Raw genomic sequence first — 57,671 nt, 5'->3', positions numbered from 1 at the left:
ACGTCCGCTACGAGGGCTACCAGGACATTTCCGACGTTTCCGACTTCCTGAAGAACGAAATCGAGCACTTCTTCGTCCACTACAAGGACCTGGAGCCGAACAAGGAAGTCACCGGTTCCGGCTGGGGCGACAAGGCTGAGGCGGAGAAGATCCTGCAGGACGCAATCGAGGCGTACAAGAAGTAACGCGTTTTGCTTTGCTGGCCCGGGCTTGCCGTTTTTGGCGGCCCGGGCTTTTGCTGTTTTTTGCGGGGGCGGGTGGCTCCATTCGCGCGGTGAGGCGACAGGATGGTAACCAGAGGATGGGAACATCAGGATGGTGATCAACCGAGTAACAGCCGCGAGTTTGCGAGACGTTACTCGACTAATCACCATCCTCTGGTTACCATCCTGGTTTTTCGACGCGCTTAGAAATTCGGCGCCGGAACCCCCGGAATCAGGCCGCCGGCCCACGCCCACCCGGCGCCGAGGATGCCGATGAGCCCCAGGACCAGCGGGATCACGATCGCGGCAATGGTCCCACCACTCGACCCCTCACGCTCGCTCGACGCACTGCCGGACGCATCTTGGGCGTCGGCCGGCTCCGTCGGCGTGGTGGTCACCGTCGGCTGCGTCGTCGCGGTGGTGCCCTCGGTCGGCTCGGGGGTGGCGCTGGTCGGGGTTGCGACGCTGGTGGTTTCGCTGGTCGGGCTGGTCGTGCTGGTCGGGCGCTCCGGGAGCGCCGGCCACGGCCAGCGAGTTTCCGTCGGCGCGGACTCCGCCACGTCGACCGGGCCAACGGTAGGCGCCGTTTCCTTCGCAGTCGCAGGCGCCTGAGTGCTTGTCGACGCCCACACATCCGTCACCTCCGCCGTGGACTCCCGCGGAGTCGACGCCACCGGCTTCGCAACAGTGGTCGTTGAGACTCGCTCAGTGGTTGCCTTGGGCGTTGCCACTGTCGTCATCGGAGCGGGCGTGGTCGCCTTGCTCGTCGTAGTCTCGGCGGCCGACGTCATCGACTGCGGCTTCGAGGCCACAGGCTTCGCGCTAGTGGTCGTCGGCGCAACCGTCGTGGACGCCTCCGCCGATGTCGTCGACGTCTCCTGCGTCGTCATTGCAGGCCTAGTGGACGTCTTCGGCGTATCCGCAGTTGTCTTCGGAGCGGGCTTCGCGGTAGTAGTCGCCTTGCTCGTCGTAGTCTCGGCGGCCGACGTCGTCGACTGCGGCTTCGAGGCCACAGGCTTCGCGGTAGTGGTCGCCGGTGCAACCGTCGTGGACGCCTCCGCCGATGTCGTCGACGTCTCCTGCGTCGTCATTGCAGGCTTGGTGGACGTCTTTGACGTCGCCGCAGTTGTCTTCGGAGCGGGCTTCGCGGCAGTGGTCGCCTTGCTCGTCGGAGACTCGGCGGCCGACGTCGTCGACTGCGGCTTCGAGGCCACAGGCTTCGCGCTAGTGGTCGTCGGCGCAACCGTCGTGGACGCCTCCGCCGATGTCGTCGACGTCTCCTGCGTCGTCATTGCAGGCCTAGTGGACGTCTTCGGCGTATCCGCAGTTGTCTTCGGAGTTGGCGTGGTCGCCTTGCTCGTCGGAGACTCGGCGGCCGACGTCGTCGACTGCGGCTTCGAAGCCACAGGCTTAGCCGTAGTAGTCGTCGGGGCGGCCGGGGTAGATTCCTCCGCAGGCTTCGGCTGCTCAGAAGTAGCTTCAGACGTTGGCTCGCTGCTCGCCTTCAGCTCCGCCTCCAGCGCATCGCGGTTGTCGGCAGCCTCAAAGAACGCGGCGAGGTACCGGTCGGCGTGCTGCTGAAGCTCTGCGGCGCGTGCAGCATCGCCTGCGTCCTCCGCTGCCTTGGCGTCTGCAAGTGCCTGCTGGTACTTCTCCGAGTAGTCTTCGACGGCCTGCTCAGCGTCTGCCATGGTGGCGGGCTTGGGGACGTCGATAGGCGGCAGCTCCGTTGGTGTCGGCTCCGTCGTGGTGGCAACCGGCGACGGCACTGAGGTCTCCGGCGCGGCAGTTTCCGACGGCTCGGGCGCCACGGTTGGTTCCGGCTCCGCTGACGGTTCCGGTTCCGCCGAGGTCGCCGTGGATTCCGTAGTCTCCGGCACGAAGGTCTCCGAGGGTTCCGGCTCGACGGACGGCTCGGGCTCCGCCGAAGTCTCCGCGGACGGCTCCGCCGAAACTGAAGTCTCCTCCGCCGGCTGCGACGCCTCGCTCGTCATCGGCTGCCCGCCCATCTCCCGCAGCTGCGGGTGCGTCTGCAGCAGGATCTGCACGTCGAGCTTCTGCGGGGTCAAGCCGAGCTTGCCCCGGTTTGTGCCGTTCTTCATCAGCGCCCCGCTGCAGGAGTGCGCGAGCCCCATGGCATGGCCCATCTCGTGGGCGATCGTCATCACCATGCTGGCATGGTGGACGTTTGCTGGGTTGGCGTACAACGACTGATTTAACGTCACGCGGGGGTTGTTGCCGGGCGTGCCTTGCTGGCGGCCCGCAGTAATTCCAGGCAGGTCCCCAAGTTCCAGCATCACGGCTTCGGGGTCGCGGTGGTCCACGTACTCCACGCGCAGCAGCCCGCCGGTGGCGTCGATCCACGCATCCATGGCCTCCTCCAGGTGCTCGCCGTAGGCGGTGGTGTTGTAGACCTTGAGCGTGTTGCCGTGGATGTTGCTCTGGTTCGAGCCGAAGAAGTAGCGCTCCACGTCCGGGAGCTCCTTCCCCTGGTTCGCCAGCGCAGTATCAGTCCTGCACTGCGCGTCGAGTGGATCGATCTCTCCGCTGTACGCGTGCGCGGAGGGAGCGTTGACAATCAGCAAGGAGGCGCCGAGCGCGGCGGCGAGATACTTTCGGGAAGACACGGGGAGACGACCTTTTTAAGAGATGACTAACGGCGTTCTTAGAAAGAGTACAGCGCTCCCCGCCGTTTAGCCAGTTCGCTCTGCGCGCCGGTACAGCCCGCAGAAACCAACGCTGAGCATTATTAACGCCACGCCCACCCACACCATAAGCCCCGCACCACCAGTCTTGGGCAGGTTCCCCTGGCGCACGTTGGCGAGGGAGACACTCACGGTGTTCGCGGCGTCGATGAGCTGCACGTTCTCCCCTGGCGCACCCGCCCACAGCCCCACCATCGGCGAATCCTGAGAAAACGCGCCGTCGGGTCCGCGGAACTCAAGGACGTCCGTCTCCCCCTCGCGCACGACGCGCAGCACAATCGGCTCGGCGAGCAGTGAGTAGCCGGCGGGCGCCTTCGTCTCCACAAGCTGGTACTCCCGGCCGCGCTCGAGGGCGGCTCCGGTGGTGAGGAAACCGTCGGGGGTTGGGGTGAGGGGAATGGGGGACGACGGGGCGTCGATAAGCGGACGAAGCTCCAGGCCGGCTTCGAGGGCCACGGTGCGATCCTGGTGATCCACCTTGCGCACGCGCAGCTGCACGGGGCACGGCGCGGTGGCGACGTTGTCGGCCGGGGTGAGCTCGCCGCCGGTGTTGCGCGCGGTGACGGTGTTGGGGGTGCAGGTGCCGGTGGCGCGGGCATACGCGAGGACGCGCGCCGTCTCGCCTGGTCGGAGCGCCCCAATGTTTACGGTGAGTGCGCCGTTGCCAGTAGTGCTTGTCGACGCCAGCTTCTCCCCCGCCGGCCGCGACCCGCGGATCAGCGCCGCGGGCAGGGCGCCGGCCGTGGCGGGGTCGAACCCGGTCGGGAGCGGGTCCGTGAGCGTGGCTCCGGGGACCTCGGTGGTGCCCGCGTTTTTCACGTCGATGGCCCAAAACCGGTAGTCGGCGGGATTGGCGCCGGTGGCGCGGATGGCGTCGCGGGCGACGCGCAACTGGTCGGCGACGCCCGGGTCACCCGGCAGCGCGTTGCGCTTGGTCACGGCGAGGTCGCTCGGCGCGCCGGGCGTGAGCATGTAGTCCAGCTGGATCGGACCGGACGGCCCGCGCAGGTACCGGTCCGCCACCGGCAAGGCGGGATCTTTGCGGAAATCCATGGTCACCGCCACCGTCGACCCTTTGGGCACGTAGAGCCGCTGCGGCAGCGTGAACTTCACCCCGCCCTTGCCCGTCGTCTGCCCCTGCGCCGGGATGGCCGCGATCCCGCACGACGGGTCCTCCCCCGCCTTGCACGTGTAGAGGACCTTGCCGTCCGGGCCGGTGATGGTGAGCGTCTCGCCGCCGTCCAGCGCGTAGCCGTTTTGCGACTGCACCGCCGCCGCAACCTCGCCTTCCAGCACGCCGTCCTCCTGCGTGGTGCGGGTGACACGGGCGCGCGCGATCCCGTCTGTACCGGACGGGGTGACGGTCGTGCGTCGCTTCTCTGGGTCGGTGGCATTGCCCCACGCGTAATCGCCCGCGCTCTCCTGCGTGACCGGGTGCGAGGCGTAGACCTCAAGCGCGTAGTTGCTCGCCGGCGGGATGCCGGTCATCTTTTCAAAGGACACGGCAAGCTGGTTCCCGCTCCAGATGTCCACCTTCTTGTACAGGGTGTCGGACTCGGGGTCGAACAGCTGGATGTCGTACCCACGCGTCACGCCGCCCTCCACGATCGGCGTCACCTTCGCCGATTCCAGCGAGTACCAGCTGCGCGTATTCTTCAGCAGCGCAATCTTGCCCACCGGGAACGTCACGCTCGGCGAGGTGGTCATCACCCGTATCCTTGTCACCGCAAGCGTGGGGCTGCTGCCCGCGGGGACCACCGTGTCCGGCCGCGACCCGCTCGCGGTGGTGCGCATGAAGCGCTTCACCCCGCCGAAGCCCATCGCCTCTTTGTCGCCGTCGTCCCTGGCGGGGAGCGTAGCCGTGCCCGTCACTGTTTCGGTGGTTGCCAGCTTCTGCTCCACCGACCACGCTTGGCCCGCGGGCAGCCCCATCGTGCTGGTCGCGGCGTACGGCGTCGCCGCCCTCGCGCCGGGCGCGACCGCCTCTTCGCCCTCCGCAAACCCCACAAACTCGCGCTTCGCCGGGATCTCGTCGCTTTCCGCGACCCGGTACTCCCCCGCTTCGCCGGCACGCACGCGCATGGTCACGTCCACCGGCGGAATCGTGTGCAGTGCATTGAGGTCAAACCCCACAAACGCGCCGCGCTCAGTATTCGCCCAGCTGAAATCCTCGGGATCCAGCTCGCGGCCGTCGGCGGTCACGGACAGCACCTCGCCCACCTCGCCGTCACGCGCCAGTGCGAACACGTTCTCCGCCGATGCTGCGCCACCCCATTGCCACAGCTCGCCATCAGGGTCGTGCACGCGCACGGTGTCGACCTCCCCGTCGCGCTCGACGGTGATGGGCTCATTGCTTATCGACGCCCCCACGCCCCCACCCTTAGACTCCCCCGAAACCTCCGACTGCGTACTCGTCGCGGTCTCGGACCCGGTCGGTTCTTCCGCGCTTGCTGTGCTTGCCGGGGTCCGGTCGTCCGCCTGCTCCACGTCACTGGTCGCGGTTGTCGCCTCCGCAGACGTCTCGGTCTCTGTTTCAGCCACCGACACCGGTGCCGAAGAGAAGAGGACGACGCACGCCGCGGTCGGTGCCGCGAGCAGCGCCCGCAGTTCCCGTTTCCGCTTCCCGCTGATGCCTGGAACACCATGTGTGCGCATGTGGTCGGTACCTCCTCTGTCTGGATTGTCGTGGGCATCCGTCCCGAGCCTCCGTCGCCTTGCAACGGAGAGCGGTCTTGAACTGGGCAAAGGAAAAACTTCTCCGGGGTGCGTCGCCCCTGCGAGGGCGACCCGATCACCACGGAGAAGTCTAACGGTTTGAAAAGTCCATGCCTAGCCTAAACTTGGACGGCCCTCCTGCGCGCCAGCGCTGCACCGAAGAGCATCAGCACGGTGCTCAGCGCCAGCGGCACCTGCAGGCCGTGTCCACCCGTCTTCGGCAGGTTGCCCTGGCGGACGTTGGCGAGTTGGACGAACACCTCTGCAGGCTTCTGCTTCTCCGGATCAACAATGAGGTTCACGCCTGCGGAGCCGGGCTCGACCTTCACAGTGGCGTTCGGATTATCCGCTGTAGGGCGGACGGTTTTGAAAGCCACCGGTTCGGTAAGCAAACTGAAGCCAGCCGGAGCCTTGTTCTCTACGAGCACGTAGGAAGTATCTGCTACAAGCTCCGCAGCGAAGTAGCCCGATTCGTTGGGCTGATCCATGCTAGCTACGAGCGCCCCGCGAGATCCGTCTGGATTTACAGCGAAGATTGAGAACTCTGCGCCATTGAGCGGGGTTTGACCGCCGTCAGCCTCCACCTTTACGAGGTTGAATTGAATCTTGCTGTTGCAGTCGTCCGGGACGGTCCCCTGACCATCTTTCACTTCCGTATTGTTCTCCGGAACATCATCGCCGTCATTACCCAGGATCGTGACCAGGTTTGGAGGGGTAGCTTGTGGCGTGCATTTATCTTCATTGACCGGCAGCGGTTCTTTCAACTTTGCAGAGATCCGAACGGAAGCCTTCTGTCCCTTCTGCAAAGGCCCGTGGATGGACAAGACCTGGTTGCCCCTTACCCACTCGTCGATTTTGCCGATCCATCCGGGGGTCTGCTCAGACTCCGCGCTGATTACCTTCACGTCACTGTAGTCTCCGGGCACGAGGTCGTTCAGCGTGAAGCCGGTTGACGCACACGGCCCGATATTTTCTACGGTCACTTCCCACGTGACAGTCCCATCCTCGCTGATGCCAATTCGCTCCTTAGTCGCTTTGAGGTCAGTATGGGACGCAACAATCGCGTTCGAGGCCGCATCATTCGACTGGGAGTTTGGCATCGGAACCTGTGACACAATCTTGGCGGAAAAACCATTCTCGTTGTCCACAATCTGGATCTGGTAGCCCTTTTGCTGACCATTCAAACCGAAGCCGAGGTTACCGTTTCCGTAGGTCCATGCCGTGCCATAAATACCACGCACAAAGTCACGGCCGAGCGGATCCTTCACTGTGGACAGGTCAAACGTTTGCACTGCGCCATTTTCGATATTCACGCGTTCCAAGAGGGTCGATCCATTGCGGATACCGTACACCCAGTTCCCGGAGCCGTCACCTACGTACGTGAAATCGTTGGATTGGGCCTTCCAATCGGTCTTCCTAGAGGCATTCAGACTGTAGGTTTTCGACTGATCGTTCCAACCAAGGACATAAATATCTTTCGTACCCGACTGCGACGAGTTCGAGAACACGTACTTTCCATCCGCCCGGATCACGCCTGACGTAATGCCACCCCATAGGTCATTTTGCCACTGCCCTGGGTCCTTGGCTTGGATACCGTTTATCTTGCCCTTATCAACTACCACACCATTAGTAGGGTTAATACGGAGCAAGTGTCCAGCTGGGTACCTTGGGTCCTCATCGTAAGTCACTCCGTATGATGCCTGCCCATGGTTACTCGTCGAACCAATCGACTTCACACGGCCTTGGCTGATTGCATACAAGTACCCGTCACGAGGGTTGTACGACAGTGCGTTGTATACCCAGTTGGAAGTCGATCCCACCTTTTTAAAATTGGTCGACCCGTATTCCTGAGTAAAAAGATCGGTGGTATTTCGCTCGTTGAAGGTGTTGTTTTGGTTGCTATGCGCAGATCGCGCAACCCATACTGTTCCGCCTTGCAGGGAGCAAACTTTCTGCTGCTCCTCGACGGGTATGCCCGTCTCGTCGGGATCCTTAGGGGTCTCGATAGCAGGCCCCTCCTCTGTATTCTCCTTACCATTCGGATAACCCAGCACTTCGATCCTTGCCTTTGTTGGATCCGGCTGAAATCTGTCAGAATTCGGCATGTTCGCTCGGTACTGCAGGTAGGTTTTCGCGCCGGCCGGGACGTCGACATAGACGGGCTCACCTTTACCGTTCACAAATTCGATTTCGAGCGGATTTTTTTCCCCAGTGATAGAGGTTTGATGCACGAAGGGCGTCGTAATCTGGACGTACAAGTCGTCAAAGCCTGGAAGCCCGTACTGCCAGCCAATAGTCGGCAACGTGGAGCTCACAGTACTCGCCACCACGGATCCGTCTTCGAGAATCTTCTTCTCGGGCTTCATTTGCGATGTGTCAACGATATTGCCGATTTTCACCTGGAAATTACTATTCCCCGATTGGTTCACAGCGTATATCTTCACATCAGATTGGTCATACCAGTACTTAATCTGTTGGATCGACCCACCCTCTTTACCTCCGAGCTGAAACTCGTCAGCAACCACGCTAAAGCCACTCCCACTACTTTTCTTAGTAGTCGAGTGGGTAGGCGAAACAATCTCGTTACCAGTCGGTCGTGAAGTAATGCTCTTCCAGTTTTTGTTGTTCTGATTTCCATCCGGAATTCCGGTCAGTGTATTTTGTCCCCAGAGTTCCGCTGCATAATCGTCCCTGTTCGGCCCATCAAAATTGAAGATTACGCGATCGCGGGCTTCGAGCTTTATGGGCTTCCCCTGGAAATCAAAAGCGTTTCCCGGGTCGCTAATCGTGTGGTACTCGCGGTCACAAGGAACTTCATTCCCTCGGCCGAGGTAGTCGCGTTTGGTCCGGTTCCTCGTCCAGTAACCGGGTTTACCCGGTCCGAACGTTTCATCGTATACAGTTTTACCGCTTCGAACCACCCGAATACGGTTCACTTCCCCGATGCCCTTGGTGTCATCCACACTACAATCAAACTTCAATGCAAATCGGGTCATATCCCAAGTCCCTGACTCGTAAACAAGGTAGCTCAGTTCCTGCTCCACACCCAGAGAAGCATATTTTTTGTTGGCCATCCGCAATTTCTGATCTTGCATACCTGAATGCTTTGGGATTGGGCCAGGCGCCGCAGCACGCAGCTGCGCCTCTACCTCAGAGTCGAGTTCTTCTTTCGGGTCGTAACCGTTCTTGGCGAACTCCTGCGAGGTAGGAATGTCCTCGCTCTCCGCGATCTCGTAGTCGCCCTTAGTCTTCGTCTTGACCTCGATCGTCACGTCGACCGGCGGGATCGTGTGCAGGGCGTTCAGGTCAAAGCCGATGAAGGCAACATCCTTGGTGTTTACCCAGCCGAACTTCTTGCGCTCAAGCTCGCGTCCGTCGGCGGTTACGGAGAGCACCTCGGTGACCTCGCCCTTGCGCGTCAGCGCGAAGACGTTTTCCTTCGAGGCCTTCCCGCCCCACTGCCACAACTCCCCTTCCGAATCGTGGACGTGGATGGTGTCCACGCCGCCGTCGCGATTGACGGTGATGCCGTCCTCGGTGACCGTGCCCGGGAAAAGCGGATTCGGGCCAAGTGGCGCAGCGCTGCTTGGTGCTGCTGGCGAGGACTCCGCCGGGGAGGTTGCAGCGCCCGTGGCGGCAGCGGGGGTTGCAGCGTCCGCGACAGATCCGTCGTCGCTAGCTCCGAAAGTACCGGAGTCAACAGATGGGGAATCCGCTTCCAGAGCAGGTTGCTCGGTGGACACGGAATCCGGGACAGACTGGTCGGCGGTGGGCTCGGCCACGCCGGCCGGGGCGGTGCCGATCGCCATGACCAGCACGGCCGCGAGCAGCGCACGCACCGGACGCGCAAATCGAGCACGCGCGGTGGTGTGACGCATCGATGTACTCCTCATTAGTTTTCTTCCTTCCTCCGTGCCGCCAGGATTACGCCGAGCAGCACCAGGGCCATGCCCAGTCCTGCGGCCCAGAGCACGTCAGCACCGGTAGAGGCCAGGAAGCCTCCGCGGTCGTCGTTGCTGTTGCTGCCGTTCGAGCCGCCACCGTTACTGCCGCCGCCTCCGCCGTTGGCGGTGGCCAGGCCAGTGGTCGTTTCGGTGGTGCGCACCGTCGTCGGCTCCGTGGTGCGCTTGGTGGTGGTTTCGCCCGTCGTCTTCGTGGTGGTGCGGGTACGCTCCGTCGACGGCGTGCGCTCCGTGCTCGGCGTCACCGTGGGCGTCGTCATCACCGTGGTGGTCGGCGGAGACGGGGGCGAGGTCTCCGGCGAGGTCGAGCCACCCGGGCGGTTGTTGCCCGGCTTGGTCACGATCACGTTGTCGTACTTGAACCGGTCGCCCGTCGCGTTGGCCAGCGGCAGGATGATCAGCTTCGGGTTGGAGATCCGGTAGTCGTAGTCGGAATCCGGCGCGGACTCCTCGAGTAGGTACAGGCCCGGCCGCAAGTCCATGAACTGTACGCGGCCGTTGTCGCCGGTGGTGAGGGTGGAGATTTTGTCCAGTCCGGCAGCGTGGGCGTCGTCAAGCGACATGCTCCGCGCCGCGCTACGGCCGCCGGACGTGGTGATGTCCACACCGCGCACCTGCGACAGCGTGAAGATTGCGCCGGCGATGGACGTCGGCTTCTGGCCCGCCGGGATGTCGTCGTAAGGGTTGCTGGCTACCTTGCGGACCATCAGCGAGATCGGCTCGTTGGCGTCGACGCTTTCCGCCGCGATGTTGCGGTCGTTGCCGCTGATGACACGGTCGTCTGCGGTAGCAGGTAGCGACGCGCCGGCAAGCACCACCGACACCGCACCAGCGGCCGCGAAGTATTTGAGTGTGCGCACTAGGACTTAAACCTCCTCGTTCGAAGCGCCCGCGCGATCGTTCTTCTTTTTCTCGCGCCAGATCCACCAGGCCAAGCCCAGGAGAATCGCCAGCGCAACAAGTCCGAGCGCCCACATCCACCACTGCACGGTGCTGGTGGATTCATCGAGCACGCTCGCCTCGTCCGGATCCATGGGGACGCGCTCCGCGTGGACGAGAAGGCGGTGCGTGTTAATGCCGTAGGGGGTGCAGGTGATCAGGGTGAGCAGGTCGCGGCCTTCCTCGGCGCGGAGGCTGTCAGTCTCCTCGGGCAGGACGACCTCGATGTCGTAGACCTGGTACTTCATCCGCTCACCGAAGGTGGAGAGGTAGATGGCGTCGCCGACTTCGACGTCCACGAGGTCGTCGAAAAGCGTCGCGTTGGTCAGGCCCGTGTGGCCGGTGATCACCGAGTGGAAACCCTCGCCGCCGGTGGGCAGCGCCGAGCCGTACAGATGGCCGAGGCCCTTCTGCAGCGTCTCGTCGCGCGTGCCGTGGTAGACGGGCAGGCGGAGGTCAATCGACGGAATGGCCAGCTGCGACATCGCGGACACGCCTTCAAGGTGCTTCTCGTACTCCTGGTAGTCCAGGTTGTCCTCGGAGATGCGTGCAAGCCACGGGTCCAGAATCGGGCCGTCGGTGTGCGTGCGGTTGTACTCCTTGGCCGCCTCGAGCGCCTGGTTGATCTGCTCCGGCGGCGCCTCTTGGATCTGCTCCTCGTACTGCTTGGCCACCTGCTCCTGCACCCGGTTGTTCCACTGGGTGGCCACGACCGGGTACATCAGCACCATCAGCCCCGCCAGAATAATGATGACCGGCAGCGCAATGCGCTGGAAAAACGGCTTCTGCGCCGGCTTTTTGCGGTGCTTGCCTTCCACGGCAGTAGTCACTGCGCGATCCTTCCTACCTAGGCACGGCTGATGTGTAAAAACTGGGCGGGAGTTTTACGCCTCCCCGCGTTCAGGCGTTGGGCGCCCATTGCTTATCGACGCCCACTCGCACCCCCGCCAGCCCCTCACCAAGGGGCCGGACGGGAGTACCCGGTGGTCAGCGCGCCGTTACCGTGCGCCGACCTTGGACGGGCTTAGGCCGCCTGGGAGTTGCGACGTGCCGCGTAGACACCGCCGCCGATGATGGCCAGACCAGCCAGCACGATGATCAGCACACCCATGCCACCGGTGGAGGGGAGGGTGGGCGTCGACGATTTGACGTTGTTGATAGCAACACCGTTCATACGGATCGTTCCGTTTTCAGGTGCAGTGTAATTTGCAGAATTCTCCGTCTGTCCTGCTTTGAGGAAGTTCGCAGGCTGCGTAGAGTTCCTGGTGTCTTTCCTCAGCTCGATCGGATACACCTTGTTCTTGTCAAAGCTGTAACCTTTAGGTGCCGAGGTCTCCTGGAGGCAGTACTTTCCGGGCGACTTTCCGGGCGTACCGACCTCCACGTTGTTAATCACGTCGGTGACGTGCAGGCCTTCGAAGAGCAGCTTTCCATCTTTATCGGTAGTACCGGTCTGGATGGGGTCGCCGTCGATCGCAGTGCCGTCAGCGTTGCACTTGCCGATCTTAAACTCTGCCCCCTCAAGCAGCTTACGAGAACCGTCATTCTGCTCACCGGCCTTCAGGACCTCGATGTTGCCAAGGTACGTGACAACCTCGTCGTGCGGAGTCTCCCACGGATTCTCGTCGAACCCGGAACCCGTCCCCTGCTTACGCTTAAACGTTCCCGCCTCGTTAACAGAGTTCCAGATGTCCTGGTCGCCACCCTCCTGGGCGTTCAGAAGAGTCGCGTTAACCGTGGCAACGACGTGGTCGTTGGCCTGGACCTTAGACAGCCCCTCGTCCGTCAGCGAAATCACAAAGCCCGCGTTGTAATCGCGAGCCGTCTCGCCATCGGCGGACTTGGTGGTGTTGTTCTTGCCCTTAACGACGTTGTAGTCAGCGGGCTCGAGTTTCGTACGCGTCTCGCCCCTCACTACCTCAACAGACTGCAAAAAGTTCTCGTCCAGCTGCAGTTCGGCGCTGTTGTAAGAGTCGTTAATGTTGAACGCGGTCAACTCATTGTTCTCCGGCGCGACCGGAACAATGCCGTCGAGCGTGTACGTCACGACCTTGTTTTTATCGTCTGATGCCCCGGCGTGCTTATCCGCGTCCGTGACTTCCTTGGTCACCTTCGCCATCGAGTTCTTCGGGTAAAGGTGTACGTCGGTATTCCAGCCGATACCGTTAGCGTTCGTCATCGGCAGGAAGACGATGAACGGGTCCGACTTGATGTAGGCCTCATCGGTAGACGTCGGCACGTTAGTTTCCGTGATCAGGTATGCGCCGCGGCGCAACTGCTTAGTCAGCGTACCGCCGTCGCCCTGAGTTTCACCGAGGTCGATTGCTTCTCCATCGAAGCCGGGGCCACCTTCGGCAGTGATTCCCGCAATATCGCGATCATTGGCGAGCTTCGCAATCTGGTTAAAGACTCGCTGGTCAGTGATGTCACCCTTAATCTTCCGGGCGGAGAACTTCGCGCCGGCCAGCGCCTCGCCACCGGGAGCGGCGTTCTCTGCACCGTTAGCAGGTTGGAGCTCTCCAGTCAGATTTGCCCGCTTGTGGATCGTCAAATTGACCGTTCCGTCCGCAGCTACAGCATCATTGATCGTTTCTGCAGCCGGCGAATCAGTCGGGGCAGGATTGGAGACGGTAGTGGAAGTCTCCTGCGCGAACGCGTCAGTAGCGATACCGGCGGAGCCGGCGAAGGTCAGGCCCGCAGCAACAGCGATGGCTGCGGTCTTTGCAATGGCTTTGGCCATGGTGAAAGTCCTTTCGGAAAATCAGAAATCGCTGGGCCCAAAGTGGTCAGCGGTGGGAAAGGTGCGCCGAGAACGGCACTCCCGGCTTGAACATGGGGCCCAGCATGGGCACCACTGAGGAATCTAAACCCAAACTGCATGAGTGTCTAGATAAATACATGTCTATTTCAATTAACTAGGGCTCAACTGGAAAAAATTTTAATATGCAGACATTTATGCAGCTAGTTTGCACTTCTTCACTAGAGAGTCAAGGCCCCTGACCTGGGAACTTGAATGTTTGACTAAGTCCCCAAAGATTGGCGGAGTGTGGTGAGACACATTCAACCCCTGGATACTCTTCGCCACAGCACCTCCCTCGGGTGTGGACGAACGGGGGTAGAAAGCCAGGAGGTAGGGCACAAAAAAAGGGGCGCCCGCACATCAAGCGAGCGCCCAAGCCGACGATTCAGCCGGCGGCTTCCACAGAGCTACACCAGGTAGCGGCGTCCCACCACAAAAACCGCAGCGCCAACCGCGGAGGCGATCAACAGCGCCACGAGCGCGCGAGCCACTGTGTTGGAGCCGGTCTCGGCAGCCATGCCGCGGGCCTGTACCTCGGTGGCACCGGCAACAGCATCCGCGGTCACGGGCGCGGCCTGCTGCTGCACCTCCACAGCGGGTGCTGCCTCACCGTCGGCCTGCTCGGCCTTACCACCGGCCCGGGCCTCCTCCAGCCCCTGCTCACGGATCGCACCAGCGTTGTCCGTCACCAGTTGCGCCGAGGCTTGCGCCTCCTCCGGAGTCGGGGTTTCGGCGACGCGGGCCACGTCAGCAACGTAGGTGACACCGTCCTTGTTCAGGTAGTAGGTCTGCCCGTCCACATTCAGCACGGACGGGAGCGCGACCAAGCCGCCGGCAACTGGCGCCGGGTTGTTCGGGTCCACCGCGTCCGCGTCGAGCACCTGCTCCGCCGGGGCTTGGTCCTCGTCGGGCTGCACCGGAGTGGCAGGCTGGTCGCCCTGCTGGCTCTCCGGCGCGTCGGCGGGAGCAGCCGGCGCGGAGGGGGCGGGCGCGGGGGCGTCGATAAGCCCTGCGACCGCTGCCCTGGTCACGTCGACCGCGCGCTCCTGGTCACCGGCGCTTAGCTGCGCGTAGGGGGTGGCGACGAGGTTGGCGTCGGACACGTAGTGGTCCCCTGTCTGGTTGAGGAAGTAGGTGGCGCCGAGGGCGTCCGTCACCTCGGCGGGGAGGTCCTGCGCGCTGGCGAGCGGCGCCGCGGCGAATGTGAGCGCACCGGCAAAAGCGACGGCGAGGGAAGTGCGGTTCATGGGGTCTCCTGTCTCGAGCGAGGGTCACTCTCAAGTTCACCTTTAGACTTTACACAGCGGTGCCACCTTTTCCCAGGAGTCACACGTAACACATTGGCAACGATTGTCGCGCAGGTGCGTCGGCTACCCAGCGGCGTCCACCGTCGCGTCGTCCACCACGCCCGCAAACTGCCACCCCACCACCGCGTTGCGCACCGCCGCGGCAAGTGGGTTCACCGGCTGGATGCAGGAGATGGTGAGGAGGCGACCGGGCATGGGCTCGGTACCCCACACGGAGGCGTCGTCAGCCAGCCCCTCCTTCTCCGGGTCGTGCAGGTCCGTCGCGCGGTACTCCAACCACTTGCCCGCCGCGCGCGAATCCTGCGTGCGCAGGTAAAGCGTGTCCCCCTCGCGCACGTTGTGCGCATTCGCGCGCGCGTCGTACAGCCCGTCAAACACACCGTGCACCGCCGCGCCGGTGTGCCCCGCCACCACGACAAGGTCACCAGCACCCGGGCCCGGCAGCTGGTACGGCTTCCCCTCCGCCGTGTACGCGCACGCCTTGCCCATCGACGCCGGATTGATCGCACCGTCCTTCACCCGGCAATCCCCCTCCTCAAACTCGGCGCGCAAGCCTATCTGCGGCACCACCATCTCCACCGGCCGCGACTGCCCAATCGGGCCCGCCGCACCCGGCTCCCCTCCCCCACACCGGCTCAGCAACGCCACCGGCAGCGCAAGCACCGCCACCAGCATCGCAAGCACCATCGCGCGCCGCACCCAATACACCCACTGCGGGCGACGCGGTCTCCGGGATCCCATGGCGCAATAGCGTATAGGATCGGCCCCATGAAAACAGTCAATGTCACAGAAGTACCGCAGGGAGCACAGCTTATCGACGTCCGCGAGCCCGACGAGTTCGCCACCGCCCACGCCGCGGGCGCCGTCAATCTTCCGCTGTCCAACTTTGTCGGCCTGGCCGACAAGATCGACCCGAACCAGGACATCTACGTCATCTGCAAATCCGGCGGCCGCTCCGCCCACGCCGCCGAGTACCTGGAGCAGGCCCGAGGTTGGGACAACGTCATCAACGTCGCCGGTGGCACGGACGCCTGGCTCGCCGCCGACCTCCCCGCTAAATAGCCGCCTACCCCGGCAAAACACACCGCCCGGCGGGGGCAATTTACCGCGCACCTGTAATTGATTGAATTAGCCAACTAACCGTATGATGTGGGCATGGCAACGCACGACGAGCTCCCCAATGCACTCACCAAGTCCCCGTCCTTCCAGATCGAGCGGGTCCGCCGCCACACCAAGGAAGAGGTGGAGCGCACCCTGTTCAAGCACGACGTGAGCATGCGCGGCTTTTGGGTACTCACCTGCGTTGACAACACTGCGCTGTCCCAGTCGCAGCTGTCCAGCCTGCTGGCTGTCGACGCCTCCGACATGGTCCGCCTCGTCGATTCGCTGGAGAACCTGGGCTGGGTCAAGCGCGACCGCGACCCGAAGGACCGGCGCCGCCAGATCGTCACCGCGACCAAGAAAGGCTCCAAGGCGTTGGGGACGCTCGCCGAGGAGGTCGCCGATGCTGAGGACCGCGCCCTCGACGCGTCCAGCGCCAAGCAGCTCAAGAGCCTGAAGAAGCTGTCGAAGGCGATTCTGCAGGACGAGGACCAGTAGGGGCGTCGATAAGCGAAAAGCCCGGCCCCCACGGGGACCGGGCAATGAGGCGCGAGTTTAGTCGCCGATCTGGTCGCGGCCGCGCTTGACAATCAGCGGGTCCGGCTCGCCGACGAGCTCGTGGTCCTTGTTCGTGTACTCGAACTTGGACAGGATGTAGCGCATCGCGTTGAGGCGGGCGCGCTTCTTATCGTTGGATTTGATGGTCACCCACGGGGACTCGTCCGTATCGGTGTAGCGGAACTGCTCCTCCTTGGCGCGGGTGTAGTCGTCCCACTTGTCCAGCGAGGCCAGGTCCATCGGGGACAGCTTCCACTGGCGGACCGGGTCCACCTGGCGGATGGCAAAGCGGGTGCGCTGCTCGCGCTGGGTCACGGAGAACCAGAACTTGGTCAGCGAGATGCCGGAGCCCAGGATCATGTTCTCCAGCATCGGAACCTCACGGAGGAACTCCGCGTGCTGCGACTCGGTGCAGAAGCCCATGACGCGCTCGACGCCCGAGCGGTTGTACCAGGAGCGGTCAAAGAACACGATCTCGCCCGCGGACGGGAAGTGCTCAATGTAGCGCTGGAAGTACCACGAGGTGGACTCGCGCGGGCTGGGCTTCTCCAGCGCAACCGTACGGGCACCACGCGGGTTGAGATGCTCGTTGAAGCGCTTAATGGTGCCGCCCTTGCCGGCGGCGTCGCGCCCCTCGAAAAGGATGATGTGGCGCTGGCCCGTGTCCTTGGTCCAGTTCTGCCACTTCAGCAGCTCGATCTGCAGCGCGCGCTTTTCCTTCTCGTACTCCGCGCGGCTCAGGCGCTCGTCGTACGGGTAATTCTCACGCCAGGTCTGAATCGGCGTGCCGTCCGGCATCATGAGCACCGGATCGTCTTCATCAGTATCGTCAACAACCCAGCCCTCGACCTCTGCCAGGTCGATCAAAGGGAGTTCATCATCCTTGTGGTCAGCCATGTCCTTAAGTTTACCGCCCGTCTGGGGTTTGTGTTCGATGGAAGATTGAGAGGTGGAATCGGAAGTCAGTTTCGCCGGGGTGTCCGCCTGGTGTGCGTTGTAGGCCTTCGCCGCGGGCTTTGCATCCGGGGCCTTCTCCGTCGATTCCGGCACCGGAGCGACCAGCTTCTCCTCGGATGCGAGTGCACTGGGATCCTTGGCCGGCTGAGTTGCTTCCGGCTTCGGCTTTGAGGTCTTGGCCCACCCAGCCGCCGGGCGATTCGCCTCTGCGCGGGGAGCCTCAGCACGGGGAGCCTCCAGCTCAAGCTGCGCTTCGCCGGTTCCGCGCACGCGACCAAAGAGACGCCTTAAACGCAAAACAACCCCGCGCAGCGGCGGGGTTGTAAGGCGGTTTGTCTTACGCGACAAGGCCGATCAGCTCGCCCAGGTTGCCAGCCGCCTTAGCAACTGCGCCCAGGATGCCGAGCAGTGCGCCTGCAACGTGTGCGTCAGAGGACAGAAATGCCCAGTTCTGAAGTGCTTCCATGATGTTCTCCTTTTAACGAGTGACCCTATCCAAGGCCAATGAGGTGAGTGTTGAAGTTTGCGCGTTGCCGAAAGTGGACGCGCGAGAGACGACTACTTGGAGGCAGTGTCGTTCGGGAGCTCCTTGGCAGCGGTGCCCAGGGAGCCGAAGCGGATCAGGATGTCCGGAATGCCGCGGAACAGCTCGACGAAGTTCTTACCAAACTTGCCGAAGTCCTTCAGCATGTCAGCGATGGTAGAGAGGTCACCCATTGTTTTCCCCTTACGTGTAGGTGCCAGAGTGTCTGGCTCTAGATTGACAGTGTCCTGACACCCTCCATGGGGCATCACACGAAATATTTTGCCACAGCATTGTGAGCTCGCAAGTGTTCCGGCGAAACTTTTTCCCCGCCAAAGTCGGCCCCATTTGAGAGTTCGTTCACCCAAACGCAACCTTTTTCCAAGGTTCACCGCCAACCTGCGCCGTTACAGCTTTGTTATGATGCTACAAAGTTAACTGTCTCTTAACTCCGGCGGGGCGGCGTAACGGGGGTTGCGGTGGTGTCGATAAGCAATGCCCCCCCACATGGCCGGACATTTCCCCACATACGGGGGTATACGGGCTGGAAGGGGGCCGAGGGAGACAGCAAAACGCCCCAAGCAGCGCGGGGCTACTCGGGGCGTTTCGGACGCAAACGGGCTTACATCATGCCCATTGCCTCCGGGTCCATGCCGGCACCTGCGGCGCCAGCCGGCTCCGGCTTGTCCGCAACGACAGCCTCGGTGGTCAGGAACAGACCAGCGATGGACGCGGCGTTCTGCAGCGCGGAGCGGGTCACCTTGGCCGGGTCGTTGATGCCCTCGGAGAGCATGTCAACGTACTCGCCGGTCGCGGCGTTCAGGCCCTGGCCCGCGGGGAGGTTGGCAACCTTGTCCGCAACAACGCCCGGCTCCAGGCCTGCGTTGTGGGCGATCTGCTTCAGCGGGGCGGAGAGTGCCTCGCGGACGATCTTCACGCCCGTAGCCTCGTCGCCGGTCAGCTCCAGGTCGCCCTCGAGCTCCTTGGCGGCCTGCAGGAGTGCCACGCCACCGCCGGCGACGATGCCCTCCTCCACAGCAGCCTTCGCGTTGCGCACCGCATCCTCGATGCGCATCTTCTGCTCCTTGAGCTCCACCTCGGTGGCGGCACCGACCTTGATCACCGCAACGCCGCCAGCCAGCTTGGCCAGGCGCTCCTGCAGCTTCTCGCGGTCGTAGTCGGAGTCAGAGTGCTCGATCTCGGCGCGGATCTGCTTGACGCGGCCCTCAATCTGGGCCTGGTCGCCAGCGCCCTGGACCAGGGTGGTCTCGTCCTTCGTAATGACGGCCTTGCGTGCCTGGCCGAGCAGCTCGATGCCGGCGGTCTCCAGGGACAGGCCGACCTCCTCGGAGATGACCTGGCCGCCGGTGAGGATAGCCAGGTCCTGCAGCATCGCCTTGCGGCGGTCGCCAAAGCCCGGTGCCTTCACGGCGACGGACTTGAAGGTGCCGCGGATCTTGTTCACCACGAGGGTGGACAGGGCCTCGCCCTCGACGTCCTCGGCGACGATGAGCAGCGGCTTGCCCGACTGCATGACCTGCTCCAGAACCGGGACGAGCTCCTTGACGTTGGAGATCTTGCCGGAGACCAGCAGGATGTACGGGTCTTCCAGCACGGCCTCGCCGCGCTCCATGTCGGTGGCGAAGTAGGCGGAGATGAAGCCCTTGTCAAAGCGCATGCCCTCGGTCACCTCGAGCTCAACACCGAAGGTGTTGGACTCCTCGACCGTGATGACGGACTCCTTGTTCACGGTGCCGTTGCCAACCGCGTACATCGCCTCGGCGATCTTCTTGCCAATCTCCGGGTCGGAGGCGGAGATGCCGGCGGTGGAAGCGATCTGCTCCTGGGTCTCCACTTCCTTCGCGGAGTCGAGCAGGTGCTTGGACACCTTGTCGGTCGCGGCCTGGATGCCGCGCTTGATGCCCATCGGGTTGGAGCCGGCCGCAACGTTGCGCAGTCCCTCGCGCACGAGCGCCTGGGCCAGGACGGTTGCGGTGGTGGTGCCGTCGCCAGCGACGTCGTCAGTCTTCTTGGCAACTTCCTTCACCAGCTCGGCGCCGATCTTCTCGTACGGGTCCTCGAGCTCGATTTCCTTCGCGATGGTCACGCCATCGTTCGTAATGGTCGGCGCGCCCCAGGACTTCTCCAGGACGACGTTGCGACCCTTCGGGCCAAGCGTCACCTTCACGGCGTCTGCCAGGGTGTTCAGGCCGTTTTCGAGGCTGCGGCGTGCTTCCTCGTCGAATGCAATGGTCTTTGCCATGTGAGTTTGTTGCTCCTTATTTATTGTGGAACGAGTACTCAATTCGTCGGTTCAAGCAGGCGCCCGCGACGGCACGGCTGCTGAGTGGTGCAGCCTCACCCGCTTAGCACTTGGCGTCTCCGAGTGCTAGGACCCATTTTTAGCACTCACCCCCAGCGAGTGCAAGCACCATTTGCTTATCGACGCCCACCGTTTCCCCAATGGTAGCGTCGCCCCCATGAGTGAATTCACACCGGACCGCACACGCATCTTCGCCGACCTGGCCAAACTGGTCTCTTTTAACTCCCCGCACTCCACCCCGGAGCTGGCCGACCAGCACGAGGCCGCCTGCGCCTGGACCGTCTCCGCCCTCGAGGGCCTGGGCCTGAACGTGACCCGCCACGCCACCGTGGACAACGCGGACACCATCGTCGCCGTCAAGGAACCGGCGGGCGACGCCCCAACCGTCCTCCTCTACTCCCACTACGACGTCGTCCCGGCGGGCGACCCGTCCGTGTGGACCAATGACCCGTTCGAGCTCACCGAGCGCGACGGCCGCTGGTACGGCCGCGGCGCCGCCGACTGCAAGGGCAACCTGGCCATGCACCTCGAGGCGCTGCGCCTAGTCGAGGCCGCCGGCGGCACCGACCTGGGCCTGAAGGTGGTCGTCGAGGGCTCCGAGGAGCTCGGCGGCGACGACGGCCTGGGCAAGCTCATCGAGGCCGAGCCGGAGATCTTCCGCGCCGACGCCATCCTCATCGCCGACTCCGGTAACGCCGCCGTGGGCGAGCCCACCCTGACCACCTCCCTGCGCGGCGGCGCCCAGGTGAAGGTCACCGTGGAAACCCTCGAGGGCGCGATCCACTCCGGCAGCTTCGGCGGCGCCGCCCCCGACGCGGCCCACGCCCTGATCCGCATCGCCGATTCGCTTTTCGACGAGCACGGGCGCACCACCATCGACGGCGTCGACACCACCGCCAAGTGGACCGGCGACGCCTACGAGCGCGACACCTTCCGCACCGACGCCGGCGTCCTCGACGGCGTCCAGCTCCTCGGCACCGTCGACGACGACCCCGCCGACATGTGCTGGGCACGCCCGGCCGTCACCATGATCGGCTTTACCTCCACCCCGGTCGCTGAGGCGGTCAACGCGGTCAACCCGCGCGCCGAGGCCCAGTTCAACCTGCGCGTCCCCGCCGGCCAGGACGCCGCCGAGATCGCGCAGAAGATGGAGGAGCACATCAAGGCGCACACCCCCTGGGGCGCCAAGGTGACCGTGGAAATCAGCGGCGTCAACGCCCCGTTTGCCACCGACCCGGAGCGCCCCGCCGCCGCGAAGCTCGGCGAGTGCCTGCGCGAGGCGTACGGCACCGACAAGCTCACCCTCATCGGTTCCGGCGGCTCCATCCCGCTGACCAACACGCTGCAGGAGCAGTTCCCGGATGCTGAGATCGCCCTCTACGGCGTTGAGGAACCCGCTTGCGGCATCCACGGCGTGGACGAGTCCGTCGACCCGACCGAGATCGAGCGCATCGCCGTCGCTGAGGCCAGCTTCCTCCGCCAGTACGGCAAGTAAGCCACCCTCAGCCACTCGGGGCGCGGTCACGATGCGGCCACAATTCGGTAGCGAAATAGCTATCTAATCGGTACAGTTGGACGCATTGGCCGCGCCTATTCTTTTCGACGCGCCCCACGCACTCGCACGAGTGTCCAATTCATGGCCGCTTTGTGCTTCCTTGGGCCGCTTTGTTGGGCTTGTTGGGCTCGGTAAGAGAACTCGATCCGTACATGCCCAAGGAGGGGTCCGCACTTTGCTCACGCTGCTCGCCGCGCTCATTATCGCGACGATTGCCGCACCCCCGCTCATCAGGTTGTGCGGCCGGGCAGCGTTCGGCATGCTCGCCACGGTCCCACTCGGCGGCTTCATCTGGATGGCCAGCCTGTTCCAGCGGGGTATCTTTACTCACGAAGGCGAGATCGTTGCCAGCTACGCCTGGATGCCCTCCGCCAACCTCAACCTGGAGTTCCGCCTCGACCCTCTGGCCGGGCTGTTCTCCCTGATCATCCTGGGCGTCGGCGCCCTCGTCCTGCTGTACTGCTGGGGCTACTTCGACTCCAACCCGCGCCGGCTGGCCAAGCTCGGCGGCGAGCTCACCATGTTCGCCACCGTCATGTACGGCCTGGTCATCTCGGACAACTTCCTGCTCATGTACGTGTTCTGGGAGTTGACGTCCATCCTGTCCTACCTGCTCGTCTCGTACTACGGCGAGCGGGCGTCGTCACGCAGGGCCGCGATCCAGGCGCTCATGATCACCACCATGGGCGGGCTGGCCATGCTGGTGGGCATCAACCTGCTCGGGTTCAACGCGGGCATCTGGAAGCTCAGCCAGATCCCGCAGTTTGCAGACATCCAGAACACGCCCGCGATTTCCGTGGCGATCGTGCTCATCATGCTCGGCGCGCTGACCAAGTCAGCCCAAGCCCCGTGGCATTTCTGGCTGCCCGGCGCGATGGCGGCACCCACCCCGGTGTCCGCCTACCTGCACTCGGCGGCGATGGTGAAGGCGGGCATCTACCTGGTCGCCCGCCTGGCGCCGGACATGGCGGCCGTGAGCACCTGGCACCTGGTGGTCATCTCCACCGGCCTGTTCACCATGCTGCTCGGCGGGTGGATGGCGCTGAAGCAGCGCGACTTGAAGCTCATCCTGGCGTACGGAACGGTCTCCCAGCTGGGCTTTATCACTGCGGTGATCGGCGTGGGCTCGCGCGAGGCGACGATGGCGGGCCTGGCCATCACGTTCGCGCACTCCATGTTTAAGGCGACGCTGTTCATGATCGTCGGCGCGATCGACCACACGACCGGCACCCGCGACATCGGCGAGCTCTCCGGCCTGGGCCGCAAGGAACCGTTCGTCGCGTTCCTAGCGGTCGTGTCGGCGGCGTCGATGGCGGGACTGCCCCCGCTGTTCGGGTTCATTGCCAAGGAATCGGCGCTGGAGGCGATCCTGCACGAGGAGTCGCTGCACGGCATGCCTGGCCACATCACGCTGGTCGTGCTGGTGGTCGGCTCCATCCTGACAATGGGCTACTCCCTGTACTTCCTGTGGGGCGCGTTCGCCACAAAGGCGCAGCACCGCGAGGCCGGCGTCTCCCCCGCCGTGGCAAAGATGCACCACATCGGCCCCCTGCTTTCCGCCTCCCCGGCGATGCTCACGCTGGCCACCATCGCGTTCGGGCTCCTGCCCGCCTGGCTGTCCAACGCCATCAACTCCTACCTGGACGTCCGCTTCCCGCAAGACGAGGGCGCGCCGTTGAAGCTGTGGCACGGCATCACCACCCCGCTCATGCTCACCGTGGTGATCGTCGTGGCCGGCACCGTGTTGTTCTGGCAGCGCGACCTGATCCGCAGGGTCCACTTTGACAAGCCCGCGCTTGGCGACGCCGACGAAATCTGGGATCTCATCCTCCACCAGCTCCGCAACGCGTCGCTCAAGCTCACGGCGTCGACGCAGCGCGGCTCGCTGACTATCAACCTGGCGGTCATCTTTGCCACGCTCATGGTGGTCCCGCTCGCCGCGCTGATTCTGGGGCAGAGCAACGACATCCACATGTTGCTGTGGGACAACCCGTGGCAGGGCCTTGTGGTCTGCATCCTGTGCGCCATGGCGATCTTTGCCACGCTGCAGCGCAACCGCCTGTCCGGCGTGGTCATGGTCGGCCTGACCGGCTACTCGCTCGCGTTCATCTTTGCGCTGCACGGCGCTCCGGACCTCGCGCTCACGCAGGCCCTGGTGGAGACCATCGTCATGGTGGTGTTCATGCTGGTCCTGCGCAAGATGCCCACGGAGGTGGAGCCGCGCAACGACGACAACCGGCTGCGCGCCTGGCTCTCCATCGGCACGGGCCTCTCCGTCGTGATCGTGGCCATGACGGCGATGTCGGCGCGCGTGCAGGACCCGGTGTCCAAGTACATGCCGGACCTGGCGTACGAGATCGGCCACGGCCGCAACACCGTCAACGTGCTGCTCGTGGACCTGCGCGCCGCCGACACCTTTGGCGAGATCCTGGTCCTGGTCATCGCCGCCACCGGCGTGGCCAGCCTCATCTTCGGCACGGGCACGTTCGGGCGCGAGTCCCGGCGCCCCACCCTGTCCACCAACAAGCCCCGCTGGCTCGCCTCGGGCGTGGACTCGGAGACGGCGCAGAACCGCTCCATCATGGTCGATGTGGTCACGCGAATCCTCTTCCCGTCGATCATGCTCCTGTCCTTCTACTTCTTCTTCTCCGGCCACAATGCCCCCGGCGGCGGCTTCGCGGGCGGCCTGGTCGCCGCGCTCGCGTTCACGCTGCGCTACCTGGCGGGCGGCCGCGCGGAAATCGACGAGGCGCTGCCGGTCGACCCCGCGAAGATCCTGGGCACGGGCATCCTCCTCTCGGCCGCATGCGTGGTGGTACCGCTCTTCTTTGGCAACCCGCCGCTCACCACCGGCTACGCCTCCCTGGCGCTGCCGCTCATCGGCGAGTTCGACGTCCCCTCGGCGCTGGTTTTCGACGCCGGCGTGTACGCCATCGTCGTCGGCCTCACCTTGCACATCCTCGGCTCCATGGGCGCGTACCTGGACCGCGAGGAAGACACCCGCAAGCAGCGGGCCCGCGACCGCGCCCGTGAGCTGCAAGTGAAGAACAAACGGCGCCGGCAGCAGCAGGCGCAGCGGCGCGCCGCCAGGGAGTCCGAGCGGGCTTCGGCTGGGGGAGCGGGATCGTCGATAAGCAAACAAGCCCAAGAAGGGAGCAAGTAGATGGAAGCGAACCTCTTCCTCCTGATCGGCTCGGGCGTGCTTATCGCGTGCGGGGTGTACATGATGCTGGATCGGGCGATGACCCGCATGATCCTCGGCGTGCTGCTGATTGGCAACGGGGCGAACCTCCTGCTGCTGCAGTCCGGCGGGCAGGCGGGCTCGCCACCGATTCTCGGGCGCGAATCCGAGCAGTACGCGGACAGCGCGGACCCGCTCGCGCAGGCGATGATCCTCACCGCGATCGTGATCTCCATGGCCATGAGCGCGTTCATGCTCGCGCTGGCGTACCGGCAGTACCGCTACCGCACCGACGACATCATCGAGCGCGACGAGGAGGACCGCGCGATTGCCAAGCGGCCGACCACGCCCGCAGCCGCGCCGGACCACGACCGCTCCGACGACCCGGAGACCGGCAAGCCGAGCCTGTCCGGTGACTCCTTCGGCCCGCGCTCGTTCGAGACACCCGTGAAGGAGGCGGAGAATGACCAGTAGTCTCCTCGACTTCGCCGACTGGGCGCTGCCCGCCATGCCGTACCTGACGGTGATGCCGCTGATCCTGCCCGCCATCGCGGCGGCGCTCATCCTGGTCTCGGGCAAGCACGTCCAGCTGCAGCGCGCCATCGCGCTCACCACGCTGTTCGCGCTCGCCCTCATCGCCGGCGCCATGATTATCATCGCCGACGTCCACGGCATCCAGACCGTGCACATGGGCGGCTGGGACGCCGTCGTGGGCATCACGCTCGTGGCGGACCGGCTGTCCACCATCATGCTGTTCGTCTCCGCCACCGTGCTCTTCGCCGTCATGTGGTACGGCATCTCGCAGGGGCTTCGCGACGGCGGCGAGGACGACCCCATCGCCGTCTTCCTCCCCGTCTACATGCTCCTGTGCATGGGCGTGAACCTCTCCTTCCTGGCCGGCGACCTGTTCAACCTGTACGTCGGGTTTGAGATCTTCCTGGTCGCCTCGTACGTCCTGCTCACCCTCGGCGCCTCACCCGGGCGCGTGCGCAGCGGCATCGGCTATGTGATGGTCTCCATGGCCTCGTCCATGGTCTTCCTTTTCGCCCTGGCCCTGGTCTACTCCGCCGTGGGCACCGTAAACATGGCGCAGGCGGGCATGCGCATGGAGGAGATCCCCGACGGCACCCGCGCCGCCGTCTTTGCCACCCTGCTTGTTGCGTTTGGCATCAAGGCGGCCGTGTTCCCGCTGGACGCGTGGCTGCCTGACTCCTACCCCACTGCGGCCTCCCTGGTCACCGCCGTGTTCGCGGGCCTGCTGACCAAGGTGGGCGTGTACGCGATCATCCGCATGCGCTCCACCGTGTTTACGGGCGGCACCCTGGACACCCTGCTCATGTGGGTGGCACTGCTGACCATGATCATCGGCGTGATGGGCGCGCTTGCCCAGAACGACATCAAGCGACTGTTGTCGTTCACGCTGGTCTCGCACATCGGCTACATGATCTTTGGCATCGCGCTCGGCTCCATGACGGGCCTGTCCGGCGCGATCTTCTACGCGGTCCACCACATTCTCGTGCAGACCTCCCTGTTCCTGGTGGTCGGCCTGGTGGAGCGTCAGGCCGGGGCCGCCCAGCTGCGGCGCCTGGGCTCCCTGCTGTACACGGCCCCGATCATTGCCATCCTGTACTTCATCCCCGCGCTCAACCTGGGCGGCGTCCCGCCGTTCTCCGGCTTCCTGGGCAAGGTGATGCTCATCCAGGCAGGCGCAGACGACGGGTCCTGGCTGGCCTGGGTCCTCATCGGCGGCGCCGTGGTAACCTCGCTGCTCACCCTCTACGCCATGATCCTGGTCTGGTCTAAGGGCTTCCTGCGCGACCGCGCCGACGCCCCCGAGGGCAACGTGGCCATGGCGCGGCCATCCCTGCTTGCCGAGCGCGGCGAAACCACCCAGTTCGAGCAGCGCGACGACGTCGGCCGCCTGCCCGCGGGCATGCTCCTCTCCACGGCGCTGCTCGTCGCCGCCTCTGTGTCCATCACCTTCCTGGCGGGACCGATCTCCAGCATCACGGACCGCGCGGCGGAGTCGGCGCAGGACCGCTCGATCTACCGCAACGCGGTGCTGGAGGGCCCCGTGGGGGCGGACAGCGACGAGCCGACCCGGCGCCCCGAGCGCTTCACCACCCCGCACTCGGACTACGGCGCGTCCGACAACCTGGACCGCCACCACGTGGAGCGGGACCAGCGGAGCCCCGAAGGCGGCGAGGGCGTTTCCACGGAGACCGTGCCCACGCCCGTCGCTGGGGATACGGAGGAAGCGACGCCGGGTGCGGAGACGCAGACAAGCATGAGCCCCAACGGAGGTGAGGAGTAGATGCTGGAGACGATGCAAGGCGTCAGGCACCGGTTCCGGCCGCTGTTTGTGGTGTGGCTGACGCTCATGTGGGTGTTGCTGATGGGCGAGCTGAGCTGGGGCAACGTCGCCGCCGGGCTCGGGCTCGCGCTGCTGATCGTGCTGCTGCTGCCGCTGCCGCACATCCCCAACACCGGCTACAAGGTCCGGTGGGGCAAGCTCGTCCTGTTCGGGCTGGTGTGGCTGCGCGACCTGCTCATCGCGTCGGCGAAGGTGATCTGGCTGGCGCTGCGCCCCGCCGCGCCACCGAAGAACGCCATCCTCACCGTCCCCATGCGGCTGAGCAGCGAGTTCGTCCTGTACCTGGCCACCTGCGCGTACAACCTGCAGCCCGGCGGCTCGATTACGGACATCAACCTCGCCGACCGCGAGTGGACCATCCACGTCCTCGACGCCGCCGACCCGCACGCCATCCAGCGCGAGATTGATAACGTCGCCGCCCTCGAGCGCCAGATGATCGACATTTTTGAGAGCAGGAGCTAACCCCATGGACCCAACCCTGTACAACGTCTTCCTCTGCATCGCCGCCGTCTTCATCGCCGTCGGCTTCCTGCTGCTGGCCTGGCGCGTCATCGTCGGCCCCGACTCCATGGACCGCCTGCTGGGCAACGACGCCATCACCGCCTCCCTCCAGTGCGCCCTCGCCCTCTACGTGTGCTGGACGCTGGATACCACGGTAGTCAACGTCATGATGGTCATCGCGCTGCTCGGCTTCATCGCCTCGATCTCCGTCGCCCGCTTCCGCAAGAGGGATGGTTCGCTGTGAATTGGGCAATGCTTTTCGACGCCATCTCCCTCCTCTTCATCCTCCCCGGATCCTTCATGGTGTTCTCGGCGGCGGTCGGCGCCGTCCGGTTCGACTCCACCCTGGCCCGGGTCCACGCGATTACCAAGCCGCAAACCACCGGTCTCCTGCTCATGTTCGTGGGCACCATCATCCGGCTGGTCAGCTCCCCCAGCTTCTCCGTGCACGAGCGCGGCGACCTTGGCATCCTGGTGCTCCTGGTCCTGTTCGCGCTGATGACCAACCCGGTCACCGCGCAGCGCCTCGGCCGCGTGGCCAGGCGCGAAGGGCTCTACGGTTCCGAGGACCAGCTCACCCGCAACGACCGGCCCGCCGCCTACCACCCGCGCCGCGTCAACCCGGACGCGCCCGCGGAGTAGGGCTCGCCGGTGGCAGGTCGCCGTGGGCTACCGGGGCGGCTGCATCTCCTGCATCTCGTCGCAGGTCGCGTCCACCACGCGCTTCCAGTCCCCGGTCGCCTCGTAAATTTTCCGCTGCCGTTGGTAGGCCGCCCCGTCGCGCAAGATCTCGCGCACGAGCTCCAGCTCCTCCACGCAGTCCAGCTCCTCCGCGATGGGCGTGAGCTCCACGAGCATGTCGCGCAGCTCATCCTTTACCCAGCGCTCGTCGGTGTCGCGGCTGGTGATCACGAGCGCCTCCATGCCGTAGCGGGCGCCGCGCCACTTGTTTTCGGCAACGTGCCAGGGCTGCAGCGTCGGCAGCGCTTCGCCTGCGGACAGCTTCCGGTCGTAGTACACCACGAGGCAGTGCGTGAGGGCGACGATTCCGGCGAGTTCGCGGAGGTTCGAGGGGGCGTCGCTAATGCGCACCTCGATCGTGCCCCACTTGGCGGCCGGGCGGACGTCGAAGTGCATGCTTCCCGTATGGCTGATCACGCCGGAGGTCTGCTGGTCACGCATGAAGCCGACCCACTCGTCCCAGTCGCGGAACTGGTACGGCATGCCCGCGGTGGGAAGCTGCTGGTAGAGCATGGTGCGGTTTGAGGCGTAGCCGGTATCAATGCCGTCCCACCCCGGGCTCGACGCGGAGATGGCCAGCAAGTGCGGGTAGTGCGCCATGATCGCGTTGATGATGGGCCACACGCGGTCCTCGTGGCTGATGCCTACGTGGCAGTGCACGCCCCACAGCAGCATTTGCTGCCCCCAATACTGCGTGCGGTTAATGATCTCCTGGTACGTCAGCTTGGGGCTGAGCGGCTGCTCGTGGAAGTCCGAGAAGGGGTGGCCGCCGCTGGCCCACAACCGGAGGCCCTGCTGTTCCGCGGCGCTCCGGACCTTGCCCAGGTCGGCGCTGAGCGCGCCCATCGCCTCGCGAGTATTGCGGCAGATCGGGGTGACCAGCTCGATGGTGTTTTGCAGGAACTCACGCTCCAGCCGGGTCCCCGGGTGCTCGCGTTCCACCTGCTCAATGACCTTTTCGGCTTGCGGAACGAGGTCGCGCGTCTCGGGGTCGACGACGCAAATCTCCCACTCCACGCCCAGCGTGGGCTCCGCGGATCGAGCAAAATCGCGATAAGGATCCATGTGGTCAAGTGTAAGTCGGGGTACCCCGAAACATCGTCAATTTGTTTCAGGGCAAATGCTTATCGACGCCCCCGTTACCGCCCCGCAAGCACGACCGTAATCGCGTTGCGGTTCTGGATCGCCTCCGACGGCAGCTGGGTCTCCCCATCCGGCAGATCATTGTTCGCGCGCGGCGTGCCACCGACGCGCTGCGCCACCTCGGCCGCCACCTGGTCGGCCCCCGCCACCTGCGGGTTGTAGAACACGTACGTCTCCGGGAACACGCCGAACGTCTGCTCCGGCATGTTCATCGCCGCCGGGTCCTGCGACTGGTTGGCCACGTGGTACTGGCCGCCCAGCTCGCCGGCCGTCTTGTTGGCCAGCTCCGGCACGCCCGAGTTGTTAAAGACGTAGACCTGCGCGTCCTGCGCCGTCAGGCCCGGGGTGGCCGGGTTGTTAGCGGGGGCGGCGGGCGCAGCGGGGGCGGCCTCGCCGGCATCGCCATTCGCGTCGGCGTCGGCGTTTGCGTCCGGGTTCTGCGCGTCCGGGTTGTTGGTGTCCGGGTTCTGCGCGTCCGGGTTCTGTGCGTCGCCGGCCTGGCCCGCGTTTTCCTGGCCCGGCGCCGGTGCTGCCGCGCCGTTGTTGGCGCCGTTCCCGTCCGCGCCGTTGGGCTGCGCGGCGCTGCTTGCCTGGCTGCTCTGGGTCTCTTCAGCGGTGTTGCTCGGGGAGTCATCGTCCTTGTTCAGTGCAAACACGGCCCACAGCGCGAGCAGCACGCCGACTGCAAGCAGGATCATGCCGAGGCCGCGCTTCGGGATCCCCGCTGCCGCGGCGTCGCGCGAACCAGCGGCGGTGGCGGCGTCGCGCGAGTCAGCGGCGGCGTCGCGCGCCCCAGCTGCACCCGCACCAGCTGCGCCCGCAGCGCCACCCGTGGCCACGGTAGATCCACCCAGCGCCCCGCGGCGCTCCTCTTCCTCGTCAACCAGCTCGGCCTCGACCGGCTCCGCCTCTACGTACTCCGCATCCTCGTACGCTGTGTCGTAGTACCTGTCGTCGGCGTAGCGGTCGTCTACGTACCTGTCGTCGGCGTAGCCGTCACCGTATTCTTCCGGCTCGTCGGCGCGCCGGTGGGCGCCACGGTAGTCGTCACGTTCGCGCGGGAACTCGTCTCGTCCGCGATGTCCATCACCAGGGTTCACAGTATTCACATGCGCCACTCTAAACCCTCAAGCCATACTTGAGGTAGAGGTGCGCGTGTGACACGCCGAGCGCTGATCGTCGTCAAGCGCAAACGCTACCCAATCTCGCGCGCCTCCCGCACCGCGCGCAGCCTCCGGACCAGCTGCGGCGCGTACGCGAGCGCCTCCGGCGACTCCAATAGCAGGTTCAACCGCTGGTAGTACCGGGTGGGATTCAGCCCGAGCTCCCGCCGGATCGCTTCCTCCTTCGCGCCCAGGCTGCGGGGCGCGTGGGCTTCGAAGTCGAGGAGTTCGCGGTCGGAATCGGAAAGCGTCGAGAGCATGCTTAATATAGTAGGCATGACGATTCGACCCATCGTGATTTACGGCGACCCTGTCCTGCACAACCCGACCCGCAAGGTGGAGCAGCCTGTGGAGGAGCTGCAGGAGCTCATCGCCGATATGCACGAGACGATGGACGCCGCGCACGGCGTCGGCCTGGCCGCGAACCAGGTGGGCGTTGACCTGCGCCTGTTTGTGTACCACTGCCCGGACGGAGACGAGATGCGCCGCGGCACCGTGATCAACCCGGTGCTGGAGACCAGCGAGATCCCCAAGACTATGCCGCGCGACGACGGCGAGGACGACGAGGGCTGCCTCTCCATCCCCGGCGAGGGCTTCCCCACCGGCCGCGCGGACTGGGCCAAGGTCACGGGCCTGGACGAGCACGGCAACGAGATTGCAATCGAGGGCACCGGTTTCTTCGCTCGCTGTTTGCAGCACGAGGTGGGCCACCTTGACGGTAAGGTGTACACCGATGTACTGACCGGCCGCTACAAGCGCGAGGCCAAGCGCGCGATCAAGGCCAATGGTTGGACCGAACCGGGCAACACTTGGCTGCCGGGCACCGACGAGGACCCGTTCGGCCACTAGCCCACAAGGGAAGGAACTTATGCGCACCACCGCCGCTATCGCCGCAGGCACGATCGTGCTCGCCGCAGCGCCGTTCGCATCGGCCGAGGAGCCGCTGGAGCAGTTGCTTATCGACGTCACCGCGTCCCACAACTCCCACTCCGAAACCCTCGAGGCCCAGCAGGAGGACATCGACGCCGCCGAGGAATCGGGCGACGACGAGGCGCTGGTCGAGGCCCAGGACGCCTACCGCGCCACCCTCAAGGAGTGGCGCACCGACCTCATCAACGCTGCCGATGACCTGCGCGAGCTGCGCGAGGACGCAGAGCGGGACGCCGAGGAGTCCGGCACGCCCCTGAGCAAGGAAGACAAGGAAGCCTTCACCGAGGCAGCGGACGCTATTAAGGAGGACCGCAAGACGGTCCGCGAGCTGCGCACCGAGGTGCTCGGCGACGACGAAGCGGTCTGCCTCCCCGGCCTCGTCGCCGGCGACACCGGCCTGGGCGGCCTGCTCGGCACGACCGCCATGGACGCGGTCGAGCGCTCCGAGCAGGGCGACAAGCGCATCGCTTTCGACTGCGCGCCGGAGTCCACCCACGCCACCACCGAGGTGAAGCGCGCGGAGGAGCCGACGACGGTGGCGGGGTCGACGGAAGCGTCGACAAGCGCGAGCAGTGAGCCGGAAGCGACCGAAACGACCGCTGCGACCGAGGAGCCCAACGTGCGGTACCGCGCGAACGTGCTCGCGGACGGCGACGAAGAGGACGACGAGACGACCTCGTCCTCCACCTCCAGCGAGTCGAGCACCACCAGCACCACCGAAACCTCATCGTCCACCAGCTCGCCGGCGGAGACGACCACGGGGACCGCATCCAGCACGACGAGCTCCTCCAGCAGCACATCCGAGAGCACCTCGGCGACCGCGATCCTGCACAACCGCACGACGTCGGCGAGCTCGTCCACCAAGTCGTCGACCACCACGCGCACGACCAGCAGCACCCGCTCCTCCTCCACCACCACCGAGGAGGACGAGCGTGAGGGTGACCTCGCCGAGACCGGCACACCGATGCTCAACCTGATCGTGCTGGCACTGCTGCTCACGGCAGGCGGCCTGTTCCTCGTGCGCCGTCCGGCGTAATGTCGCGCATCTTCCGCTCCGACGAGGTGGCCGTCGGCGACCGCGTGGTCGTGCGCCAGCGCCGCGGCGAGATGGCCAGCGACGTCATCGGCCACGTCCTCAGCCTCAACCCGCTGGTCATCCGCCCGCAGGAGGTCGGCGGCTTTCCGTCGTTCAAGGACGCGGTGGAGATTCGGGACGTGCACATCATCAAGAAGCTGTCGCCGCGCACCGTCCGCAACTCCGACATCCGCGCGATCGAAACCGCCACCGCGCGCGCCTTTCCGGGCCAGGAGCAGCAGCTTATCAGCGGCTGGCTTGCCCGCTCCGGTGCCGAAATCGCCGAACGGTCCAACTCCGCCGCCCCCATCGGCCACTCCGCCTCCCTGCAGCCGGTCCCGCTCGACGCACTCCGCGAGTTCTACGCCGAGCGCGACATGCCGGTGCAGCTGCTGGTGCCGGAGCGCATCGGCAAACCGGCGCTGCGCCTCATCGAGGGGCACCCGGACCGGTGGGAGCTTGGCGAGGAAATCCTGGTCATGACGGCGCCGTGCGAGGACGCCCCCGCCGAACCCGCGGGCGCGGACTTCCGCGTCGACGACACGCCCGACGCCGAATGGCTCGCCATGTACCACTTCCGGGGCGCCGCGCTGCCGGAAGACGCGGTGCTCGACCTGGCGTCGCACATCGAAGGCCGCATCGCCTTCGCCCGGCTCGAGCGGGGCGGGCGAACCGTCGCCGTCACCCGCGCGACGCTTACAGAGTCCGACGACGGGCGCACCTGGCTCGGCTACTCTGCCGTGGAGGTCCCCGAGGACTGCCGCCGCCAGGGCCTGGGCACCCAGCTCACCCGGCAGCTGCTCGCGTGGGGCGCGCAACAGGGCGCCGAGCGCGCCTACCTGCAGACGCGCGTGAGCAACACGGCTGCGCTGGCGATGTACCACAAGCTGGGATTCCTGGAGCACCACCGGCACCGGTACGCCCGGTTGTTGGGGTGAGTCGGGCGGGGTGGACGTGGCGTCGATAAGCACTGCCCCGAAAACGCTAAGGTGGTGGGCATGCGAATTGCCACTTGGAACGTCAACTCGGTGCGGACGCGCGCCGATCGCATCGCCGCATTCCTCGAGCGGCAGGACGTGGACGTGCTGACCATGCAGGAGACGAAGACGGCGGACGCCAAGTTCCCCTACTCCACGTTTCAGGCGGCGGGCTACGAAGTCGCGCACGTGGGGCACAACCAGTGGAACGGGGTGGCGATCGCCTCGCGGGTCGGGCTCGAGCACGTGCGCGACCACTTCGAGCGGCAGCCCCGCTTTGCCAAGAAGGGCGAGCCGGAGCTGGAGGCGCGGGCCGTCGGCGCGGACTGCGGCGGCGTCGAGGTGTGGAGCCTGTACGTGCCGAATGGCCGCGAGATCGGCGACCCGCACTACGACTACAAGCTGCAGTTCCTCTACTCGCTGCAGGACACGGTGCGGCCCGGCGACCTGCAGGTGCTCACCGGCGACTTCAACATCGCGCCTCGCGACGAAAACGTGTGGGACATCGACTGGTTCGACGGCAAAACGCACGTCACGGAGCCGGAGCGCGCCGCGTTCCAGATGCTGGAGGAGACGGGGCTGACCCAGATCACGCACGATGACCTCTACTCGTTCTGGGACTACAAGTCAGGCCGCTTCCCGCGCAACGAGGGGATGCTCATTGACTTCCAGCTGGCCACCGCGCCGCTCGCGGCGAAGGCGACCCGCGCCTGGGTGGACGTGGACGAGCGCCGCGGCACCGGCGCCTCCGACCACGCGCCCGTGATCGTGGATTACGACACGCACGGCCTGGACATCGACCAAGTGCGATGACGTTCTCGTTCGACCTCTCGGTCTGGCAGCTCGTTGCCATGACCATTGACTACGCGATCAAGTTCGTCATGATCGGCATCGTGCCGGAGAACCGGCGCCCGGCGTCCGCGAACGCGTGGCTGCTGCTCATCCTCCTGCTGCCCATCGTCGGCCTGCCCCTCTACCTGCTGATGGGCTCGACACTGGTCTCGCGCCGCCGCCACCGCATCCAGCAGCGCGCCACCGCCGCCCTCAACGACATCTACACGCGCACGCCCGACCACCCCGCCGACGCTCGCCTGGCCCCCGACGCGGCGTCGATGATCCGGCTCAACCGCGAGCTCACCGGCTTCCCCGCCGAATACAGCCGCGTCCGCCACACCTGGACCGACTACGAATTAGTCATGCGCCGCCTCGCAACGCTTATCGACGCCGCCACCTCCTACGTCGACGTCGAAATCTACGCCGTGGCGTGGGACCAGACCACCGGCCCCGTCTTCGAGGCGATGGAGCGGGCCGTGCAGCGCGGCGTCCACGTCCGCCTCCTCTTCGACCACATCGGCTCCATGAAGTACCCGCACTTCCGGACCCTGAAGCGCCGGCTCACCGACGCTGGCATCGACTGGCACCTCATGCTGCCCCTCAACCTGCTGCGCGGCCGCTTCCGGCGCCCCGACCTGCGCAACCACCGCAAGCTCGTGGTCATCGACGGCCGCGTCGGCTTCATCGGCTCCCTCAACCTCATCGACCGCGGCTACCTCATGCCCAACCACCGCCGCGCCGGACGCCAGTGGGTGGACACCTTCATCGAGCTCGAGGGCCCCATCGTCGCCTCCATGGAGTCACTCTTCGCCGTCGACTGGTACACCGAATCCGGCGAGCTGATCGACCTCCACACCCCCGCGTCCCTCCCCAGCCCCCACGGCGAGGACGTCAACCTAGTCCAGCTCCTCCCCTCCGGCCCCGGCTACCAGACCGAGCCCAACCTGCGCAGCTTCAACTCCCTCATCCACCACGCCAACGAGCGCCTCATCCTCTGCTCCCCCTATTTCGTCCCCGACGAATCGCTGCTGGAAGCTGTGACCACCGCCTGCTACCGAGGCATCCGCGTCGACCTCCTCGTCGGCGAAAAGGCCGACCAGTTCATGGTCAACCACGCCCAATCCTCCTATTACGAGCAGCTTCTCGACGCAGGCGTGCACATCTGGGAGTTCCCCGCCCCCTACGTGCTGCACACCAAGTTCGCGCTGGCGGATCCGGGGGGTGGTTCTGGTTCTGGGGTTGGGCGGCCGGTGGCCATCGTTGGTTCCTCCAACATGGACATCCGCTCCTTCTCCCTCAACTACGAGTCCAGCCTCTTCGTCGCCGAGGGCAGCCTCCTCCGCGACCTGCACCGCCTCGCCGACACCTACCTATCCGTCTCCAGAGAACTCACCCCGGAGCGATGGAACCGCCGACCCTGGTACCGCCGCTACGTGGACAACGTGATGAAGCTGACCTCCGCGCTGCAGTAGGCGGGGCGCTGGATGACGAGAATGCGTAAAATTTCCGGTTCGCCGCCGACCCAATTCGTCGCGACCTGGGAAAACGCCATGCCCCAACCACGCAGCGCAGAAATCTCTCACGCCCGCCCCGCAAGACCCCACCAAAAAGCCCCCGACCAGCCGCAACCGGCTGACCAGGGGCCCACACACCAACGCTTACGCGTCGCGCTTGTGCAGCAGCACCACGCCAGCCACCCACGCGACGAGGGCCCAGACGACGAAGATGCCGAGGGAGACGAGCGGGTTGTCGTTCGGCGCCTTCTGGTTGAGCATGAACGCGTTGAGATCCTTGAACGGCAGGAACCGGTCGACGTGCTCGCCGATCTTGGGGATGACGGGCAGGACTCGCTCCACAAGCAGCATCATGAGCAGCCCGGCGCAGACCGTGACCGCAGTGTTGCGGAGCAGCCAGCCGACGCCTTGGACGAGGACGGCGAGGAGTGCCTCGCCAAGCGGGACAGCCCACAGCGCCCGGTGCACGAACGAGTTGCTGGCCCAGCCGACCGGGTTGTTGTCCACCAGGTCCGCCACTGTGAAGCCCAGGACGAGGCTCACCAGCGACACCACGGCGACGAGCACCGCGCCAAGAATCAGCTTGGCCAGGGCAAGCTGCCAGCGCTTCGGCGCGACCCGGAAGTTGGTGGCGGCCATGCCGAACCGGTATTCCGTGGTCACCATCATTGAGGTCTGCACCAGCGTGTACATGGAGAGTACGACGGTGATGACGGCTGCCGTCGTCAATGGCTTCGGGAACGACATCGTGTTGTAGATCCAGCCGGTGAGCGCGGCGTTGAGCAGCGAGAGCACGAGCGCCACGATCGTGCACGCGTAGAACGACGCGGTGGTGCGCAGCTTGGTCCATTCGGCGTTGATCAGATTAAGCACGATTTCCCTCCGGTGCGACGTATTGGGCCTTGTCCATGGTCGAGTGCATGTACGCGTCCTCCAGCGAGGCGCGGCGCTCAGTCAGCTCCGCCAGCTGCACGCCCGCCTCGTGGGCGATGCGGCCGACCTCGTCGCTGGTCAGGTCGGGGATTTCCAGCACTTCGCGCTGCGCACTATCCGCGCCACGCTGCACCCGCGCACCGGCCTGGCCGATTGCGGCGCTCAGGCCCTTCATGTCCGCGACGGTGGCGGTGCGCACGACGGTGGTGACGTTGGAGTTCGACGCGATGAACTCGTGCACCGACGTGTCCGCCACCAGCCGGCCGCGGCCGATGACCACCAGGTTGTCGGCGGTCTGCGCCATTTCGGACAGGATGTGCGAGGACACGAGGATGGTGCGCCCCTCGTCGGCAAGCCGGCGCAGCAGGCTGCGGACCCAGCGGATGCCTTCGGGGTCGAGGCCGTTGACCGGCTCGTCAAGGATGAGGTACTCGGGGTCGCCCAGCAGTGCGGCCGCGATGCCCAGGCGCTGGCCCATGCCGAGCGAGAAGCCGCGGACCTTCTTGTCCGCCACGTCGGTCAGGCCGACCAGTCCGAGGACCTCGTCGACGCGCTGCTTCGACAGCCCCGCCGCCTGCGCCTGCCAGAGCAGCGCGTTGCGCGCCGAGCGGTTCGGGTGGATGCCCTTCGCGTCCAGCAAAGCGCCCACGCGGTGGGTGGGGTTGGGGAGGTGCTGGTACAACGTGTCGTCGATAAGCGCACTGCCCGCGGTCGGCGTGTCCAGGCCGAGGATCATCCGCATCGTCGTCGACTTGCCCGATCCGTTTGGGCCGAGAAAGCCGGTGACCACGCCAGGTTTGACGGTGAAGGTGAGGTCATCGACGGCCCGGACCGGACCGTAATGCTTGGTCAGTCCCTGTACTTTAATCATGCGGTTCAGTATGCCCGATAAGGCGATCCAGCGCGGCAGCGAACCCCGGGTGGAGGGGCAGCTCGCGCAGCGCGCCCAGCGGAACCCAGCGCAGCTCCTCGCTCTCCTCGTTCGCCGTGACCGGCAGCTGGGTGCCGTCGTCGGTGCGCGCGATGACGGTGGTGTACGCCCAGCCGGGGACCTCGAACGTGACCACTTCCTCGAGCGGGCGCACGCGGTCCGGGTCGATGCCGCACTCCTCCACCGTTTCGCGCAGGGCGGCCTCGCTGGCGGTTTCGTGCGAGTCGCGCGCGCCGCCGGGGATGCCCCACGTGTCGCCCTGCGCGGTCCACGCGGCGCGGTGCTGCATCAGGATTGCGTCGCCTGCCTGCAGGAAGAGGCCAGCCGCCCCGAATTTGCCCCAGTACTTTTCACCGTGGGGTCCGATGACCCATCCGTTTCCGTCGCCAAGCATGCCCCCACTGTAGACAGACACGTTATTCTTGGGGAATGAGCCACAACGTGCAGCTGCCCGGCACGGCCCATGAGGGGGCCGCGCCGACGTCTGATGACGCGTGGCTGGACGAGCTCGAGCGCGTCCCCACCCGCCGCACGTTCGGCGCGATCGTGCGCGACTACGCCACGGGCCCGGCGCGCATGGCCCGGCGCGGCGCGAGCTTCCTCGCCACCACACCCGGCAAGCTCATCGCGATGATGCTGGTGCTCACGCTCGCCCTGCTGGCGGCGGGCGCGGCGATGAGTAGCTCCATGTCCAAGCGGCAGGACTCGCTGGACACCCTGGTCACGGCCACGGAGCCGATGAGTAACTCGGCGCACCTGCTGTTCACCTCGCTGTCGCAGGCAGACACCGTCGCCACCACCGGCTTTGTCCAGCCGGGCATGCTTACGCAGGAGGAAATGGACCTGTACCTGGGCTCGCTGGACCGCGCGGTCTCCGCCTCCAACGACGTCTTCCGCGGCTCGGTGGAGACGGAGAACGGGCAGGACGGCGCGGAGATCGAGCGCCTGGTCACCTCCATCCAGCGCCAGATCCCCCTCTACTCCGCGCTGATGGAGCGCGCGCTGGTGAACCAGCGGATGGGCAACCCGGTGGGCGTCGCCTACATGTCCGAGGCCTCCGGCATCATGCGCGAGCACATGCTCAGCGACGCCGACCGCCTCTACAAACTCACACAACGCCAAGTCGCCCGCGAGATGGCCCGGCTGTCCGCGCCCCAGCTCGTGCCGTTGTCGGGGCTCTTCGCCGCCCTGTTCTTCCTGCTCCTGGCGCAATGGTGGCTGTGGCGCACGTTCCGGCGCCGCCTCAACCGCGGCTTCCTCGTCGCCACCGCGTCCATGGTGGTGGCGATCCTGTGGGTGGTCGTGTCCAACCTGCAGCTGTGGCAGGCAGGCGTGGTCGGCTTCGCGCGGGCGGCAGAGCCGTGGGAGCAGCTGACGGCCGCGCGTATCGACGCCCAAGAGGCCCGCACCGACGAAACGTTCGCGCTGCTGCGGCGGCAGTCCGTGGCACAGTCCTCGCGCTCCTTTGACTCGACGCACCAGCGGGTGGAGGACGCGCTCGGCGCCGCGGAGAACGCACTGGACGCGCGCGACACGCCCGCGCTGCGCAACGCGCGGGGCGTGGAAGCACAGGACGGCCAGGTCGCGGCCGAGGAAACGATCGCCTCCGCCCACGAGTCCCTCAACGAGTGGTCCTCCAACCACGACGCCCTCCTCGCCGCTATCGACGCCGGCCAGTACCAGGAGGCCGTGGTCCTCCTCACCGGCAAGCAGCCGGGGACCGAGGAGGCCGGCGACGTCGGCGCGTCGGCGTACCGCGAACTGGACGCGGACCTACAGGACCTGATCACGCTGTCGCGCGTGTCCACGCGCGAGTACATCACCGCATCCCTCGACGCGACCCGTCTGGTCTCGGGCGCGGTCGCGCTCCTGTCGCTGCTCGCGGTGGCGTGCATCTGGATTGGTATCCGCCGCAGGATCGGAGAGTTCCTGTGAACACTTCCCGCCGCGTCACCGCCGCCATCACCGCCGCCGCGCTCGCCCTTTCCGCTTGCGCCCCCGCGCCCAAGCCCTCCCCGACCCAGCCGAGCGACCCGGAGCCGACGTACGAGGGCCTCCCGCTGCCGCCGGGCGCCATCCTGGACCCGCCCGGGATCGCGCCGGAGGGCGAGTTCGCCACCGCGGACTTCGACTGGCCGGGCTCGCTGCGCCCCCACGACGAGGAGGACGGCATCGGCGGCTCGCTGGAGCAGATCCGCAACCGCGACCGCCTCATCGTGGGCATTGACCAATCGCAGTACCTGTTGTCCTACCGCGATACGTCGGCGGGCGACTTGCGAGGCTTCGAGGTCGACCTCGCCCGCGAGATCGCGGCCGATATTCTCGGCGACCCGGAGAAGGTCGACTTCCGCTTCGTGGAGTCCGCCTCGCGCTCGGAGATGCTGCAATCCGGTGCAGTGGATGTGGTGATCCGCACCATGTCCATCACCAAGGAGCGCACGCAGAAGGTTTCCTTCTCCACCCCGTACATGATCTCGTACGTGCGCCTGCTCGCCCCGCGCGACCGCGGCATCGAGAGCCTGGACGACCTCGCGGGCATGCGCGTCTGCATTGTCGACGGCACCAATCTGCTCAACCTCGCGCGCACCGTCGCCCCGGAGTCCGAGGTCCTGCGCACCCGATCGTGGTCGGACTGCCTCATGGCCACCCAGCAGTTCCAGGCGGACGCAGTGCTTGCCGACGATGCCATCCTCGCCGGCATGGCCGCGCAGGACCCCCACGCCGAGATCGTCTCGGAGTCGCTGGCCCGGCAGCTCTACGCCGTCGGCGTGCAGAAGGGCCACGATGACCTGGTCCGCGCCGTGAACCACACCATCGAGCGCATCCGCGCCAACGGCACCTGGTCCACCATGCACCGCACCTGGCTCGGCCGCTCGCTGGCCGAGCCCACCCCGCCGCCCCTGATGTACCGCGAAGAGGAGGAACAGTGAGCGACCCGACCCCCAAGCGCGACCCCGAGGACACCCCGCCTACCGACGCCGGCCCCGCGACCGAAGCCGTCGCCTTCGACCCCTTCGCCGACGACACCGACCCCGGCACCGAGGCCGTGGCGTTCGACCCGTTCGCCGACGATGACGAGGACGAAGACGAGGCAGACTTCTCCGGGCTCGGCGAGATGGCCGGCCTGCTCAAAGACCTCGACGACCTGCGCAAAGGGTCGGTGAAGGAGGAGACCTCGTCGCGCTCGCGCAAGCTGGCGCTGGACACATTCCGCGAGCTGCGCGGCACCCGGCGCGACGACCGCACCGTCGCCGACGGCATGGTGAAGCTGCCCTGGGTCGAGCCGACCGAACCGCAGAAGGCGCTCAAAGACCCGCGCACCGCGGAGGTGGAGAAGGGCATCCCCGCCCCGGCCCTGCACCCGGGCGACATCGTCGCCGGCCAGTACGAGATCATGGGCGTGATTGCCCACGGCGGCATGGGCTGGATCTACCTGGCCCAAGACCACAACGTGGCGGAGCGGGTGGTCGTGCTGAAGGGGCTGCACTCGTCGAAAAGCGCTGATGAGGCGGCGGCCGCCGAGGCCGAACGCGAGTTCCTGGCGGACATCACGCACCCGGGGATTGTGAAGATCTTCAACTTCATCGACGACCCCCGCGTGACCAGCGGTTTCATCGTGATGGAGTACGTGGGCGGGCCGTCGCTGCGCACGCGCTGCAACAAGCAGCCCGACCACAAGCTGCCGCCCGACGTGGCGATCGGCTACATGCTCGAGGTGCTGCCGGCGCTGGGGTACCTGCACTCGCGCGGCGTGGTGTACAACGACCTGAAGCCGGACAACATCATCGTCACGGAGGACCAGGTCAAGCTCATCGACCTGGGCGCGGTCTCCGGCATCGGCGCCTACGGCTTCATCTACGGCACGCGCGGCTTCCAGGCGCCCGAGGTGGCCTCGGAGGGGCCGTCCGTCCACTCCGACATCTACACCATCGGGCGCACGCTCGCCGCGCTGGTCGTGGAGTTGCCGCAGGTCGACGGCGTGTACAAGCGCCGCATCCCCACCCCCACCGAGGAGCCGCTGTTCCGCCGCTACATCTCGCTCTACCGCGTGATCATGCGCTGCTGCGAGCCCGAGCCGGCGAAGCGCTACAGCTCCGTCCAAGAGCTGCAGGCGCAGTTGCTCGGCGTGCTGCGCGAGATCCTGGCAATTCGCGACGGCCGCACCTTCCCCGCCCAGCAATCCCAGTTCTCGCCGCAACGTACCACCTTCGGCACGAAGCACCTGGTCTTCCGCACCGACCAGCTCATCGACGGCATCACCCGCACCGTCGAAATCACGCCCCAGGAAGTAGTCTCCGCGCTGCCCACCCCGCTGATCAACCGCGACGACGTCGGCGCCGGCATGCTCCAGGGCTCCTCCTACACCGAGCCGCAGGAAACCCTGGAAACGCTGCGCCAGGCGATGCAGACGGACCAGTACCAGCAGTCGCTGGAAATCCCGTTCGGCGTCGTCCGCTCCATGCTGGACCTCGGCCTGACCCAGCAGGCCCAAACGTGGCTGGCCAGCATGAGCTCCCGCCTCGCCGGCAACTGGCGTTTCTACTGGTACTTCGGCGTGGTCAACACCCTGCTCGGCGACTACGCCGCAGCCCAGCGCGACTTCGCCCGCGTCCTCGCCTTCCTCCCCGGCGAGGCCGCCCCCAAGCTCGCTATCGCCGCTGTCAACGAGCTCATGCTTCAACACCTCGGCCTCCACGAGGAGCCAATGCTTAACGACGCCCTCGCGCGCGCCTCCGCCGGCCTCCGCTCCAAACTCGACGACGTGGACGAATCCTTCTTCGAGGACCTCCACGACCGCGGCCTCCTGGACCGGGAGTGGGGCCTGATCACCAACGACCCCGCCATGCTGCGCTTCCACTCCATGCGCCTCTACGCCTTGGTCTGGGTGACCAACCCGACCACGGTGTCCTCCGCCTTCGGCCTGGCCCGCCAACTCATGAACGAGGGCGAGGTCGAACTCGCCGTCGCCGCCCTGGACAAGGTGCCCAACTCGTCGCGCCACAACCGGATGGCCCAGCTCACCGCCATCCTTTGCCTCGTCTCCCGCGACCTCACCGAGTCCCGCATCCGCCGCGCCGCCCGCCGCCTGGACCAGATCCCCAACACCGAGCCGCGCTTCCTGCAGATCAAGGTGTTTGTCCTCCGCGCCGCGCTGACCTACCTCCGCGCCAACAACCTGCGCCGCGCCGACTCCACGATGCCGCTCTTCGAGTACACGTTCAGCCTCCGCGGACTCCGCCGCGGCCTGGCCATCACGCTGCGGGAACAGGCCCGCGTCGCCCCGTACGCCAGGCACCGGTTCGCCCTGGTGGACATGGCCAACAAGGTCCGGCCCGCGACCTGGTTCTAGGCAGGGCCGGGGTGCGGGCGGGGCCGGGTGCCCCTCTTCTTTGCCACTTGACGAGATCAGGGTGACGAGGGTACGAGAGTTTCGTCGCATCCTCGTCATCGTGATTTCGTCATCTAGGCCGCAGCCCGCACGTTTCCACACCACGCCAGCCGGCGGCTGCTACATTGGCACCCAGTGGCGATCGGGGGGATCGCGCCAACAGATCGGGGGAACACCAATGGATAAACGTGCGCTCATCGGCCATCTCATCCGGCCTGGAAGTGCAGACGAGCTCGCCTGCACGAAGCTGTCCGCAACCAAGTTCATCGCCACATCGGTGTGGCAGCAGCTCAAGCCCCACGAACAGGAGTTTCTCCGCACGTACGCGGTTGGCGCGGCGGCGCAGACTGCCGTGCTGGTGGGGCGCTCAGCCGCCGTGGTGAGCGGCATCTGGGTCCTGCCCGACCGGCACGCGCCTGTCGCGTTGTCCTACCCGGAGCAGGCGGTGCCGGGGAAGGCGTCGTGGCCGAAAGGGGTGCAGTATCGGCGCCTGCACATCCCGGAGGCGGACCGCTACGCCTTCACCCTGGAGCGCGACACCGTCCAGGTCACCACGGCCGCGCGGACGGCGGTGGACATCGCGCGGTTGTACGGGGTCCGGCACGGGGTGGTGGCGATGGATTCCCTCTTCTACCAGGTGGAACGCAAGGACCACCACCGGGTGTTGGCGGAGTTGGAGGAGGTGGTGGACAGGCTCGTCGGTAAGCAAGGCATCGCCCACGCGCGCAAGACCCTGGCCTGGTGCTCGACGAAGTCGCAGTCGCCGTACGAGTCGCTGCTGCGGGTCGTGCTGCGCGAGCGCAGGATCGAAGCGGCGGAGCAGATGTGGATTGGGCAGTTCGTGCGGCCGGACCTGCTGTGGGGGCAGCTGATCATCGAGGTCGACGGCGACGCAAAGTTCGCGGCGAACGGCCAGGTCGCGGCGCTCGAGCAGCTCGAGCGCGAGAACTGGCTCCGGCTGCAGCACTACGAGGTCGTGCGCGTGACTCCGCGCGAGCTGCTGCGCGATGAGGCAGGCGTCGTGCAGCAGATCCTGGAGCTCAAGGAGCATTCGTCGCTTCTCGACGCCCCACTCACCCCCGCCACCTCGTCCCGGCCCCAAGCGGGCGTGAACTGGCGGCGGCGCAAGGCGGGGTAGGCGCTACAGCCGACCGCTACAGCAGCCCGGCCTGCGCCGCGACGCCCGCGCCAATCCCCAGCGCCGCGAGCAGCGCAAGGACCACGCCGATCGCAATGCCGGTCGAGCTCGAACCGCCCGCAGGCGAAGCAGTAGCCGCCGGAGCCGGCTCAACAGGCGACGCCGGCGCCAGGTCGGTGACTCCCGGCGCGCGGGTCGGGGTGGGCAGGGCGGAGTTGGGGCGCGTCGGCACGGGCGTCGCGGTCGACGCGCCCGAGCCAGAGCCAGCACCCGAGCCCGAGCCGGGCCCGAGGAGCGCGGCTTGCGCGTCGGCGAGCAGTGGGGACCGGGTGCGCTGGAGTTCGTCGATAAGCGACTGCATCTGCGCCTTCGTGTAGGTGAGCACGGAAAAGTCCTGGGTCTCGTCGGCGACGAGGCGGCCGTCCTCGTTGTAGACGCGGAACTGGATGGGCATGGTGGCGTCGCGGTAGCCGGCGGTCTGGGCGATGGGGACGGTGACGGTGCGCTTGGAGTCGCTCGACAGGGCGGAGGCGACCTGCACGGTGTCGGACCACTCGCCGCCCGGGTAGGAAGCCTGGACGCGGAAGCGGTGCGGCGCACTGCCCAGGTTGGACAGCTCGACGCGCACGGTGGAGTCGCTGCGGTTGGCCACGATGACGTTGGGCGCGTCCGGGTCGTTGATCACGCGGAAGCCGGCCTTGCCGTTGTTGTGCTCGGCGGCGTGCTTCTCCAGGTCGCGCACGGTCACGTCGGCGCGGTGCGACGTCTCTTCCCCACCCGCCGTGCTCGTGCCGGCGGTGCCTTGGGCGGTGCCGATGCGCCCGTTGACCAGCTCGATGTGGTCCCAGTCCGGCGCGATGTCGTAGTCGCCGTCGTAGCAGGTCACGGAACCGTCGGTACAGGCGCGCGGCAGCGGCGCGGCGGCGTCGGGGCGCGCCTCGGTGTCCGAGTAGTCGAAGTAGGCGAACTGGTAGAGGTAGTTCATCACGGACCTGTAGTTGGGCACGTAGTCCGAATCCGGGTGCGCCACGTTGTACGCGCCCGAGTGCGTGAGCCCCAGGTTATGGCCGTATTCGTGCAGGATGCTGTTGCGCAGTTGCTCCTGCGACGTCATCAGCTCGTTCTTGGACACGAAGAACGAGCCATCGCGCACCAGCCCGGTCCCGGAGGAGAGGTCGCCGGGCGCCTGCTGCCCGCCGATCACGCCGACTCGGAACACGCCCGCGCGGTCCCCCAGCAGCCGGTCGCGTTCGGCCAGGAGTTTCGCCGCGTAGGGCATGCTTGTCGACGCCCCTCCGAAGTAGTACTCCGCGTAGTCCTCAGTGGGGCCACCGTGAAAGTCGGTGTAGGCGGGGATGTTGGTGTAGTAGGCGCCGGCGTCGATAAGCAAATTGATGCCCTGGCGGTCAAACACCTCGACGAGCTGGTTCAGGGTGGCTCGCGAAGGCCGGTAGGTGTTCGTGTTCGCGCGCGAGCAGGCGGTGAAGGCGGCGAAGTCGGCCGGGGTGGGCGCGTAAGCGCGGCGGGTGGCGCAGCCCAGCGTCTCCCACTCGGACTTCATCCAGTTGAGCTGGAGGAGCAGGTCGGGCCGGTTGGGGTCCAGGCCCCACGCGTTGAGGGGGAACTCGGTGCCGTCGGCGGTGGTGAAGCCCTGCGCCTCGAAGACGTCGGGGAAGCCGTCGCCGTCCGTGTCGTTGAGGCGGTCGTCCGCGGTGCCGTTGAGCGTGGCGCTGGCGTGCAGCGACTCGCCGGGGGCGACGGTGCCGGCGAAGCGGCCGGCCTGGTAGCGGGCGTCCGTGCCCGGTCCGTCCGTGCCCGGTTTGTCCGAGCCGGCGAGGGCCGCCAGTGCGGCATCACGGTCGGCGCCGGTGCCGATACGCTGCGACCCCGCCAAATCCAGGCGCAGCTGGTAAGCCTCACCGATGTGCAGGTCGAGCGCGTCGCCGTCGCGGTCGGCGGTGACGGCGAAGTCGCTGTCCAGGGTGCCGTGGGCGAGGTCCACGCTCAGCTCGCGCGGGTCCTGCGCCAGGTTGCGCAGCTGCACATCCACCTCCACCGAGTCCGCCGAGACGCGGAAGGTGCGCACCATCTCCACCTGGGCGCGGTCGTCGCGGTGGGTGAGCGTGACGGTCTCGGCAGCGCCACTCGTGCCACCGGCGGCTCCGGCGCCTTCGGTGACCTCGGTGTCGTCGCCGGCGTACGAGACCTGGGCGTCGGCTGCGGTGGCGTCGATAGACAGCGCATCCTGCAGCACGTGCACCGTTTGGTTGGGGTGGTTGAAGGTAAGCCAGGACACGCGCCCCTTATTCACGTCCACGGTGTGGAACCCGCTCGGCGCGCCCGTGGTGAGCTGGACGGCAAACCGGCTCTGCGTGATGTCCGCGGCTGCCGGGCCGGGGGTGCCGGCGCATGCGAGCGCGACGGCGGTCAGCGCGGCGACGGTGGCGCGGGCGGGCCTGAGGCGCATCGGTTCCCCTTTCTGTGCGGAAGGCGGAGCGGCGGTCTAGCGGAGTGGGAAGGCCAGGAAGGTGCGGAAGAACTCGCGGTTCTCGTACAGGCCGAATCCGACAGCACCCGTGCTGGCGAGGATACCCAGCGCAAGCGCGACGAGCTTCCCAATCGCGGAGGCGCCCTCGCCCTGGTCCAGCGCCTGCGCCTGCGCCGTCACGTCCGCCGGAAGCACCGTGACGGTGGCGTAGGCCGTGGCTTGCGTGGAGTCGGCGAAGGTCACGCGCACCGGGACGCGGCGCGGGCCGGGGGTCGCGTCGGTGGTGGCGGTGGCGGTGAGGGCGCCTGACGTGGCGTCGATACGCGTGGAGAGCCCCTCGACCTTCTCAACCAGGGAGAACTGTGCTGCCTCGAACGCGGGGCTGACCGTCACGGAGTCGCCGGGGCGGACCTCCGCGGCGCCGTACTCGGTGGGCTGCGCGCCCGCCATCGCATCGACCGCGGTCGCGCGGACCGCCACGAGACGCTGCGAGCCATCCGGGAACGTGACCACGACCGGGACCTCGGCGCCGTCGCCCGCGTTCGCGCCCTCCGGGGCGGCGACGGTGAGCGCGCCAGTGGTGGGGTCGACGCTGCTGGGCCACGGCGAGCCCGAGTACTCGGCGGCGAGCGCGAAGGTGGTGCCCGCCGGCGCGCCTGTGACCTGGGCGGTCACGGCATCCGCGCCGACCGGGACAGCGACGGACGGCCACCGCACGTCGGCGTGGCGCGCCTGCGAGTCCGTGGTCACGGTCGCGCTCAGCTGGGTTGCGGATCCGTCCGGGAACGCCGCGCGCACGCCCAAGGTGTACGAGGTGTCCGCGGGGGCGTCATCAGGCAGTTTCGCGGTGATCACGCCTGTCGACGGCTCCACGTCAAGCTGCACCGGCGTCGCGCCCGCAGCGGCGAAAGCCACGCCCTCTGGCACCGCGCCGCGCGGGGCGATGGTGATGGTGCCGTCGGCGGCCGCGTAGGCATCGTCGTAACGCAGCTCCGTGGCCTGCGCCATCGAGGCGGTGCGCCGCGCCGCGACGTGCACGGGCACGGTCTCCTCCGACCCGTCCGCGTACGACACGTGCACGTTCACGTCCAGGTCAGCCGGTGTCTCGGGAGCGGTGGCCTCGACGCGGCCGGTCCGCGCGTCCACGCGAACGTCCCACCCGCGCAAGTCCACGGCGGGGTCCAGGCTGAACTCCGTTTCCGCCGGCAGGTCCCGCGCGGTCTGCGCCACGGTGGCGGTCTCCCCCGCGCCCGCCGCGCGTTCCGCCTGGTAGGCAGGGGTGTACAGCTCCGCGTTGCGCGCCTTGAGCACCTCGAAGCGCGCCATGGTCCCCTCGCTCGACCCGTCGGGGTACACCACCTTCACGGGCACCAGCTTCGCCTTGCCCACCTGCGCGTCCAGCGGCGGAGCGTACGTAATTGCACCATGCCTATCGACGCTCACCCCATCCCCCTCAACCTCAAACCTCGTCCCCTCCGGCAACGGCTGGTTATCAAATTCGGAGGAGCGGACCGTGAAGGTGGCCCGCGGCGGCAGCGACTGCACACTGCCACCGGCGCGGGCGTAGGCAACAGCGTAGGTGGGCGTGTAGCGCTCGGCGTCGTTCGCCGCCTCCACAACCCGGACATGGATGGTGTCCGTCTCCCCGTTGCTCGTGCGCACCCGCACCGGGTACTCGCCGGGCGCAACGTCGCGCGACGGGCTCGCGTACACCTGGCCGCCCCGGAAGACGGTCACCCAGTCCGGAGCGCCCGCCTCCGCGGTGACCACGGCGGAGCGCTCGCTACGCACCGGGTCGACCGCGTTTTCCGCGCCGGCCGCGACGGTGAACTCGTCCCACTCGAACTGGTCGATCTCCTCCGGGCCCGCGGGGTCGACGGGGGCGGTAGGTTTTTCCGCCTGTGCGGAATTTTCCGCACTCGTCACCCCGGCAGTCGTCGCGCTGGGCTCCGCGGATTCTTCCGCCTGTGCGGATTTTTTGGTCGTCGGTTTGGCGGACTCTGGCGCAGAAGTTTCCGCCTGTGCGGAATTTTTGGCGCTCGGCTCCGCAGACTCCGGCGTCGAAGATTCCGCCTGTGCGGAATCTTCCGCACCAGTCTCCCCGGCAGTCGTCACGGTGGGCTCCGCAGATTCTTCCGCCTGTGCGGAAGTTTTTGCAGTCAGTTCCGCAGATTCCCGCGTCGAATTTTCCGCCTGCGCGGAATTTTTGGTCGTCGGTTCCGCAGACTCCGGCGTCGAAGTTTCCGCCTGTGCGGAATTTTCCGCACTCGTCACCCCAGTAGTCGTCGCGCTGGGCTCCGCGGATTCTTCCGCCTGTGCGGAAGTTTTTGCAGTGGGCTCCGCAGGGTTTTCCGCCTGTGCGGAATTTTCTGCACTCGACTGAGTAGGAGCAGTCGTTGCTGTGACCTGAGCGTCCCCCTCCACGACCAGGTCGAAGGTGTCGACGAGCCGCTCGCCTTCTTCAGTGATCAGGTCGACGGTCACGCTCGAGGTGCCCGGCTCCTCCGGGGTGCCTTCGATGACGCTGTCCTCGCCGTTGAACTCCACGCCGTCGGGCAGGCCAGAGACTTCGACGGATGCGGCGTTGTCGGCGGAGATCGGGATGCGGATGGGCTCGCCAGCGGCAACCGGTTCCGCCGGTGCATCGGCCAGGTCAGCTTCCAGCGGCTCCAGGTCGGTCGGGTCGCGGAAGGTGATGGTGAATTCGGTTTCCAGTGGGCCGGCGGCGTTTTCCACCGGCTCGCCGTGGCGGTCCACCACGCGCAGGGTCACCGGGTACTCGCCCGTGCCCTCCGGGCGGCCGTTGACGTAGAAGTACTGGCTGCGCTTGAGACCGGGGGCCTGGATGGTGGTCCACAGCCCGTCGGGAAGCCCGTCGAGCACCAGCTTGGAGCCGAGCGGCACATTCACCGCTCGCAGGTAGAGGGGCAGGATGAGGCGTCCGGACCAGTAGGTCTTGTCGCCGGGGGCGATGAGGTAGGGCTCGTCGGCTAGTTCCACGTGTGCGGAAAATTCGCCGGAGGTGCCGTCCGCAAACGTCACTTGGACGGGGACGTCGAACTCGTCGATAGCGTCCTCGGTGAATGGGGTGGGTGGTTGGGCGGTGACCGCGCCGGCGTCGTCAAGCTCGATGCTCCAGCCCTCAGGGACCTCGAACCCTTCGCTAAGTGCCCAGGATGTGGGCTCGACCGCGCGGCCGAACAGGCCGAGTGCGCGCACGGAGGCGGGTGCGGTCGCGGACTCGCCGAATGCGGGACGCAGCGTGTCCCAGTGCACGGTAGTGCGGGGCGCAGCGTGGGCGACGGGGAGTGTGTGCTGCGCGGCGATGGGTTGGACGCCCGAGAGCGCGAGTGTGAGTCCGAATGCGCACGCGGCGAGCGAGGCGCCCCGACGACGTGACGAGCTGTGCGTGCCCATGGCCGCTCCTCCTGTGTTTGCCCGCGCACGGCGGGGACCGACCGCTTTCCTGGAAAACGTTATGGATGTTCCAGGAAAAGCCTAAGTGCCCTTTACTTTACCGGCAGGGTTTTGCGATGCAAGAAGCCGCGACCCAACACGGGGCCGCGGCTTCAGTGGAGGGGCGATTTACGCCATCTGCTTCGCAATCGCGGATGCCTTCTGCGCGATCGCCAGCTCCTCGTTGGTGGGGACCACCAGGACCTTCACCTTGGAGTCGTCGGTAGAGATGATGCGCGGTCCGTCGTTAGGCTGCGCGTTGCGCTCCGGGTCGACCTTGATGCCGTACATCTCCATGTTGTCCAGGGCGTCCATGCGGACGTGCTGGTCGTTTTCGCCCACGCCGGCGGTGAACGTGATCGCGTCGACGCGGCCGAGGGCGATCATGTAGGAGCCGATGTAGCGGCGCAGCTGGTGGATGTACACGTTGTACGCCAGCCAGGCGTCGCCGTTCTCCTCATCAATCATCGTGCGCAGCTCGCGGAAGTCGTTCACGCCGGACAGGCCCTTCACACCGGACTGGCGGTTGAGCAGGTTGTCAATCTCGTCGATGCTCATGTTGCCCTGGCGGACCAGGTGGAAGATGATGCCCGGGTCGATGTCGCCGGAGCGAGTGCCCATGACCAGGCCGGCCAGCGGGGTAAGTCCCATCGACGTGTCGATCGCGTGGCCATTTTCCACTGCGGAGCAGGACGCGCCGTTGCCCAGGTGCAGGACGATCTGGCGGGTGTGCAGCGGGTCGCGCTCGATCAGGGCGGGAACCTGCTCGGAAACGAACTCGTGCGAGGTGCCGTGGAACCCGTAGCGGCGGATCTGGTTCTTCTCTGCAATCTCCGCGTTGATGGCGTAGAGCGCGGCGGCCGGCGGCAGGTTGCGGAAGAAGCCGGTATCAAACACGGCCACGTGCGGGATGTCCGGCAGCAGCTCGCGGGCGACCTCAATGCCGTCGATATTCGCGGGGTTGTGCAGCGGGGCGAGCGGAATGAGGTCACGGATCATCTCCACGACCTGGTCCACGATCAGCTCCGGCTGGGAGAAGACCATGCCGCCGTGGACAACACGGTGGCCGACAGCCTGGATGTCAATCTGGGTCGGGCCGATGCCCTTCTTCTCCAGCAGGCCGAAGCTCTCTTCCAGTCCCACCTTGTGGTTGGGGATGGCGCGCTGCACCACGTACTTCTGGCCGTTGTGCTTGATGGTGATGCGGCCTTGCGGCTCGCCGATCTGCTCGACCAGGCCGGACACGAACGGGTCGTCCGAGGCGCTGGATTCCGGGTCCACGACCTGGAACTTGATGGAGGACGAGCCAGAGTTAATAACCAGTGCGTATGCCATTTACTTTGCTCCTGCCTGGATAGCGGTGATTGCGACGGTGTTGACAATGTCCGGCACGGTCGCGCCTCGGGACAGGTCGTTGACCGGCTTGTTCAGGCCCTGCAGCACGGGGCCGACGGCGAGGGCGCCGCCGGTGCGCTGTGCGATCTTGTAGCCGGCATTGCCCGCCTCCAGGTCGGGGAAGATGAACACGTTCGCCTGGCCCGCCACCGGGGAGTCCGGGGCCTTCTTCTTGCCCACGCCCGGGTCGCACGCTGCGTCGAACTGCAGCGGCCCGTCCACGACCAGGTCCGCGTCCGCGCCCTTGGCTGCCTCAAGCGCGGCGACAGCGCGGTCCACGTCCGGGCCCGAGCCGGAGGTGCCGGTGGAGTAGGACAGCAGCGCGACCTTCGGGTCGATGCCAAACTGCGAAGCGGTCTTCGCGGAGACCGCGGCGATCTCGCCGATCTGCTCCGCGGTCGGGTTCGGGTTCACGGCGCAGTCGCCGAATGCCCAGAGGCGGCCGCGCATGACCATGAGGAAGATGGAGGAGACCACGGATGCGCCCGGTGCGGTCTTGATGATCTGGAAGGACGGCTTAATGGTGTGCGCCGTGGTGTGCGCGGCACCGGAGACCATGCCGTCCGCCATGCCCTTGTGCACCATCATGGTGGCGAAGTAGGAGATGTCCTCCATCGTCTCCCGAGCCTGCTCGAGCGTGATGCCCTTCTTCTTGCGCAGCTCCGCAAAATCAGCCGCGAACTCTTCGCGCAGCTCGGACTCGAGGTGGTTGATCACCTGCGCCTTGGCCAGGTCCAGGCCCTGCTCGTTTGCGCGGCGCTCAATGTCCGCCGGGTCACCCAGGATGGTCAGCTTCGCCACATCCTTGGCCAGCAGCTGGTGCGCGGCCTGCAGGATGCGGTCATCGTCGCCCTCGGGCAGCACGATGTGCGCCTGCTTCTCCTTCGCGCGACCAATCAGCCAAGACTCAAACACCTCGGCGCTCATCACGGGCTCAGCCGCCGCGTCCACCTTCAGGGAGTCCGCGTCAAGGGCTCCTTGCTTCACGACGCCCGCGAGCACCGCCCCCTTCTCACCCAGCACACCCTCAACGTGCCCGGTCTTTTCCGGCGTGGGCGTGACCAGCACGACCGGCACGCCGTACGCTGCGGCGACCTCTGCGTCGAAGGTGTAGTCGCCGCTACCCAGGATGAGCGCGTCGCCGTCCGCGAGCAGCTCCTGCGCGTACGCCTCGGCGAGGGTCTCGCCCTCGACGCGCGCGGGGCGCACATTCAACTGGGCTGCGAGTGCGTCAACGTCGACGTCTTCCAGCGTGCAGTTGGCCGCGGTAAGAAGCAGGGAGTGGCCTTGAGCCATGGGTTCCGCCTTTCGTGTCCAGGCGTTTCACGGCCTGGTTCGAGATGCCAGTAAACGCGATCCATTGTACCGGTAAAGGTAAGACTAGTTGGCCCCGAGTTACCCGCGTTTGAGTGTGGTTGCGAGCACTCCCCCTCCCCCTACAGACGCAAAAGCACCGGCGCAACACCCCTACCTGTGGGGCGTTGCGCCGGTGCGGTGCTTACGCGGTGTTAACCGCGTTGGGGATGGCTACTTAGAGGAACCATCCAGCTTGACGGAACTACCACCAAGACCACCAGGAGCACAGTTGTCGTAGATGATCGTGCCAGCAATAATGCCAGCAGCAATCACCGCGATACCAGCACCCAAGGAAGCCAGGTCAAAACCTGCCTTACGCAGCTGCTCATTCATCTGCGACAGTGCCTGCGCAGTCTGCGGGTTGAACATACCCAGGTTCTGCTGGATCTGCGCATTCGCACGCTCCAGATCCTTCGAGACGTTCTCGACGAACTCGGAGACACCCGGGATGGACATCTGCGTTGCCAGACCAACCGGGATCAGCGCCAGCAGCGGCAGACCGAAGCCCACAGCAGAAGCCGCACACTTACCCTTATCGATCGCCGGCTCCTGCGGGGCCGGAGTACCGGTCGGGTCGGTCGGCTTCGACGGCTCACCGGAGTCACCCTTCGGCTTGGTGATCGTCACACCAATCGGATCACCAACCGGCTTGCCATCCTTGTCCTTGACAACAACCTTGGCATCCTGCGCGCCAGTACCCTCCGGCACCGTCACCTTGATGCCACCAGTGGTCGGATCAACCTCAACCTTGGCACCATCAATCGGCTTGCCGTCCTTGTCCTGGACCTCACCAGTCATGCCATCAGTCGGATCCTTGACCTTGTCATCCAAGGTCTTCTCCGAACCATCAGCCGGAACCTGATCCTTCTCAGAACCAGTGGTAATCGACGGAGCCGGAGTCTCAGTCTCGCCCTTCGGCTTGGTGATCGTCACACCAATCGGATCACCAACCGGCTTGCCATCCTTGTCCTTGACAACAACCTTGGCATCCTGCGCGCCAGTACCCTCCGGCACCGTCACCTTGATGCCACCAGTGGTCGGATCAACCTCAACCTTGGCACCATCAATCGGCTTGCCGTCCTTGTCCTGGACCTCACCAGTCATGCCATCAGTCGGATCCTTGACCTTGTCATCCAAGGTCTTCTCCGAACCATCAGCCGGAACCTGATCCTTCTCAGAACCAGTGGTAATCGACGGAGCCGGAGTCTCAGTCTCGCCCTTCGGCTTGGTGATCGTCACACCAATCGGATCACCAACCGGCTTGCCATCCTTGTCCTTGACAACAACCTTGGCATCCTGCGCGCCAGTACCCTCCGGCACCGTCACCTTGATGCCACCAGTGGTCGGATCAACCTCAACCTTGGCACCATCAATCGGCTTGCCGTCCTTGTCCTGGACCTCACCAGTCATGCCATCAGTCGGATCCTTGACCTTGTCATCCAAGGTCTTCTCCGAACCATCAGCCGGAACCTGATCCTTCTCAGAACCAGTGGTAATCGACGGAGCCGGAGTCTCAGTCGGAGCATCGGTCGCTTTGAAAGCACCACCCTTGGTGCGCTCGCCATTCGGGGACTCCGCAACGAGGGTGTACTCCGTACCGTCCTCGAGCTTAAGCTTGCCGGATTTGAACTCGCCCTTTTCGATGGCGGCGGCGTCGTCAAGCGATGCAACGGCAATAGCGTCATCAGTCTTATAGGTAGGGTTGCCTTCATCGTCTTTGTCCAGCTTTTCAGTCGGCACAGCGACAATCTTGACCGGTGCGGCGTCAGCATTCGTGATGCCAAGGAGCGGGATGTCCTTGCCCTGAGTGTCCTTATCCTGCTCGCGGGTAATGGTGCCCGACAAAGATTCAGGATTGAGAGGAACTTCCTTCTTATCCGGCTTCGGAGCAGCAGGCTTGAAGGACTTCGCGTCTACCGGATCGGTGCCATCGGTAAGGACCTCGACATCGTCGCGAATACCATCGCCGTCAGTGTCTACAGCCGACGAGTCGGTACCAAGTTCACGCTCGTAGTCGTTAGTGAGCCCATCCCCATCGGAATCCGCAATGTTGAGGAAGTCGGACTTGAGCGTGTTCCTCAGCAGCGTCGGCTCAGCACCGCCGTCTTGCTTTTTGTCGTTCGGCAGGGTCTTAGGCCACTTGTCCGTAAAGTCCACCGAGATCCAGGAGGTGGTGTCGATACGCTTACCGTACGGGGAGTTGGCAAGGTTTTCGGCCCCCTTCTCAAGCTGGTACTCGATGGTAAAGCTGCCGGTGGCGTTAGACGGGAAACCCACGATGTTGCTCGTGTTGGCCCACACTTGGTCCTTAGTCTTTGCGTCAATGTCGGTCCCGTGTGGGACGTAGGACAGTTCGGGGCGAGTTGCGGTAGTTGCGAGCCCTGTCTCCTTGTCGAAGTCCATCTTCCACTTCTTCGCGCCCTTAAGTGGATTGCCTTCCATATCAGACTTGTAGACCGTGACGTCGGTGATGTGCTTCGCTACATCAGGGCTGATGTACTCGTTAAGAATCCAGTTCCAGTAGCTGTTGCCAGAGTAATCAAAGAACGAGAACGTGCCGGTGGCGGTGGACTTGATAGACCTGTTCTCCTGGTCGTACTTCAGCTGCTTAGTGATACCGTTGTTGCCGAACACACTCTCTCCGGTGCCCTCGAAAGTGCTTGAGGGAATGCCATTCTTCCCCGCAAGCTGACTCTTGCTAACGAGGTTCACGTGCTGCACAGAGTTATTGAAGATTCGACCATCCTTGCGGACCCAGTAGTAGTCAACCTGCGAACCCTCTGCCGGGAGACCAAGATCCTCAATCTTCTTGCCATTCTTCAAGAAGATCTGAATATAAGAAGCATACGGGACACCAGATGCGCCAGGAAAGTTCCTAGTGTTTTCGAACTTCAGTCCCCACTCAGAGCCCTTCGGATCACGCTTGGTAAATGAACCCTGTTGGTCACCATTCTCACCCACCAGCTCAATGCGGGCGATCTGGGAGTAGAGGGCCTCATCACGGAATCGGATGTACTGGCCGTTCGCATCCGTATCCCCCTCCGGGGTCTTACCGGTATTCCAAATCGCCTTCCTTAGATGCGGAACCTTGAAGACGTACTGCGGGTTGTTTTGCTGTGCATTGGTAAACTCGGGCACAAGGCCGGCATAGAGAAGGCCGTCCTCCTCACCGTTGTCATTGATTCGCCCGGAAGCCGCCGGAATGTAGTTACCCTCGGCGTCGGTAATTTCAGCCGCTTGCGCCATCTGAACGGTAGTCGGTGCAGCGATCGGCTGCGCGAATGGAGCGACAAGCGCAAGCGAAAGCGCTGCTGCCGCAATCGACGTCCCGCGGCGGCGGGCAACATTGTGCTTCTTCATACTGTGAAATCTTCCTTCCACGAAGATGTTCTGGACAAAGGAGGGAAAGTCCGAAGGAGCGTGAGCCTGATAGCCGCGCCAGCGGATAAACGGCAATTCCACGCCGACTTTCACACTTGCCAGTCTAGTGAAGAACACCTGTCACATGTCCGGGTCTTGCCCAGCTAACTCCAACCCTCTCAGGATCTCTATCTTGGACGATTGAATGGGGAAAACGGGGCGTCGAGAAGCTTTGGCCTGCATGTTTATGCGGTGAACACGATCGAAGGGAAGATGAAGGCCTGAGTTACAGTCATGCAATCTCATTGATAGGTGAGCGATACTCTTAACATTCGAAACTCCCTACCCTTCAATAGCAAACACAATACAAACGCTCGAATTATTTTCGTATTGCAGAGCGGAGTTATTTCCATCGGTGTTATGTCCGCTGGTTAAAGCGCTTTAAGCGGGCGGTCAAGACGTTCGTTCAGCCTGGCCCACGTTGATATTGGGCGGGATACAGATTAGTTTCTACGGGTGTCCAAGATCGCTGGTGAGGGACGTATCCATAAACTCTTACTAAGAGTTCCCCTACTACCCCGGAACGGGTGTGGCGAGGGAGGCGTGGGACACAAAAACTGCGCCCGACCGGAGTCGGACGCAGTTTTTCACTCAGCCCAGGGTGGACCGACGAGAGTTCGTGTTACTTCTCGTCCTTCTTGGAGGAGTTCCAGGTCTTACCCGAAGAACCCTGCAAAGAATCAACCTTCACCGAGCTCTTCGGACCACCAGGAGCACAGTTGTCGTAAATGATCGTGCCAGCCAAAATACCAGCAGCAACCACCGCGATACCCGCGCCAACGGTAGCCAAATCGAAACCTGCCTTCCGCAGCTGCTCATTCATCTGCGACAGTGCCTGCGCAGTCTGCGGGTTGAACGTGCCCAAGTTGCGCTGAATCTGCGCATTCGCACGCTCAATATCCTTCGAGATATTCTCCACGAACTCAGAGATACCCGGGATAGACACCTGCGTTGCCAAACCAATCGGAATCAGCGCCAGCAGCGGCAATCCAAAGCCGACAGCAGAAGCCGCACACTTACCCGGATCAGCCGGACCCTGCGGAGCCGGCGTCGTGGTAGTCGTATCAGTTGGATCCTCGGACTC

General features: G+C 65.4%; 43 protein-coding genes (2 of these 43 cut by a window edge). 19 read left to right on the top strand and 24 right to left on the bottom strand.

The genetic code is table 11. The features are described 5' to 3' along the window. Positions 1-185, top strand: partial view of an inorganic diphosphatase gene (locus tag CKJ85_RS08455; RefSeq protein ID WP_095554052.1) — the 3' end only. Its footprint begins 292 nt before the window's first position; 185 of the gene's 477 nt are visible here — the last part of the coding sequence; its start codon lies beyond the left edge, outside the window; its stop codon occupies positions 183-185. A gap of 221 nt (positions 186-406) precedes the next feature. Here the strand turns inward: CKJ85_RS08455 and CKJ85_RS11890 are convergent, their stop codons facing one another. From CKJ85_RS11890 to CKJ85_RS08400, 8 genes are all read right to left on the bottom strand, one after another. Next, a complete protein-coding gene (locus CKJ85_RS11890; RefSeq protein WP_143340187.1) occupies positions 407-2,830 on the bottom strand; it encodes a hypothetical protein in 2,424 nt (807 codons plus the stop codon). A gap of 66 nt (positions 2,831-2,896) precedes the next feature. Beyond that, complete coding sequence (locus tag CKJ85_RS08430; RefSeq protein ID WP_095554047.1) at positions 2,897-5,563, bottom strand: SpaA isopeptide-forming pilin-related protein; 2,667 nt, start codon at positions 5,561-5,563, stop codon at positions 2,897-2,899. 179 nt (positions 5,564-5,742) lie between these two features. Continuing rightward, the gene (locus CKJ85_RS08425) at positions 5,743-9,501 is read right to left on the bottom strand and encodes a SpaA isopeptide-forming pilin-related protein (protein ID WP_143340186.1); all 3,759 of its coding nucleotides are present in this window, start codon (positions 9,499-9,501) and stop codon (positions 5,743-5,745) included. Positions 9,502-9,515: 14 nt separating this feature from the next. Then, positions 9,516-10,445 carry a SpaA isopeptide-forming pilin-related protein gene (locus CKJ85_RS08420; RefSeq protein ID WP_095554045.1) on the bottom strand — a complete coding sequence of 310 codons (930 nt, stop codon included), beginning with the start codon at positions 10,443-10,445 and terminating at the stop codon, positions 9,516-9,518. Between the two features lie 6 nt (positions 10,446-10,451). After that, positions 10,452-11,354 (bottom strand): class C sortase, encoded by a 903-nt coding sequence (locus CKJ85_RS08415; protein ID WP_095554044.1) that lies wholly within the window; start codon positions 11,352-11,354, stop codon positions 10,452-10,454. A gap of 194 nt (positions 11,355-11,548) precedes the next feature. Further along, the gene (locus CKJ85_RS08410) at positions 11,549-13,264 is read right to left on the bottom strand and encodes a SpaH/EbpB family LPXTG-anchored major pilin (protein WP_095554043.1); all 1,716 of its coding nucleotides are present in this window, start codon (positions 13,262-13,264) and stop codon (positions 11,549-11,551) included. Between the two features lie 467 nt (positions 13,265-13,731). Beyond that, on the bottom strand, positions 13,732-14,571 hold the full coding sequence (locus CKJ85_RS08405) for a hypothetical protein (protein ID WP_095554042.1): 840 nt from the start codon (positions 14,569-14,571) through the stop codon (positions 13,732-13,734). A 123-nt stretch (positions 14,572-14,694) separates the two neighbouring features. Next, on the bottom strand, positions 14,695-15,372 hold the full coding sequence (locus tag CKJ85_RS08400) for a hypothetical protein (protein WP_095554041.1): 678 nt from the start codon (positions 15,370-15,372) through the stop codon (positions 14,695-14,697). Between the two features lie 27 nt (positions 15,373-15,399). Between CKJ85_RS08400 and CKJ85_RS08395 the strand changes: the two genes are divergently transcribed. Together CKJ85_RS08395 and CKJ85_RS08390 are read left to right on the top strand one after the other, a co-directional pair. Beyond that, positions 15,400-15,693, top strand: coding sequence for a rhodanese-like domain-containing protein (locus tag CKJ85_RS08395; RefSeq protein ID WP_095554040.1), 294 nt, complete (start codon positions 15,400-15,402; stop codon positions 15,691-15,693). A gap of 93 nt (positions 15,694-15,786) precedes the next feature. Further along, a complete protein-coding gene (locus CKJ85_RS08390; RefSeq protein WP_095547814.1) occupies positions 15,787-16,230 on the top strand; it encodes a MarR family transcriptional regulator in 444 nt (147 codons plus the stop codon). Between the two features lie 57 nt (positions 16,231-16,287). On the opposite strand, the gene ppk2 is transcribed toward CKJ85_RS08390, so the two are convergent. The 4 genes from ppk2 to groL all read right to left on the bottom strand — a co-directional run bounded on the left by ppk2 (position 16,288) and on the right by groL (position 20,033). Continuing rightward, positions 16,288-17,187: a polyphosphate kinase 2 gene (gene ppk2 / locus CKJ85_RS08385; RefSeq protein WP_095275641.1), complete on the bottom strand. Its 900-nt coding sequence runs from the start codon at positions 17,185-17,187 to the stop codon at positions 16,288-16,290. A gap of 397 nt (positions 17,188-17,584) precedes the next feature. Then, positions 17,585-17,713, bottom strand: coding sequence for a hypothetical protein (locus tag CKJ85_RS12295; RefSeq protein ID WP_255396015.1), 129 nt, complete (start codon positions 17,711-17,713; stop codon positions 17,585-17,587). Positions 17,714-17,805: 92 nt separating this feature from the next. Beyond that, on the bottom strand, positions 17,806-17,964 hold the full coding sequence (locus CKJ85_RS12025) for a hypothetical protein (RefSeq protein WP_158221635.1): 159 nt from the start codon (positions 17,962-17,964) through the stop codon (positions 17,806-17,808). 428 nt (positions 17,965-18,392) lie between these two features. Continuing rightward, entirely contained in the window at positions 18,393-20,033 is a 1,641-nt protein-coding gene (gene groL, locus CKJ85_RS08380) for a chaperonin GroEL (protein WP_095536313.1), read from the bottom strand. A 217-nt stretch (positions 20,034-20,250) separates the two neighbouring features. Here groL and CKJ85_RS08375 point away from each other — a divergent pair, with 217 nt between their 5' ends. The 7 genes from CKJ85_RS08375 to CKJ85_RS08345 all read left to right on the top strand — a co-directional run bounded on the left by CKJ85_RS08375 (position 20,251) and on the right by CKJ85_RS08345 (position 28,346). Next, positions 20,251-21,588 carry a dipeptidase gene (locus CKJ85_RS08375; protein WP_095547816.1) on the top strand — a complete coding sequence of 446 codons (1,338 nt, stop codon included), beginning with the start codon at positions 20,251-20,253 and terminating at the stop codon, positions 21,586-21,588. Between the two features lie 235 nt (positions 21,589-21,823). After that, positions 21,824-24,811, top strand: a complete 2,988-nt coding sequence (locus CKJ85_RS08370; protein ID WP_095554039.1) for a Na+/H+ antiporter subunit A — start codon at positions 21,824-21,826, stop codon at positions 24,809-24,811. Beyond that, entirely contained in the window at positions 24,812-25,303 is a 492-nt protein-coding gene (locus CKJ85_RS08365; protein WP_095536316.1) for a Na(+)/H(+) antiporter subunit C, read from the top strand. Continuing rightward, positions 25,293-27,143, top strand: a complete 1,851-nt coding sequence (locus tag CKJ85_RS08360; RefSeq protein ID WP_095554038.1) for a Na+/H+ antiporter subunit D — start codon at positions 25,293-25,295, stop codon at positions 27,141-27,143. The genes CKJ85_RS08365 and CKJ85_RS08360 overlap by 11 nt, the downstream gene beginning before the upstream one ends. After that, complete coding sequence (locus tag CKJ85_RS08355) at positions 27,144-27,665, top strand: Na+/H+ antiporter subunit E (RefSeq protein ID WP_233127006.1); 522 nt, start codon at positions 27,144-27,146, stop codon at positions 27,663-27,665. It abuts the gene before it with no gap. A gap of 4 nt (positions 27,666-27,669) precedes the next feature. Further along, positions 27,670-27,948 (top strand): monovalent cation/H+ antiporter complex subunit F, encoded by a 279-nt coding sequence (locus tag CKJ85_RS08350; RefSeq protein WP_095275616.1) that lies wholly within the window; start codon positions 27,670-27,672, stop codon positions 27,946-27,948. Further along, positions 27,945-28,346 carry a monovalent cation/H(+) antiporter subunit G gene (locus CKJ85_RS08345; RefSeq protein WP_095547820.1) on the top strand — a complete coding sequence of 134 codons (402 nt, stop codon included), beginning with the start codon at positions 27,945-27,947 and terminating at the stop codon, positions 28,344-28,346. The genes CKJ85_RS08350 and CKJ85_RS08345 overlap by 4 nt, the downstream gene beginning before the upstream one ends. A gap of 27 nt (positions 28,347-28,373) precedes the next feature. Here CKJ85_RS08345 and CKJ85_RS08340 read toward each other — a convergent pair whose 3' ends face one another. The 3 genes from CKJ85_RS08340 to CKJ85_RS08330 all read right to left on the bottom strand — a co-directional run bounded on the left by CKJ85_RS08340 (position 28,374) and on the right by CKJ85_RS08330 (position 31,011). After that, on the bottom strand, positions 28,374-29,510 hold the full coding sequence (locus CKJ85_RS08340) for a glutamate--cysteine ligase (protein ID WP_095547821.1): 1,137 nt from the start codon (positions 29,508-29,510) through the stop codon (positions 28,374-28,376). A 74-nt stretch (positions 29,511-29,584) separates the two neighbouring features. Continuing rightward, the gene (locus CKJ85_RS12315; protein WP_143340185.1) at positions 29,585-30,697 is read right to left on the bottom strand and encodes a LytR C-terminal domain-containing protein; all 1,113 of its coding nucleotides are present in this window, start codon (positions 30,695-30,697) and stop codon (positions 29,585-29,587) included. 86 nt (positions 30,698-30,783) lie between these two features. Beyond that, positions 30,784-31,011 carry a DUF3263 domain-containing protein gene (locus CKJ85_RS08330; RefSeq protein ID WP_233125623.1) on the bottom strand — a complete coding sequence of 76 codons (228 nt, stop codon included), beginning with the start codon at positions 31,009-31,011 and terminating at the stop codon, positions 30,784-30,786. Between the two features lie 16 nt (positions 31,012-31,027). Between CKJ85_RS08330 and CKJ85_RS08325 the strand changes: the two genes are divergently transcribed. Genes CKJ85_RS08325 through cls form a run of 5 tightly spaced genes read left to right on the top strand, consistent with a single transcriptional unit; the run spans position 31,028 to position 36,039 of the window. After that, positions 31,028-31,600 (top strand): peptide deformylase, encoded by a 573-nt coding sequence (locus tag CKJ85_RS08325; RefSeq protein WP_233127005.1) that lies wholly within the window; start codon positions 31,028-31,030, stop codon positions 31,598-31,600. A 19-nt stretch (positions 31,601-31,619) separates the two neighbouring features. Next, complete coding sequence (locus CKJ85_RS08320) at positions 31,620-32,717, top strand: hypothetical protein (RefSeq protein ID WP_095554035.1); 1,098 nt, start codon at positions 31,620-31,622, stop codon at positions 32,715-32,717. Then, a complete protein-coding gene (locus CKJ85_RS08315; RefSeq protein WP_095554034.1) occupies positions 32,717-33,694 on the top strand; it encodes a GNAT family N-acetyltransferase in 978 nt (325 codons plus the stop codon). Before CKJ85_RS08320 ends, CKJ85_RS08315 begins: the two co-directional genes overlap by 1 nt. Positions 33,695-33,754: 60 nt before the next feature. Beyond that, positions 33,755-34,546 carry an exodeoxyribonuclease III gene (locus CKJ85_RS08310; protein WP_095275623.1) on the top strand — a complete coding sequence of 264 codons (792 nt, stop codon included), beginning with the start codon at positions 33,755-33,757 and terminating at the stop codon, positions 34,544-34,546. Beyond that, positions 34,543-36,039: a cardiolipin synthase gene (gene cls / locus CKJ85_RS08305; RefSeq protein ID WP_095547825.1), complete on the top strand. Its 1,497-nt coding sequence runs from the start codon at positions 34,543-34,545 to the stop codon at positions 36,037-36,039. The genes CKJ85_RS08310 and cls overlap by 4 nt, the downstream gene beginning before the upstream one ends. Positions 36,040-36,225: 186 nt before the next feature. Here cls and CKJ85_RS08300 read toward each other — a convergent pair whose 3' ends face one another. Genes CKJ85_RS08300 through CKJ85_RS08290 form a run of 3 tightly spaced genes read right to left on the bottom strand, consistent with a single transcriptional unit; the run spans position 36,226 to position 38,339 of the window. Next, positions 36,226-36,954 (bottom strand): ABC transporter permease, encoded by a 729-nt coding sequence (locus CKJ85_RS08300; protein ID WP_158221634.1) that lies wholly within the window; start codon positions 36,952-36,954, stop codon positions 36,226-36,228. Beyond that, positions 36,947-37,885: an ABC transporter ATP-binding protein gene (locus CKJ85_RS08295; RefSeq protein ID WP_095554032.1), complete on the bottom strand. Its 939-nt coding sequence runs from the start codon at positions 37,883-37,885 to the stop codon at positions 36,947-36,949. The genes CKJ85_RS08300 and CKJ85_RS08295 overlap by 8 nt, the downstream gene beginning before the upstream one ends. Then, positions 37,878-38,339 carry an NUDIX domain-containing protein gene (locus CKJ85_RS08290; RefSeq protein WP_095554031.1) on the bottom strand — a complete coding sequence of 154 codons (462 nt, stop codon included), beginning with the start codon at positions 38,337-38,339 and terminating at the stop codon, positions 37,878-37,880. Before CKJ85_RS08290 ends, CKJ85_RS08295 begins: the two co-directional genes overlap by 8 nt. Positions 38,340-38,374: 35 nt before the next feature. Between CKJ85_RS08290 and CKJ85_RS08285 the strand changes: the two genes are divergently transcribed. From CKJ85_RS08285 to CKJ85_RS08270, 4 genes are all read left to right on the top strand, one after another. Further along, a complete protein-coding gene (locus CKJ85_RS08285; RefSeq protein ID WP_095554030.1) occupies positions 38,375-39,880 on the top strand; it encodes a hypothetical protein in 1,506 nt (501 codons plus the stop codon). Continuing rightward, positions 39,877-40,875: a glutamate ABC transporter substrate-binding protein gene (locus CKJ85_RS08280; protein ID WP_095554029.1), complete on the top strand. Its 999-nt coding sequence runs from the start codon at positions 39,877-39,879 to the stop codon at positions 40,873-40,875. Before CKJ85_RS08285 ends, CKJ85_RS08280 begins: the two co-directional genes overlap by 4 nt. Next, entirely contained in the window at positions 40,872-43,295 is a 2,424-nt protein-coding gene (locus tag CKJ85_RS08275; protein ID WP_233127004.1) for a serine/threonine protein kinase, read from the top strand. Before CKJ85_RS08280 ends, CKJ85_RS08275 begins: the two co-directional genes overlap by 4 nt. Before the next feature lie 217 nt (positions 43,296-43,512). After that, on the top strand, positions 43,513-44,472 hold the full coding sequence (locus CKJ85_RS08270) for an endonuclease domain-containing protein (protein ID WP_095554027.1): 960 nt from the start codon (positions 43,513-43,515) through the stop codon (positions 44,470-44,472). A 16-nt stretch (positions 44,473-44,488) separates the two neighbouring features. Here the strand turns inward: CKJ85_RS08270 and CKJ85_RS08265 are convergent, their stop codons facing one another. The 6 genes from CKJ85_RS08265 to CKJ85_RS08240 form a co-directional block, all read right to left on the bottom strand. Further along, complete coding sequence (locus CKJ85_RS08265; RefSeq protein ID WP_095554026.1) at positions 44,489-46,939, bottom strand: hypothetical protein; 2,451 nt, start codon at positions 46,937-46,939, stop codon at positions 44,489-44,491. A 36-nt stretch (positions 46,940-46,975) separates the two neighbouring features. Then, entirely contained in the window at positions 46,976-50,377 is a 3,402-nt protein-coding gene (locus tag CKJ85_RS08260; protein ID WP_095554025.1) for a YPDG domain-containing protein, read from the bottom strand. A 168-nt stretch (positions 50,378-50,545) separates the two neighbouring features. Further along, a complete protein-coding gene (locus CKJ85_RS08255) occupies positions 50,546-51,751 on the bottom strand; it encodes an acetate kinase (RefSeq protein ID WP_095554024.1) in 1,206 nt (401 codons plus the stop codon). Further along, positions 51,752-53,107, bottom strand: a complete 1,356-nt coding sequence (gene pta, locus CKJ85_RS08250) for a phosphate acetyltransferase (protein ID WP_095554023.1) — start codon at positions 53,105-53,107, stop codon at positions 51,752-51,754. A gap of 231 nt (positions 53,108-53,338) precedes the next feature. Next, positions 53,339-56,527 (bottom strand): hypothetical protein, encoded by a 3,189-nt coding sequence (locus CKJ85_RS08245; RefSeq protein WP_095554022.1) that lies wholly within the window; start codon positions 56,525-56,527, stop codon positions 53,339-53,341. A gap of 682 nt (positions 56,528-57,209) precedes the next feature. Further along, on the bottom strand, positions 57,210-57,671 hold the final stretch of the coding sequence (locus CKJ85_RS08240) for a hypothetical protein (protein ID WP_095554021.1). Its footprint extends 8,559 nt past the window's final position; the window shows 462 of its 9,021 coding nt (coding positions 8,560-9,021); its start codon lies off the right edge, out of view; it ends in the stop codon at positions 57,210-57,212.

Origin of the sequence: Corynebacterium sp. NML 150383 (assembly GCF_002285085.1) — a bacterium.
Classification (GTDB): Bacteria; Actinomycetota; Actinomycetes; order Mycobacteriales; family Mycobacteriaceae; genus Corynebacterium; species Corynebacterium gottingense.
The sequence above is the reverse complement of the archived record's forward strand: the minus strand, read 5'-3'. Positions and strand labels throughout refer to the sequence as shown.

Excerpts from the sequence above, each read along its gene's own strand:
- CKJ85_RS08425 (WP_143340186.1), bottom strand. The coding sequence starts at position 9,501 with ATGCGTCACACCACCGCGCGTGCTCGATTTGCGCGTCCGGTGCGTGCG.
- CKJ85_RS08395 (WP_095554040.1), top strand. The coding sequence starts at position 15,400 with ATGAAAACAGTCAATGTCACAGAAGTACCGCAGGGAGCACAGCTTATC.
- pta (WP_095554023.1), bottom strand. The coding sequence starts at position 53,107 with ATGGCTCAAGGCCACTCCCTGCTTCTTACCGCGGCCAACTGCACGCTG.
- CKJ85_RS08290 (WP_095554031.1), bottom strand. The coding sequence starts at position 38,339 with ATGCTTGGCGACGGAAACGGATGGGTCATCGGACCCCACGGTGAAAAG.
- CKJ85_RS08310 (WP_095275623.1), top strand. The coding sequence starts at position 33,755 with ATGCGAATTGCCACTTGGAACGTCAACTCGGTGCGGACGCGCGCCGAT.
- CKJ85_RS08410 (WP_095554043.1), bottom strand. The coding sequence starts at position 13,264 with ATGGCCAAAGCCATTGCAAAGACCGCAGCCATCGCTGTTGCTGCGGGC.
- CKJ85_RS08340 (WP_095547821.1), bottom strand. The coding sequence starts at position 29,510 with ATGGATCCTTATCGCGATTTTGCTCGATCCGCGGAGCCCACGCTGGGC.
- CKJ85_RS08265 (WP_095554026.1), bottom strand. The coding sequence starts at position 46,939 with ATGCGCCTCAGGCCCGCCCGCGCCACCGTCGCCGCGCTGACCGCCGTC.
- CKJ85_RS08430 (WP_095554047.1), bottom strand. The coding sequence starts at position 5,563 with ATGCGCACACATGGTGTTCCAGGCATCAGCGGGAAGCGGAAACGGGAA.
- CKJ85_RS08390 (WP_095547814.1), top strand. The coding sequence starts at position 15,787 with ATGGCAACGCACGACGAGCTCCCCAATGCACTCACCAAGTCCCCGTCC.
- CKJ85_RS08255 (WP_095554024.1), bottom strand. The coding sequence starts at position 51,751 with ATGGCATACGCACTGGTTATTAACTCTGGCTCGTCCTCCATCAAGTTC.
- CKJ85_RS08375 (WP_095547816.1), top strand. The coding sequence starts at position 20,251 with ATGAGTGAATTCACACCGGACCGCACACGCATCTTCGCCGACCTGGCC.
- cls (WP_095547825.1), top strand. The coding sequence starts at position 34,543 with ATGACGTTCTCGTTCGACCTCTCGGTCTGGCAGCTCGTTGCCATGACC.
- CKJ85_RS08360 (WP_095554038.1), top strand. The coding sequence starts at position 25,293 with ATGACCAGTAGTCTCCTCGACTTCGCCGACTGGGCGCTGCCCGCCATG.
- ppk2 (WP_095275641.1), bottom strand. The coding sequence starts at position 17,187 with ATGGCTGACCACAAGGATGATGAACTCCCTTTGATCGACCTGGCAGAG.
- CKJ85_RS08315 (WP_095554034.1), top strand. The coding sequence starts at position 32,717 with ATGTCGCGCATCTTCCGCTCCGACGAGGTGGCCGTCGGCGACCGCGTG.
- CKJ85_RS08355 (WP_233127006.1), top strand. The coding sequence starts at position 27,144 with ATGCTGGAGACGATGCAAGGCGTCAGGCACCGGTTCCGGCCGCTGTTT.
- CKJ85_RS08285 (WP_095554030.1), top strand. The coding sequence starts at position 38,375 with ATGAGCCACAACGTGCAGCTGCCCGGCACGGCCCATGAGGGGGCCGCG.
- CKJ85_RS08320 (WP_095554035.1), top strand. The coding sequence starts at position 31,620 with ATGCGCACCACCGCCGCTATCGCCGCAGGCACGATCGTGCTCGCCGCA.
- CKJ85_RS12295 (WP_255396015.1), bottom strand. The coding sequence starts at position 17,713 with ATGGAAGCACTTCAGAACTGGGCATTTCTGTCCTCTGACGCACACGTT.
- CKJ85_RS08405 (WP_095554042.1), bottom strand. The coding sequence starts at position 14,571 with ATGAACCGCACTTCCCTCGCCGTCGCTTTTGCCGGTGCGCTCACATTC.
- CKJ85_RS08365 (WP_095536316.1), top strand. The coding sequence starts at position 24,812 with ATGGAAGCGAACCTCTTCCTCCTGATCGGCTCGGGCGTGCTTATCGCG.
- CKJ85_RS08245 (WP_095554022.1), bottom strand. The coding sequence starts at position 56,527 with ATGAAGAAGCACAATGTTGCCCGCCGCCGCGGGACGTCGATTGCGGCA.
- CKJ85_RS08295 (WP_095554032.1), bottom strand. The coding sequence starts at position 37,885 with ATGATTAAAGTACAGGGACTGACCAAGCATTACGGTCCGGTCCGGGCC.
- CKJ85_RS08350 (WP_095275616.1), top strand. The coding sequence starts at position 27,670 with ATGGACCCAACCCTGTACAACGTCTTCCTCTGCATCGCCGCCGTCTTC.
- CKJ85_RS08400 (WP_095554041.1), bottom strand. The coding sequence starts at position 15,372 with ATGGGATCCCGGAGACCGCGTCGCCCGCAGTGGGTGTATTGGGTGCGG.
- CKJ85_RS08330 (WP_233125623.1), bottom strand. The coding sequence starts at position 31,011 with ATGCTCTCGACGCTTTCCGATTCCGACCGCGAACTCCTCGACTTCGAA.
- CKJ85_RS08270 (WP_095554027.1), top strand. The coding sequence starts at position 43,513 with ATGGATAAACGTGCGCTCATCGGCCATCTCATCCGGCCTGGAAGTGCA.
- CKJ85_RS08325 (WP_233127005.1), top strand. The coding sequence starts at position 31,028 with ATGACGATTCGACCCATCGTGATTTACGGCGACCCTGTCCTGCACAAC.
- groL (WP_095536313.1), bottom strand. The coding sequence starts at position 20,033 with ATGGCAAAGACCATTGCATTCGACGAGGAAGCACGCCGCAGCCTCGAA.
- CKJ85_RS12025 (WP_158221635.1), bottom strand. The coding sequence starts at position 17,964 with ATGGGTGACCTCTCTACCATCGCTGACATGCTGAAGGACTTCGGCAAG.
- CKJ85_RS08260 (WP_095554025.1), bottom strand. The coding sequence starts at position 50,377 with ATGGGCACGCACAGCTCGTCACGTCGTCGGGGCGCCTCGCTCGCCGCG.